Here is a 57,671-nt window from a genome sequence, read left to right on the forward strand (position 1 = left end):
CACAGAACTAGATGTGAGTGTCAGTGAGCAAACACCATCCAGTGATTTATTTGGCAATCTCCTGGAAGAAAGCAGCGATGAAAGTCTGTCACTGGAACTAGAGGAGGCAGATGCTATTGTTAATTCAACTGAAGAGTTAGAGGCGGAAACGACAGCAGATGTTACGCCCGAAAATGAGACTGTTGAGCTAGATGAATTTGCTGATTTAGAAGCACTGCTAGAAGAGGAACTAGTCCCCATCGCCAATCCTACTGCTATACCAGAATCAGATTTTGCCGCTTTAGAAGCATTGTTGGGTATGGATAACGATGAGGCAGCAGTGATACCTAACGCGCAGCCATCTTATACAAGTCAACCGATTTTGGAAAAACCGCATAATGCTGTTTCTTCACCAGTGGAAGATGAATTTCGGGAATTGGAGGATCTGCTTAAAGAAACGGATAAGAGGATATCACAGACACCAACTGTAAAATCAAATACAAACAAACCGACTCGTTCCACTACCCGTCGTGCTGCCAGATTTGAAGAAACGATGAAGGTTCCAGTCAAGCAACTGGATGATATGAGCAATTTGGTTGGGGAGTTGGTGGTAAATCGGAATACATTGGAGCAGGATCATGAGCGTCTGCGACAGTCACTAGATAACTTGCTGATTCAGGTGCAACAGCTCTCAGATGTGGGAGCGAGAATGCAGGAGTTATATGAGCGATCGCTTCTTGAAGCCTCTCTACTCGCCAGCCGCAGACCTAAAGACATCGGCATCCCAGTTGCAGACGCCAATACAGATAAAATGGGGTTGACCGCCCTAGAACTGGATCGCTTTACGCCTTTCCACACACTGTCCCAAGAGATGATTGAGTTCATCGTGCGGGTGCGTGAGTCAGCTAGTGATATTGACTTTGTGACGGAGGAAACAGAACGTGTGGCGCGGCAGTTCCGCCAAGTAACTACCCAGCTACAAGAGGGGCTAACAAGAGCGCGGATGGTGCCTTTTACCCAAGCTGTTGACAGTAAGCGGCGAGGTGTGCGCGACAATGCGATCAAGTGTGGCAAACAAGTGGAATTGGTGATTGAAGGTGCAGACACCTTAATTGACAAGATGATTTTGGATCATCTGACTGACCCGCTAACCCATATGCTGAATAATGCGATCGCCCACGGGATTGAAACCCCAGAAGTACGCATGGCCGCAGGTAAACCACCAGCAGGAGTGATCACCATCCGCGCCTTCCACCAAGGTAACCAAACCGTGATATCTGTAGGCGACGACGGTGCTGGCATTGATCCAGCAAAGGTCAAGTCTAAAGCGCTGAAGATAGGCATGATTACACCAGATCAAGCAAAAACCATCTCTCGCCTAGAAATCTATGACCTACTGTTCCAGCCCGGTTTTTCGATGAAAGACCAAGCAGATGAATTTTCTGGTCGTGGTGTTGGTATGGACGTAGTGCGCTCGGAAATTAGCGAAATTCGCGGCATAGTTAACACCGATTCGGCAATTGGCAAGGGAACTACCTTCACTATTCGTCTACCACTAACCCTGAGTATTTGTAAAGCTCTCTGCTGCGTCTCTGATAAAGCCAGAATTGCCTTCCCAATGGATGGGGTAGAAGACACCCTAGATATCCCAATGAAAAACATCCAGCAAAATGCTGATGGACAAACATTTATTTACTGGCGGGATATAGCCCTACCATTCCGACCCCTGAAGGAACTGTTAACCTTCAATCGCCAAATCAGTCGCGGTAGTGTCTATGGCGGTACACGAGATGATGATATGGTGTCTGTGGTCGTAGTGCGATCGGGAAATACGATGATCGCCTTACAAATTGACCAGGTATTGAGCGAACAAGAAATTGTAATTAAACAATTTGAAGGCCCAGCACCTAAACCCATCGGTGTGGCTGGTGCTACAGTCCTCGGTGATGGTCGGATTATGCCCATTGCTGACGTGCTGGAAATCATTGACATCTTCCAGGGACGGATGTCTAAACAAAGTGGTGGTAGTGTTTGGCAGCAAAAAGCTGCCCCACCTGTAGTAACTGCTGCTGAGAAGATTGACCCGACAGTGCTAATTGTCGATGACTCAATTACAGTCCGAGAGTTGCTCTCTCTCACCTTTAACAAAGCAGGTTATCGCGTCGAACAAGCCCGTGACGGACAGGAAGCTTGGGATAAACTCCGCTCTGGTTTGCCTTGCGATATCGTATTCTGCGACATCGAAATGCCCCGCTGCGACGGTCTGGAGTTGCTCTCACGCATCCAAAAAGACTCAAACCTCAACCACCTACCCATCGCCATGCTCACCTCGCGGGGCGCAGACAGACACAGACAAATGGCGGTGCAACTAGGTGCTAGTGGTTATTTCACCAAGCCCTATCTAGAAGAAGCGCTACTGGAAGCCGCTTCTCGAATGCTGAAAGGGGAAAAACTCATGATCACCGTTTAAAATGGGATTAGCTATTGGGGATTGGGGATTAGCTATTGGGGATTGGGATAATTTTGATGGGATTCAAACCCCAGCTAAATTGGAAAAAAACTTTTTCCCAGTCGCCAGTCGCTAGTAAAGAGTCCCCAGTAAAAAGTCCCCAGGAACTATGTCTAACTCTGAAAAAATCCCAAGCTACCCACCTAGCCGTAAGAGTGATCAAGTTGATAACTACCACGGTACTCTAGTTGCAGATCCTTACCGTTGGTTAGAAGATCCCGACTCAGAAGAAACAAAAGCTTGGGTTGAAGCTCAAAATCAAGTTACTTTTGCCTACTTGGGCGAAATTTCTGCCAGAGAAAAAATCAAACAGCGTCTCATTAAACTCTGGGATTATGAAAAATATGGTATCCCGTTTAAAGAGGGGGAAAGTTACTTTTATTTCAAAAATGATGGACTGCAAAACCAAAGCGTTCTCTATACTCTCAAAACCCTAGAAGACCAGCCAAAAGTTTTACTCGACCCCAACAAACTCTCAGAAGATGGTACCGTTGCACTTTCGGGATTTTCTATCAGCGAAGATGGTAAACTTTTAGCTTATGGTCTATCTACTTCTGGTTCTGATTGGCAAGAGTGGAAAGTCCGCGATGTAGAAACTGGTGAAGACTTGCAAGATCATCTAAAGTGGATTAAGTTTTCTGGTGCATCTTGGACTCATGATCATCAAGGTTTTTTCTATAGTCGTTATGATGAACCAAACGAAAAAACTAAATTAGAAGATGTCAACTATTATCAAAAACTTTATTACCATAAACTCGCTACTTCTCAAGCAGAAGATATATTAATCTATCATCGTCCTGATGAGAAAGAATGGGGTTTTAGTGGCGGTGTTACTGAAGATGGAAAATATCTAATTATTTCCGTTTGGCTGGGAACTGACCCCAAAAATCTAGTTTTCTACAAAGATTTGACAAATCCTCATGCTGAAGTTGTGGAACTGATTCAGGAGTTTGAGGCAGATTTTAGCTTTGTTGATAATGATGATAGTGTCTTCTATTTTCGTACAGATTTAAATGCTCCACGGGGACGAGTTATTGCAATTGATGCCCAAAAACCAGGAACAGAAAATTGGCAAGAAATTATCCCCCAATCAGCAGAAACTTTGGAAGATGCGGGAATTCTTAATCATCAATTTGTCGTTGATTATCTCCACGATGCTCACACCCAAATTAAAATTTTTGACTTAGCTGGAAAGTTTGTGCGTGAGGTGGAATTACCCGGACTTGGTTCAGCAGGTGGATTTAATGGTAAGCGTCATGATACTGAAACTTTTTATAGTTTCACTAGCTTTACTACACCGGGAACTATCTACCGCTACGATATGGTAACGGGAAAAAGTGAAGTTTTTCGGCAGCCAAATGTAGATTTTAATCCGGCTGATTACGAGACGAAACAGGTTTTTTACCCAAGTAAAGACGGTACTCGTGTACCAATGTTTATTACTCACAAAAAAGGCATTAATTTAGATGGCAATAACCCAACTTATCTTTATGCTTATGGTGGGTTTAATGCCTCGATGACGCCTGGTTTTTCTGTGAGTATGTTGGTATGGATGGAGATGGGTGGTGTCTATGCAATGGCAAATATTCGCGGTGGTGGGGAGTATGGGGAAGAATGGCATCAAGCAGGGATGAATGAGAAAAAACAGAATGTTTTTGATGACTTTATGGCAGCGGCGGAATGGCTGATTAGTAATAATTATACAAAACCTGCAAAATTAGCGATCGCAGGTGGTAGCAATGGCGGTTTGCTGGTGGGTGCTTGTATGACGCAGCGTCCTGATTTATTTGGTGCAGCAGTACCAGCAGTCGGCGTGATGGATATGCTCCGCTTCCACAAGTTTACCATCGGCTGGGCTTGGGTCTCTGAATATGGTTCGGCGGATAATTCTGAGGAATTTCAGGTTTTGTCTGCTTATTCGCCACTGCATAATCTGAAACCGGGGACGGCTTACCCTGCTACTTTAATTACTACGGCAGATCATGACGATCGCGTGGTTCCTGCCCATAGTTTCAAATTCGCGGCGGCTTTGCAAGCATCTCAGGGCGGAGATGCGCCGGTGTTAATTAGAATTGAGACGAAAGCGGGACATGGTGCGGGTAAACCAACGGCGAAAATTATTGAGGAAGCAGCGGATAAATGGGCGTTTTTGGTAAGGGTTTTGGGGGTTTAGCTGTTTTCGTGCTGTGATTGCCATTCTTCGCGCAAGATGGCAAACCATACCTCGTCTACCCAATGGCCTTTCGACCACAAACTTTTGACAAAATGCCCTTCTTGCCTCATCCCCACGCGATTTAGCAGTTTAGCAGACGCTATATTTGCATGATCGCAGTTTGCCCGCACCCGATGCAGGTTGTAATCTATGAATAGATGTTGTAGCAAGCGGTTGACAGCTTCAGTGCCATAACCTTGTTTTTGATGGGATAGCCCTAAGGTAAAGCCGATTTCCGCTTGTTGTCCATCTTCAGCTAATATGCAAAAGGCACAATCACCAATCATTTCACCTGTGGTTTTGAGTGCGATCGCTAGTTGATACCATTCTCCCAAAATTCCTGGTGAAGTCTTTTGTAGTAATTTTATAAATTCTCTGGCTGCTGTTTCTGGATAAGGTATATCCCAACTTTGATATTTCGCTATTTCTGGATCGTTGCGATAGGTGATGAATGTTGCTGTATCCTCATCTTTAAAGTTACGCAGCACTAATCTTGGTGTTTCCAATTTGATGGGAATTGGCATTGATCGAGTTGGTGCGGGTTTTAGGGTTTGGAGAAACGTAGACGCGGAGCGGTGAGCCAGCGCGGAAGGGGTTTCCCTGCTGAAAGCTTAATCTAAAACTTTGCCTCTTTGCGTCTTTGCGCGAAATTTCCACTATTACAATAAATGAGAAAGCCTGTTTAGTGACTTGGAACTTTAATTTGGAACTACCTTCAGGGTTGCGTTTGAGAATTTTGCCTTTGAAATCGCTATGAAAATACGTTCATATATGCTTATCGGGTTGTGCCTCAGTCTCCTCCTCAGTATTTTGCCATTTTCTGGCGAAATCACCCATGCAGTCACACCCGCTTCTGGTATTTCTTTCACTCAAGGGGTGCAAACAACGGTATTAGACAATGGGTTAACGGTACTAACTAAAGAAGTGCATACCGCTCCTGTGGTGAGTGTGCAGGTTTGGTATAAGGTTGGTTCCCGCAATGAAGGGCCGGGAATTAATGGCATTTCTCACCAATTGGAACATTTGATGTTTAAGGGTACTACTGACCGTCCGGTGCAATTTGGGCGGTTGTTTAGTGCTTTGGGTAGTCAGTTTAATGCTTTTACTAGCTATGATGAAACGGCTTATTATGGCACGGTGCAGCGAGATAAATTAGATGCACTGCTGATGCTGGAAAGCGATCGCATGAAAAATGCTTTAATTAACCCAGAGCAACTGACGAGCGAAAAGCGGGTGGTAATCTCTGAGTTGCAAGGGTATGAAAATTCACCAAATTACCGTTTAGATCGGGCAGTGATGCGAGCGGCTTTCCCTAACCGAGCCTACGGTTTACCAGTGGGAGGGACAAAAGCAGATGTGGAGAAATTTACATTGGAGCAGGTGCGGAATTATTACCAAACCTACTACAGCCCAGAAAATGCCACTTTGGTAGTTACGGGGGACTTTGACACCAAAGCCTTACTAAAAGTTGTGCAAGACACTTTTGGGAAGTTGCCACAAGGAGCTAAAATACCGACTGTTACGGCTTCTGCCACTGCTGCTGTTACCCAAAAAAAGCCAATTTTGCTGAAACAGCCGGGAAGTGCAGCACTATTGCAAGCCGTGTATCCTCTACCTGATATTAAACATCCTGATGTCCCTGCAATCGATGTCATGGATGCCATTCTCACAGGTGGACGCAGTTCTCGACTTTATCAAGCTGTGGTGGAATCGGGACTTGCCAGTTCAGTTAATGGCGGTGCGGCTGAACTCATCGAACCGGGTTGGTATGAAATTAACGCAACTGCGGCTCCTGGTCAAGAGTTAAGCAAGATTGACCAGGTAATTCAGGAAACTTTGGCAAAACTGCAACAGCAACCAGTCACTGCGGAAGAATTAGAGCGCGCAAAGACACAAATGCAAGCTTCCTTTGTCCTGGGGAACCAGGATATTACCAGTCAAGCTAGTCAATTGGGGTATAACCAAACTACTGCCGGAGATTATCATTTTATTGAAAAGTATTTAGCGGCGATCGCCAAAGTCACTCCCGCAGATATCCAGCGAGTAGCTAAAACTTACCTCAATCCTGCCAAAAAAACCATCGGCTTCTTTGAACCAACTCAAGCAGATGGTAAACCAGGTACTTCCAGCGCTGGTTCTGGTCGTACCGTAGAAAATTTTAGCCCTGGTAAGCCTGTAGACCCAGCGGAACTTGCTAAATATCTACCAAAAGCTACATCAGTTACAGATAGCAGCACACAAACCCTACCACAGCAATTCACTTTAAATAATGGCTTGCAGGTGCTGTTATTACCTGACCCCAGTCTCCCCGTGATTAACCTCAGCGGTCAAATTGACGCCGGCAATGAATTTGATAGTAATCAAAAAGCTGGATTAGCAAATCTGACAGCTAACAACTTAATCAATGGGACGCAGACTAAAGATGCTTTGACTTTAGCGAAAACTCTAGAAGACCGGGGAGCTAGTTTAGATTTTGCAGCTAATCGGGAAGGAGTTAATATTAGCGCTCAGGGACTCTCGACTAACTTACCGATATTAGTCCAAACCCTGGCAGATGTATTACAAAACGCCACTTTCCCCCCTGACCAGTTAGAATTGAGTCGTCAGCGGGCCTTGACCAGTGTCAAATATCAGCTAGATGACCCCAGAGGACTGGGAAGACGAGTATTTCAACAAGCCATTTACCCAGAAAATCATCCCTTCCACAGCTTTCCTACCATCGAGAGTTTAAAGAATATCACTCGCGATGATTTACTGCGCTTCTACAAAGAACACTACCGACCGGATACGACAACCATCACCCTAGTGGGAGATTTTAACCCTGTTGAGGTGAAAGCCTTACTCAATCAGGCATTCGGCAAATGGTCAGCTACAGGTAAACCCCCTGTTATCAACCTGCCTTCGGTGCCATTTAGGCAAACTTTGACACGGCTAAATCCCGTTATTCCCGGTAAGGCAGAAGCTGTTACCTATCTCGGCTACAATGGCATTTCCCGTAAAGATCCGCGTTACTATGCGGCTTTGGTGCTGAATCAGATTTTGGGTGGTGATACTTTATCGAGTCGCTTGGGTACAGAAATTCGCGATCGCCTTGGTTTGACTTATGGTATTTACAGTGGGTTTGCTGCGGGAATCAATCCTGGCCCGTTCTTGATTCAGATGCAGACTGCCCCAAGAGATGCCCAAAAAGCGATCGCCAGCACCATCGCTTTACTCCAACAGTTACGAGAACAAGGAGTAACGGAGGCAGAATTTAACACAGCAAAACGCTCAATTACCAACAGCTATCCCGTGGATTTAGCTAATCCCAGTGAAGTAGCCACCATCATTTTGAACAATGCCGTCTTGGGACTTTCTCCAGCCGAAATTCGCGAATTTCCCAACCGCATTCAGGCAGTTAGTATGCCTCAGATACAACAGGCAATCAAGGAGTTAATTAAGCCAGATAATCTGGTGATTGTTACCGCTGGTCCTGGAGATACCTTACCCAGCGGCGGCTGATTATCTCAGATTAGCACCGCTACAGACACAAAGGCGCAAAGCAAATGTTAGCGTCTTTGTGTTTGTGTATCAAATTTGAGTAAGTAGGCGAAAAGAAATCAAACTATGTTAAGCAAAGTAAAAACTATTGAAATTTGCTCTTAGTCAGGGCTTCAGCCCTCACTACCAACCTTGAATTATTTACGCCAACCTACTTAATCTAAATGAAGTTACTAGTAAAAAAATAATAAAAGTAAAATAAAACTGTTTTTTTACAGTTTAATCAAGAGTTGTAATTCGTTTATATTATTGACATTTAACACACAGAAAACTAGTAAGCAATTTGGTAGTTTAACTAGACTTGCCCAAAGCTGGACTTGTTGATGCAGCATGTCACAGTTTCAAACCGCAGGAGCTTCAAAAACTAATGTGGCTGAACTCTGGTAGCTAGTTCCATCAAGGCTTTCCAGGTTTCACGGCCAATTACCCCGTCTACCACAAGTTTTTTATCCTGTTGGAAAACTTTCACAGCAACTTCAGTTTTTGGGCCAAACTTGCTATCGACTGCCCCAAAATAGTAACCTTTCGAGCTTAACTCTTGTTGACCAACTTGACTTAATTTGAGAAGTTTCTGAACCCTGGCAACCTCACTACCGTAACTACCACGACTTAATTCGGGTAAATCTTGGCGTTGACCAGTATAGAGAGCTTGCCAAGTATTTTGCTCAACAATGCCATCATTCTTGAGGAAAACCTGGTACTGAAAAAGTTGAACAGCCAGTTTAGTTATTTCGCCAAATATCCCATCAACCCTCAGACCTTCAATATCACCGACTCTTTGTAGCAAAAGTTTTTGTAACTCTTTGACGGCTAGTCCAGCAAAACCAATTTGTAAGATAGGTTGTTGGGTTTGAACTGAGCTTTGCATTATAAATTACTCCTATTAAAATCGGTTGTAAGGTAGTTCTTAGGCATTTCGTAAAATTAAATATATACTTATATGCATAAAGTTGCAGTAAATTTTGGCACCTGAATAAATTTATTTGTTAAAAAAGAATCAAGTCTGTTCACAGGCATTCCGTAAAATTCAATATATATTTACCTAAGTGCATTGGGGCACAAGTTAAGAAATGGTATACAAGAATTTATCAGGGTTTTTTTGAGAAAATATGCCAATTTTCAAATAAATTTATCGCTGTTGCTCAATGGGTAAGTATTTTGTGTGGGTTGAGTTTAGGTACTACCTGAGGTCACTACATAGTAGTTAATTTTCTGGGCTACCATATTGATTTAAGTACCAAAATTGTATGAGCTTTAACACCCAAAACCCTGACGCAAGTTATCACTTAATGGTGATCTCAGTCACTTGACTTTTTGACTAGGATTAATCAAATATTGTGATCTGCGTCATTGCGAAACTGATCTACTATTTAACAACCACAAGGTTTTTATTGGATGTTGGATGTGAGAACTGCACCATAACACTACAATAGTGGTTCAAATGCCAAGTTTCTATCTAGCGTCAGAAAGAGATTTTTATATGACAACAAATATCTATAGGAATCCAGTTTGATTCCTGTATCCCTCACGGGAGGTGTAGCCATAATTATTTCTGTAGGCAAGCAAGAGGATTCTAGAAGATTAAAGTGTACCGAGCTTTTTTTAAGCGCAAAGCCCAGGCTACGCCAACAAAAATCAAACAGGACTACTATAGTGCAAAATAGCAAAAATGAAAATATCTATCCAGATTAAAAAGATTCAGTCCTCTGATAAAAACTTGCAATATCCCTGCTGCATCCTGCTTTCTGCCCCATTTTACTAGATACTAACCCCAATTCTGTTTTGCACTTGCAGATTTTCGATGGATTTTAAATATTGAATACTTGAGCTATTTCTGAGCAATATTCACCCTAAGTATTGAGGAATACAACCATGAACACACTAATGATGTATTTCTCTATCTAATGGAGGAATAAAGACATAAGTAATAAATATTAAATAATTAAATATTCCGATCACCTGACGAAATTTAACTGCAAATCCCCTCGTTGATATTTGACAACGGGGGATTTTTTTTAAATATACCAAAGGATAATTTTGAACAGTAATTTATCTGTCTAAAGGAGGACTTGATACAACCCCTATAAATATTAAATATTAAGTAGCCCGATTACCCTACCGGACTTTAGCTCCAAACCCCCCATGTCATTACCCGACAAGGGGGGTTTTATTAAAAATCAGGTGAAGGCTCACTCCTTCCCTTATGTGGAATCAAATGTCCCTACTGCCTGTCGCGGAAACATTCTGTCTAACTTTGCCCTTGGGGAACTTGATTTAACTGTTCTAACTGCTTTTCCTGATTGCGTCTGCGGATTTTGGCGTAAAGCTGAATGCTGACAGCCATGAAAACAACTAAACCAAAAATTAACCATGCGGTGAGGTCTGTAGGCAAATTATTCTTGAATGTAGCCAACATCACAATCACTACTAACAACAGTGTCGGTGCTTCATTTAAAGCCCGTAAATGTTGACCACTCCAGCGGCATTCATCTGCTGCTAATTGCTTCATCAGACGAGCGCAGTAATGATGATAGCCAATTAAGATGGCAACAAACAATAGTTTGAAATGTAGCCAGGGTTCTTTTAAAATATCCGGTTCTGTGGAGATGATGCCCAGGGCCATTGCAATAGTGACATACATTCCTGGGTTGGTGATGATGCTGTAAAGCCGCTTTTCCATAATCTGATACTGATTTTTCAGTATCGTTCTTGCCGGTTCGGGTTCTTGGTTAGCCTCAACATGGTAGATGAACAGACGTACTAGGTAGAATAACCCGGCAAACCAAACCACAAAGCCAATGATGTGAAACGCTTTAAACCAGGAATAAGCCATAAATCATAACCTGCCTTTGTCAATTTGTTGTAGAGTGCTGCTACTACTCTCATTATTAGGTTACGGCAAAACTTGATCTGGCAATTGACCACAACACCTCAGATAGATTAAGAAGTGTGAATTGCCGACATCATCTTGGCTGACAACTTACAGCAGGTTTCATTTATTTGAACCACATCTGTCCTAGGAAACATTGCTCAGGAATGTCAACTTCAGCTGAAATCGGTGGTTAGAAACAGCAACTACACAGGTAAGACGCGTAGCGCCTTACCGACCGGATGCCCACCTGTGTGGGTTTCAATACGAACTAATTAGACTCAGCGCGACGGACAAAGGGCAAAAGGTCTTGCAGAATCGTCTCGTGGTAGTGTTCTTGGCCGTAATGCCCAACGTTATTCAGTTTGATTAATTCTGCATTTGGTGCGGACTTGGCAAAATTTTCTGCTATGTCTACAGATAACCAAGGGTCTATCATTCCCCATTGAATCAGCATTGGTTGTTGCCATTGTTTAAAGCCAGTTTCAATTTCTGTCATGGCTGGGAAAAGTTGCAAATTGCGAACGGTTGCTAACAAACCACGTCCAGATGCTGAACTTTTTAAATATGGTTTGCGATAAATATCTAAATCTTTATCTTCTATGCGGTAACGGGTACCACCTTCTAATGTCCTATCTACTAAAAGAGGATCTTGTGTCAATACTTCACCCACTAAAGGTAAACCCAATTGTTGAATTTTCCAGGGTAATTTGGCAGCAGTGGAAATTGGTGTATTTAAAATCGCTATGTTAGCTATTTGTTCGGGGTGACGCAAGGCATATTGCAACCCCACAGAACCTAAAAATCCTTGGACAACTAAGGAAAAACGGTCTATCTCTAGGGCTTTGATAAATCTTTCTAAAGCTGTAATAAATGCATCGGGTGTGTAAGCAAAATCTCGTTTTTCTGGTTGTGCAGATAAGCCATAACCAATCCAGTCTGGGGCGATCGCTCTTGTGCCCTGGTTTGCTAAGGCTGGTATAATTTGACGCCAACTGTAACTTTGTGAAACTAAGCCGTGCAGCAGCAACACAGGTAGCAAGTCAGTTTTACCAATTGGTGGAGATTCGCGATAAAACCATTCTAGGGAATCTACGGTTATTTTTTGTTCTTTTATTGACACTCTATTTTCCTATTTGGGAATGCAACAGCCTCGCACAAATGGCGTAATCCTGAATTCTATTTCATCATCCTACAAATAGGTGGCAGGGGAGCAGAAGGGCCAGAAGATTAAGGGCGCGATCGCACATCGTTTTTTGAATATCTGAAATTTGGGATTATAAGGGTTGAGGGTATTGACTTTTGGTTCTAGATTTGTTATGCTGAAATCGATAAGGAAGAACTAGCTTAGAATAAGTTATTCAGGAAGCTGCTGATGGAATGGCAGGCGGTGTTTTATATCATGTCCGGCTGATGAGTCATGATTCCTACATCTGTGCAAAAATCTGAAAACTCTTTCTCTGTCGCCCCCTGCAAGAAAGCAAGAAAGCCCCCTTGCGGTCTTAATGATGAGTCTTTAACCGGACACGATATTAGTGGCGATCGCTCCCATAAAAACACCCTGGGAGGGTAGCCGCCATCAGAGTATTTTTGATTAAGAATCCTGAGGAATGATCATCTCCAGAATGGCATAAGCTGTTGCAGGTGCGAGTAAAACGCCGTTGCGATAGTGTCCGGTAGCTAGGAGGACATTACTAAACCCTGGCAGCTTACCAATGACTGGGGCTGGGCGTCCTTCCGGGCGGGGACGCAATCCTGACCAAGTGCGGATAATGGTTGCTGTGGCTAACTCTGGACAAAAGGCGATCGCTTGTTTTCTCAAAGACTCTAATAGTTCTTGATCTGGAGGTATCTCATCCCCATTGATGGGAAACTCTACCGTTGCCCCCACCCAGTAATCTGTAGCAGGCAAGATGCCTGCACTACAAGGCACAATATGGACATCGTTACCAGTAATCGCCGGTTGGAAATCAGGATTTCCTAAGGGATGCCCTAAGCTGAGGTGTAAAGCTTGTCCCAACACAGGACGAATATCAATTTTATGATTTAATTTGGCCGTCAGTGGCGTTGAACCTAGCCCAGCAGCAACTATAAACCAGTCTGCGGTAATTTTTCCCTCTGTAGTCTCAATAGTTTGAAGTTGAGGAGAAATTTCGGGGGTTTGGGCATCCAATACAGTCACGCCAAATTTGAAAGTTACGCCATTGTGCTGGGCAGCCTCCACTAACGCTAATGTTAGGGCTGTAGGATCAAGTTGACGGTCTTGAGGAGAATAGACAGCACCAGTAATTTTGGCGTTATTGACTTGAGGACAAATATTTTTGAGTTTGGCAGCATCCCAAATTTCCAATTGCCAACCTTGTGATTGACGAATTTCCCCCAGCTTTTCCCATGGTGCTAAATCTTCATCTTCTAAGGAAAGACTGAGGATTCCTTGGCGATTAAAAGGGATTTGGCGACCGGTTAGAGCTTCTAGTTCGGGAATCAAGGTTTCGTAGCGTTGGATGCTAGTCTGGCGCATCTGCCAAGCTTTGCCCTTGATTTTGTGGCTAATCACGCCCATCAAAACGCCGAGTGCAGCCCCTGTGGAGGCTTTCGCTGGTGGTTGTTGGTCGAAAACTGTGATGTTCAAGCCTTTAACTAGGCTGAGTTGATATGCGATCGCTGCCCCAACTACACCACAACCAATGATCACTACATTCATGTTTTCTATTTAGGAGTGAAGAATGAAGAGTGAAGAACTCACCATTACACCCTATCACTCCCTCATTTTTCACTCAAAACTCAGCACTCAGGACTCCTCTTGACTGCTGGTTTCAGGAATCAGTTGCAGAAACTTGTCAATGTCTGCAAAAGCATCTTTGTAGCTACTCAAGGCCAGTTGAGTGTTGCCGGCAGTAGCGGCTTGATCAATTTTCACCAGGTGGTTCAAGAAATCCCGCGTTATCTGACGTGCTGTGGTTTGATCTTTGGGTAATAAGTTAGGGATGACATAGGTCATGGTCAACCTAGCTTCGGTTATGGGTCCATGTATAAAATTACCCACCTTGATCCATTCATTCTTTTGGATCAAATTTTCCAGCTCCTTTGAGCGATCGCGCACAGTCTGAATCTCAGGAACGTATTCCTGAATTTGCTCTAATTGAGCCGCTGTGTAAGTTGGAGGTGCAACTGCGGCACTAGGACTACCACAACTGATCAGGAATGTTGTCAATAATACTAGAAGCAGTGAAAAAATCGAGCGTTGACCCACCATAAACTGAAATTATTTGTTTTGTATTTATCAATTCACAGTGTTATTTTAGATCGCTAGAGCAACTTATCTTTCTTATCAGCAAAGGTTTTTACAGAAAATTCCAGAACTTCAAGGGCAATTTTCTACAACAACCAGAATTTCATCTGCTTTTGGGATTTTTTAAGTATAATTACTCAATAACTATTAACTCATCCAAAAATCTGAAATTAGGAGTTTTTCGCAGATTTAATTGGCAATCATTGTGAGGAAAGCGTAATTTATAGTTGCTTAATGTGACATACTCCCACACCTACAGCTTGCTGTAGGTGTGGGCATCTGGGCGACTCCCGGTATCCCGTCGGACATTAACTGAGCTTTGTTTATACTGCACGAGATGCCCCTCCGCACAGTTGAACAAGTACAAAAATTGTTCTATCCTTCGTACTGTCAGAGTTTTACCTACCCACAGAAGGCGACACAGAAGTGTCTGTTACTGGGTAGAACCCCATACTCTGAGTTGTCAAGGTACAGCTTAGAGATGAGCAGCATTTATGCCTACGGCACGCTCCGCGAACGGCTTTGCCATTTATTATTATTGTAATGGAGATATCATTACAATGCAAATGGTAAAAGTAAATTTAAATGTCCGCGTAGAGCAATTGGAGATGGAAATATTAGAGCAATACGCAAAACAAACAGGAAGAACCAAAACAGATATTATTCGTGAATATATTAGGAATTTAAATGTTCATTCCTCAATGCCTACGGCACGCTAACGCGAACGCCCAACAACACTGATTAAGCTGCGCTTAATGAAAGCTCGTTGGGCAATTCGTCACTCACGCGTATTCATCTCATCACCTCCCTATCGGGTAGGTGAGAGGCTTCTACTGTTTAATCTAAAAGGTCTTGATAAGCTGAAACACTAATAATATAAGGCTTATGGCGGTTTCTCTGCCGTCACATTCCCCATAAGATAACGCAATATTAGGAGTATTTTTTTGTGAACGCATCTGAACAGGCAATAAACCTTGAACTCGCCAGCAAAATTGCTACGGCAGTTAATTTGTTCAAATTTGAGTTTCCTGATGCCAGATCGGATCTCAAACCTTGGAAAAATGACCCAGAAACTAGGGAGTTAGTCGATCCAGATTCGATAGACATCGGCTTTCATTTTCCGGGAATCAGCAAATCTTGGCGCAGTCGCAGCATCTTGATTCAAATCCGGTTTTATCATGATTCCCTCAATAACTCCCGACGGGCCATCGGACTGGAAGCGGCTGGATTTGACCATCGCGGCGAGGTGTGGCGACTTTCGACGATAGAAACCTGGAGTTTTGTCGGACAGTCTCTACCTTCTCCTGAAATCGGGGACAAGCTGAAACAGGTTTGTCGGCAAATTTTAGAGGTATTTAATAAACCTAGTGATTGAACAAGTCAGTTATCTCGCACCAATCCCCTTCTTGATTGTCAAATAATCAGCTTTCCTGCTCATCTAACACCCAATCAAATTTTTGTTTGAGATCATTGCAGTGACTAGGTGGTAAATCATAATCGTGCTGAAGCCTACCAACTACAATCCCTGTGGCAATGCCGATTTCAGCAGCAAACTGCATGATATTTACTTTACTCATTTGTTGACCTGATGCCAGGAATCGCTTCAACTCGCCAGGGGGAATGAGTATATCCGCAGAATATTTGTTTGCTTGTTCTTCTTTTTCTTGAGCCTCGACAGATACAACACCTGTCCCTTCAAGGAAGAAATCGCGCTTACCATGTAACAAAATATGACCAGCTTCGTGGAAGAAGGTAAACCACAAATGGTCATCAGTCTTATAGCGCAGGCTGAGTTGAATCAGCGCTTTGTCAGAATTTAACCAATGAGTTGCTCCACTAGTTCGCGTTTTGGGAAGTTGTGGCACAAAAACTACAGCAACACCAGCTTCTGCACATAACTTTACTAGTTTTGGCTGGAAAATTTCTGGTGGTTCCACAGTTAAAGCTCGGATTTTTTGCAGTGCTTCTCTAAAATTGTCGGCATTATAGGGAGCACAAGCTATCTTAGAGGTTGTTTGAAAAGTATTAGGCGAATATAATAGAGCCTCCGGCACGCTTCGCGAACGCTACTACACTAGCATTGTCCACCGACCTGGTCTAACGCAAAATCAAGGGTTTTCTAACCCACGGAGGTGGGTTTTGTCTGTGTAGCCAAGCCACTGCGTTGGGCGGCTCCGCCGACTTGAAGCATGTGGCGCGCGACTTATAGTCGCCAGGGCTAGTAATAAATTAGACTTTTCAAACATCCTCTTAGCTCCACTTTATCCTGATGGCGGCGAATCCAGCCAGACTTAATCATGGCTGTAACCGGAATTCCTTTCAGCCAACTTACTTGTTTTTTTAAACGCTTTTTTTCTTCCTGTTGCGCTAAAAATTCCCGGTAGTGTCGTTCGTGATTGTTCCAAAAACTAGCTGGGATATTGAAGACTAGTTCCAGCTGTAATGCTGTTTCGGGGGTAATTGCTGCTTTCCCCTTAATAATTTCATTAATTGTTTTTTTTGGTCTTCCTGTCCGTTCCGCTAGTTCTGCTTGGGTCATCCCCCGTTCTTCCAGAACTTCTAGCAGGGTATCCCCAGGAGCAGAAACGTAATCTGGATTGTACTGATTTTGGATCTTACTTTCCATGATAATTATCCACTTTGCAGCTACCATCGACACAATAAGCCGACTGATAGGTTTGGGAACGCTTGCCAAAAAGGGTGTAGCGATGATCCCGAATTTGTTCGTAAAAGCGATCGCCTGCCCACCTCATGCCCGGTAGGGTGCGATAAGCATCTACAAATACAGTTCCCAGTGGCAATAATCGCCCAATCTCTTCAACAGCAGCACTTCCTTGCCATCGCCTTTCAAGTGCATTACCATCTATTAAAATCATCCCCTGTTCACAATCTTGGGGGGTAATTGCCCACTGAGATAGTATCTGCTCATCTTGCATGGAAGTGTAACGAAACAGTTTTCCCTGGTCTAGGGTTTCTAGCAATTGCACTAGGGTGACGCAGAGATTGCAATTTCCGTCGTAGATTACGTAGTATTTCATGGAAATAACCGCTATTTGGGGATAATAGTTTAGGATATTTGCAAAGCTAAGTATAGCCTTACACCTGAAAATGAATTATTTCTGGGGCGAGAAGGATGCCAGAAGAAAAAATTGTCACTGTTGATTTTGATCAAGAAGATGCTTATTCAGCCATTCTGCCGCGATCGCCTCTAGTTTCTAGTTACCATGCTAAATGGAATGGTATTCGCTTGGATCATCATCGACAGCCTAGCCACGAAACACCCGAACACTACTTTCACCAGCATACTATTGGCATCAGCCTCGACCCTGGTATTAAAAAGGCAGAGCGGGTGTTAAATGGACTTACTCAGCGTGAATCCATAGCCCATGGCGATGTGACAGTGATTCCAGCAAACACTCACCATATATCGCGTTGCGAGTCGGGGGGAGAATTTATCCTCCTCAGTTTAGAACCAGCTTTTTTCAATCGCATCGCTTTAGAAACCGTAGATTTACAAAATATTCATATTACACCCCATTTTTTTACACCCGACCCTCTAATTCAGCAAATTGGACTAGCACTGAAATCAGAACTAGAATCTGATGGCATGGGTACTCGCATTTACATTGAATCTCTGGCAAATACGCTCTGCATTCACCTGCTGAAACACTATGGCGCCTATCAAGAAAATATTCCCCAACACACAGAGAGCAAGGGTTTGTCGCGGCTAAAGTTGCAACAAGCCATGGAATATATTCAAGACAACCTCGACAAAGATTTGTCTTTGGCAGAAATTTCTGCGGTGGTGAGCATGAGTATGTATCATTTTTCGCGCCTGTTCAAACAGTCAACGGGTTTTGCACCCCATCAGTATGTGATGAATTGCCGAATTGAAAAAGCCAAAATTTTATTGACTCGCTCTGAAAAGACAATAGACCAAATCTATCAACTAGTGGGTTTTCAGAATCAAAGCCACTTTACAAATGTCTTTCGCAAATTGATGGGCACAACGCCTAAAGTCTACAGAGAACAGGTAAGATAGTAGGCAATTCCAAATTCTCTCATTCAAAATTCCCAATTAGAAAATCCAGTATTGGCAAGCATCCTGGCTATTGATTATCTGCCAATTAAATGCGGAATGGTTTAATTATGAGATACAAACTCTTGGGCAAAAGTGGGTTGAGAGTTTCTGAACTCTCTTTGGGAACTATGACCTTTGGTGAAGACTGGGGTTGGGGAGCATCTAAAGACGAAAGCCAGAAAATATTTGATGCCTATGTGGAAGCAGGGGGAAACTTCCTTGATACCGCCAATGGTTACACCGATGGTAGCAGTGAAAAAATTGTTGGTGAGTTGATTGCTAAAGACCGGGAACGGTTTGTAGTTGCGACTAAATATAGTTTTCCCCTACGGATGAACGATCGCCAGGGTGATCCCAACGCCAGCGGGAACCATCGCAAGAATTTGATCCAGTCGTTGGAAGGTAGTTTGAAACGGCTGAATACTGACTACATTGATTTATTTTGGCTGCACGCTTGGGACTTCACAACACCGATTGAGGAAGTCATGCGATCGCTTGATGATGTGGTTCGCCAAGGTAAGGTACTTTATATCGGTATCTCTGACACACCCGCTTGGATTGTTTCCCAAGCCAATACTATCGCCCAATATCAAGGGTGGACGCAGTTTGTCGCCCTGCAAATTGAGTATAGTTTGATTGAGCGGACACCAGAACGGGACTTGCTACCAATGGCTAAAGCCTTGGACTTAGCCGTAACGCCTTGGTCTCCCCTTGGTGGTGGAGTACTCACAGGTAAGTATAATCAACCGATTCCCGTAGATGAACATCAGGGAAGATTGGCAAATCCGGCACTAGGAACTATTTCTGAACAGCATTTAGCGATCGCTCAAGTAGTTAATCAAGTTGCTGTCGAAATTGGACACACCCCTTCACAGGTAGCACTGGCTTGGTTACGCGCTCAAAGCGGTGTAATTGTCCCCATTGTCGGCGCTAGAAAGCTATCTCAGTTTCAAGATAACTTAGGTTATCTCAATGTCACCCTATCACCAGAACATCTGCAACGGCTGAATGAAGTGAGTCAAATAGATTTAGGTTTTCCCCATGACTTCTTGCAAAATCAGGTAGTTCGCGATCGCCTTTTTGGTGGCACATTCAGCACCATAGACAACCATCGCCTCTAACTAAGTCCCAAAGCCACCAACATCAGCAAAACCACACATTCATGCATTAATTCCCTAGTTCGTCAACATCACTGCCGCTATCAATTATATCTACCCCTAGAGAGTTACATCTAGCCAGCAATTATCTGTACCGTTAGCTTGTACATGGACTGAGGTTAAATCATGAGCGGCAAACCTTCATCACGGTTGTACCCCACCCGGATTGATATTTCCACCGATGTGCGAGTCCAAATCGTGTCAATTCTTAACCAAACATTGGCAGCCACATTGGATCTCAAAACCCAGACAAAGCAGGCCCACTGGAATGTTAAAGGCACAGATTTCTATCAATTGCACGAATTATTTGACGTACTTGCTGGTGAATTGGAAGATTACATCGATTTGGTAGCTGAACGCATTACCGCCTTGGGTGGCTACGCTTTAGGCACAGCCCGCATCGCCGCTAGTAACTCCATTCTACCAGAATTTCCCTTTGAGGCTGTGGATGGCAAAGAGCACGTGAGCGCCTTAGCAGATCGTTTTGCACCCTATGGCAAACATATCAGAGAAGCGATCGACAAAGCTAACGACTTAGGCGACGCTGACACCGCTGATATTTACACCGAAATTTCTCGCACCATAGACAAACGACTCTGGTTTTTAGAAGCTCATCTGCAAACATCCCCAGCAAAAGAAGACAATGGCGCAGCAGCTACTACAAAAACTCAAAAAACAGCCGCAGTCAAATAAGTGCTTTTAAAGTAAATAAACTTTTTCAAATCTAGTGGTATCTTTTTGGTAAGTACGTCACTTTAAAGTGCGTACTTTTCACTTTATTTGCCATACCTTACTATATAAATAGTTCAAAACCAGATTTAAGATTTAATCCCCTATGTCTCAAACTACAAAAACTCACTTAATTCATGATAGAAATAATCGTGGTCATGCTCAGATAGACTGGCTCGATAGTTACCACACATTTTCCTTCAGTAGCTTTTATGATCCGAACCGCATGGGATTTCGCTCTCTGCGGGTGATTAACGATGATCGCATTGCTCCTGGTGCTGGATTTCCTACCCACGGACATCGAGACATGGAAATTCTCACTTATGTCTTGTCAGGTGCAGTAGAGCATAAAGACAGCTTGGGTACAGGTTCAGTAATTCGTCCCGGTGATGCACAAATCATGAGTGCGGGTACTGGTATTCAGCATAGCGAATTTAATCCCTCACCAACAGAACCACTGCATTTGCTACAAATCTGGATTCTTCCTGACAAGCAAGGAATCACACCAAGGTATGAACAAAAGGCTTTTACCCCAGAAGAAAAACGGGGCAAACTCCGCTTAATTGCTGCTAAAGACGGACGTGATGGTGCTGTAACTATTCACCAAGATGTTGATTTATATGCATCTCTTTTAGAACAAGGTGATGTTGTTAATTATCACGTCCAGCCTCATCGCTATGCCTGGTTACAAATAGCTCAAGGTATAGCAAACTTAAATGGTGAAGAACTCAGAGCCGGCGATGGAGTGCAAATCAGCAAAGAAGAAAAACTAGAAATTAGCACCAACACTAGCGCGGAAATCTTGCTTTTTGATTTAGGCTAATTAGACCCCTGTAGAGACTAAGCATGACTTGTCTCTACAGGGGTTTGAGTTTCTGTTGATTGGATATTTTATTTTTTGGAAGCCTCTTAATGTCTATCATTGTCTATAGATTGAGTGAATTTTTGTCATAGCTGGATGCAAAATACTGCCGATATAATTCACAGCTTGGTATCACTTTATGTTTTAACTGTTTGATCAGCCCCATACTGCTTAATTTATAAGTCATGATTGAATCTAATGATATTGGTTGTTGAGCATTTATGACACTATCTAACGCTTTCGCTAATTCAGGTTGTTCTTGCAATATTGCTTGATGACGCTGCAAGTGAGAGGAATAAATTCCCTTTGATGTAGCTGCTGTATCAAGAAATTGAGTAAAGGTAATTTCTCCCCGGCTGAGATGATAAATAGCCATATGTGTCAAGGCTGGATGTCCTTCCACCATAGCCATAAGTTCTCTAGCTTCCTGGTAGTCATTCCAATTAAGTCCATAGCATTGAGCTAACTGTTGTACCTGCTCTAAACTGAAGCTACTTAACTCTATTGGAAGTCCTACATTAAATGGAGATTGCTTTAACTGGAGAGGAACATAAATTTCAGTCGAATGCACTATAATCAGCCGTAACTTTTGCCAAATAGGTTGTCTTTTAGCTTCTTCATACCAAGAACGAAACAAAGGTAAAACATCTTTGGCTACATGAGGATGTTCAAAAATATAGTTGACTTCATCCACTGCTAAAACTAGAGGAGTATCAATTTGCTTTAATAGATGATTGCGGAAATAAAGAGAACAACTAATTTTGCTACCAATATCTTCATCCCAATAGTCTTCTAACTTCGGTTCCATCTGAAGTTGACGGGTAACATTGGCACACAGCCAGCGCAAAAATCGATTCAAATCGTTCAAAATTACGTCGTCAACTTGCTCTAAATTTAAGCTAACAGCGTGGTAGCCTTGGTGAGTGGCATAATCCAAAGTCCTTAGTAGCAAAGAAGTTTTACCCATCTCTCTAGGTGCTTTAATTCTTACTAAAGCGCCAGGTTTTCTAATTTCTTCATAAACTTGCGTTTCTACTGCGGCTCGTTGTATATAAAAAGGAGAATCGAGGGGAACCGCACCACTTGGGTAACAGGGAGAATCGAGGGAATTGTCCATATTTTCTATAGACATAGGACGATAGGGGCTAATATGGGATACAAAGACGGTTTCTTCCATGTCTTTGTGCCTGTTCAACCCCGAATTAGCGGTAACTATCTGGGAATTAGAGATTTCTCTTGTCAGGTTTTCATTTACCCAATCCAAATTAAAGACTCTCGCGTAGATTGGGTTTTTGACTGTTAAACTTCCTTGGTGTTGGGTGACAAGTCCCGATAGACGTAGTTCTAGATACTCAGGGGAGTTGTGAGCCGGGATTTTTCCCTCTTGTATAATCTGCTGATATAGCTGTAATAATTGTTGGCTTCTTGGAGTATTGCGGAGCAGGCGATCGCGAATTGTCCTTAAATGCTCTGGTTCGTCCTGACTTTCCCAATTTTTGATAATTTGATTCTGGACAATTTGCTCAATCCACTGCGATTCTTCATCATCTTGAGGTACAGAAAAATCTGTGCTGTTATTGCAGTGATTAACAATTAACCAACATAGTTTTTGAGTCAAAAAAGGCTGTCCACTAGTCCAATATAAAACTTCTTTTAAGACTGCTTCCGGGTTGCTAACTTTCCCTACCAATCCCTTTACTAAAGGCTCGCTATCTTTGATTTGAAATCCTTCAAGTTCAATAGCTCTACCGATATTAAAAGGCGTAGAATAATGTTTATCTTGAATCAACTCTGAAGGCGTAGCTACCCCCAACAAAGCAAAAGACAATCGCCTATAAGCTGGCTTGATAGCTCGACTTTCATAGCAGTGGCGAATCAGGGCAAAAAATTCGTCAGTGGAGAACTTCAAACCCAGCACGTTATCAATTTCATCGATAAAAATGACAATTTTTTCCTGAATCTGCGTCAGTAATACGGTTTCGATAAATTGATTTAAGCACTGAATAGGAGAAAGATCATCATGTTCTCTTAACCAACTACGCCGATTTATTTGTAGCTTAAAACCGCTGACTAATTCCTGAATAATCCCCCCATACCATTGGGGAGCCGTAATTTGCTGGCTACCAATGCCGCTTAATTCAATTTCTGCACACTTAATACCCCTAGCTCGTAATTTGTCCATTGTCCGCACTCGCAAGCTTGACTTCCCCATTTGCCTAGCGTTGAGTACATAGCAGTATTCACCAGCTAATAACCCTTCGTAAAGTTCAGTATCAGCCTGTCGCACTACATAAGTAGGTGCATCAGGGGGGAGACTACCACCTGGTTGATAGGTGGGGTTGAGTTTGGCAAACATTGGTATTTCTTAGATGGTAAAACCTTCTTCAGTGTTAATTGTGACATAATTATATGTTGCTGAATACCTAATTTTAACTGAATTGGCTGAATTTAACTGAATTTTAAGAGTCCTGAATTTAACTCAACTACTGCTGTAAAAAACCAAAGATACTATCAGCAAGCTCTATGAAACCGTTTGACACAAATCGGACACCTATAGAGTAGAAGACTAATCACCACTCCCTGAAGGGGTAGGTGCGCTTTTTTCTCATTGATGCAACAAAGCCGAACTGAAATGTTAGGCAATCCACTCTCAAACTACAATTTAAGGTGAAATGAAACCATGAACATCTTTAAATACATCAAACAGGCTATCGTTTTTGGGCTGGCTCTATTTTGTTTGACTTTGGCATTTCAAAGCCCCAGTTACGCGGCAGACCTCGAAGGAAATTGGCAGCTTGAATCCTTAGGCGGTGTTCCTGTTTTGGAAAAAACTCAAATTACAGCCAAATTTGATAATGATTCTCATGGTAGCATCAGCGGCAGTGGAGGCTGCAACGGATACTTTGGCAGTGGTTTCACTGCTAATTCAGGTAGAATAACAATTTCAGGTGGAGGCGCAACACGAAAGTTCTGCTTCCCCGAATCTATCATGCAGCAGGAGTCTAAATATTTTAAAGCATTAGACTCAGCCACCTCCTATAAGGTAAGCGAGCAAAATCTGAAACTTACTTACGGTTCGGATAACCAGTCTTTGAAATACGTCAAAGCTGAATAAACTTGTGATGCTCTCGTAGGAATAGCGATCGCGCTTAGGTTGGGTAAGGCTCGTGTCTCACCCAACCTATAATTTTTGGGAACTAGATTTTCGGGTTAGAGGTGCGATGCCTTTTGATAAAGAGATTAATAGCGATCGCATCAGAATAAGCACCACATATTGATAGAAGTCAAACAACAAATAGTACTTGTTGTTTTTATACTGTCGCTACTGTCTATTTAATAACTGAATTAAACTGAATTAAACTGAATTAAACTGAATTTTAAAAGCTCTTTATGCATTGTCCGCACTCGCAAGCTAGACTTCCCCATTTGCCTAGCGTTGAGGACATAGCGATAATCAAGACCTAATAGCCCTTCGTAAAGTTCAGTATCAGCCTGTCGCACTACATAAGTTGGAGCTTCAGGCGGAAGACTACCACCAGGCTGATAGGTGGGGTTGAGTTTGGCAAACATTGGAATTTTAAGAGACTTACAACTTTATTTAGTTATATATTTTCGCATCTATGTTCCTGAATACCTGAATTTAACTAAATTTAACTAAATTTAGTTAAATTTAACTAAATTTAACTAAATTTAACTGAATTGGCTGTTTTTTTAATGTCCTAAATTTAACTGAATTATTGAATTGCAAAGCCAAGCACAATAGTAATTGTGACGAAGAACACAAAAACCAACAACAAAGCAATGGGTTATGATGTATCACAGATAACAGCACAAACAGCTGGCTTCAGTGACATTACAGCATTGCCCGGACTCAAATCTCTCTGGGCTGAATCTCTCGGCGACTCTCGCATATGCGTCGCGGTTCTTGACGGACTAGTTGACCAGTCACACCCATGCTTTAACGGTGCCCAGCTTACTCGGTTATCGACTCTAGTTTCTGGTGTTGGTGACCAAGGAACAGCATCCCAGCATGGAACCCACGTTACCAGCGTCATATTTGGTCAACATGGCAGCCCCATTCGTGGCATTGCCCCTAGCTGTCGTGGTCTGATTGTACCAGTGTTTACAAATGGGAGTCAAGGTGGCATTTCCCCCTGTTCCCAGATTGACTTGGCACGAGCTATCACCCAAGCGGTTGAGCAGGGAGCCAATGTCATTAACATTAGCGGTGGTCAGTTAGCGGCCTCAGCTGAATCAGATAAGTTGCTAGCTAATGCAGTCCGCCTTTGTGCCGAAAACAACGTTCTCATTGTGGCTGCTGCGGGCAATGATGGCTGTGATTGTCTCCATGTTCCTGCTGCTCTGGAGTCGGTATTGGCAGTAGGTGCAATGGATTTAGCTGGAAACCCCATCGGTTTTAGCAACTGGGGTGAGGTTTACAGATCCCAAGGTATCCTTGCTCCTGGAGAAAATATCTTAGGTGCTATCCCTGGTGGTGGAACTGCTGCCAGAAGCGGCACAAGTTTTGCAACTCCTATTGTATCAGGACTTGTGGCCTTATTGCTCAGTATTCAACTGCAACGAGGACAGAAGCCTGACCCCCACGCTATTCGTGATGCCATTCTCAAGACTGCTTTGCCTTGCAACCTACAAAAAAGTTTAGATAGCCGACGCTGTTTAGTCGGAAGTCTAAATATATCTGGGGTACAAGCCCTAATTACAAAAGAAGGAATAAAACAAATGTCTAATCAAGAGGAAGTCATGATTCAACCAAGTGAAGTTAACAACATTGAGCAAGTACTTGCTAATCAAGCAACAGATTCAGTAATCCAAGTCCCAAATTTGGAAGAATCTAGCTACTCACTACAAACAATGAGCCTACAGTCTGCGTCAGCTAACGTAGTTCCTTCCTCTGTCGAGCCTTCTGAATGTACTACCTGTGCGGGTGGTGGTAAAGGACCGCAGATAGTTTATGCACTAGGAGAACTGGGGTATGATTTCGGTACTGAAGCCCGTCGAGATTCTTTTACCCAAGCGATACCTCCTGAAACGAGTTTGTTTGATTATCTCAATGCGAACCCTTGGGAAGCGCAATCACTAATTTGGACGCTCAATCTAGATACTACACCAATTTATGCGATCGCCCCTATGGGTCCTTACGCATCTGTAGTTTACGACCGAATTCGCTCATACATAGCAGATCCCAATGTAGAGCGGGTATCGGTTCCAGGATATATCGGCGGCAGCATCAGGCTGATATCAGGGCAAACTGTTCCCCTAATTGTCCCAGAAGTCCGGGGTATGTACAGTTGGTCAGTTGCAGCCTTAGTTCAATCTGTGACAAGAATGACAACTTTGGCAGCCGGAGTAACTCAGCAAGATGTGAGTAATCGGATTGAAGAATATCTGAGTCGTATTTATTATGACTACCGCAACCTGGGAGTTACTCCTCAAGAACGGGCGCTTAATTTCTCTGCAACCAACGCGTTCCAGACCTCTACGGCGATCGCATCTGCAACAGGTGAGCGACGAGTGCTTCAGGATATTTCTGTGGAGAAGAGTCCTATCTGTCGTCCTGATTCAGATTGCTACGACGTGAAGTTGAGCTTCTCTGACCCAGAAAATAACCAACGTTCTAACAAAGTCTATCGATTCACTATTGATGTCAGCGACCTAATTCCTGTCACTATCGGTCAAGTCCGTTCTTGGACTGTCTAATGACTCAATGAATTCTGCTTTTGGTCTGGATATTAAAAACATCTGCCCAGAATAAATATGACCATGCTACCAATACAAGCCCCACCAATAATTAGAACCGTCAGTACAGCAAAAAACTTAGGCCAGATGGCAGGTATTAGTCCATCAAATCCGAATTTACAATGCAAACTCTGTTGCTTATCAGGTTCGGGAGTATGTAATACCATCTTCCCTGGCTGTTCTTGCTCTCGATAAAATACTAAGGGAGGGGTGAAGGAGGATTTACCCAATTGCACCTCATATCTCTGACTCGTTGAACAAAGAAAATTCAACAACTACAAGGCGTAATGAGTCGAATGTTGTTCGATGCAATTAGTCAACTAAGTTTCCTGCGAATTTTGATTAAACTAATAATTTCAAAGAGGAGAAATTCAAAATGAAAGTTGCAATTCAAGCCGGACATGTACCACGAACTAGTGATATGTGTTAGGCAAATACTAAACGCTTGAAAAATAAATCAACAAAACACGAGGAATAATCATGAATCTTCCAATTCAAAGTCAACCCGTCCTGAGAACAATTAGCACAGCTAACATTAGTGATGTAGCTGGAGTTAATCCCTCAATTGATTGGCTATGTCTCGTAACATGTGCTGGCGCTCTTATTTCTTGCGCGGGTTCCTCCAATCCAGTGCAGTGCCTAATCCAGGCTGGTATGGGCAAATGTGTTTCGTGTCTCTAATGTTATACTCAAGGCTTTAGGGTAGTAAATCACTAATCGGTGTTTTATCTTTGGCGTTGCTGAATGATGAGATGATTTTGAATGACTTTTTGGGCTTTCAAGCATCATTTTATTCCCAATTTCAGCAAAGCTACCCTAATTAATATTACATAGAGTGGTGACGGGGCGATCGCCTCGCCATCCCTCTTAGATGTCTCGAACATGATTTTTGTATAAAGGAGGAAATCTCATGTCAGATGATAATTATCGCATTCTCACTTGTGATGGTGGTGGTATTCGTGGCTTAATCACTGCGATGTTGCTGCAAAAACTGGATGAAGAACTCCAACAAGAAGGAATAAGTCTTTTCAGTGATATCGATCTATTTGCTGGAACTTCAACGGGTGGACTGATTGCTCTGGGATTAGCAAGTGGTGTTCCCATAAGCAAATTAGTTACTATTTACAATAGTGGAGGGAATTGTTCTCAGATATTTACTCCCTACAATCCTAACTCTCAATCCAAATCCGCAGATGGAGAATTATCAGAAGAGGAAGCAGAGAAACTGTTGGCACCTCTGAAACAATCTACAGATGAACTTGATAATCTCGAAAACAAGTCAGGATCTTCTATACTGAAACACTTAGAAAAGGTCTTGTATGTCAAATACAATAATACTGGTCTGAAAACCGTAATAGAACAAAATATACCAAGTTCATCAAAGTCATTAGCTGAACTGCCATATAAAGTTCTGGTAACTACATTTCAGCTATACAATCAATCTGATTCAACTAACTCTTCATGGCGTCCCATCACACTCGATAATCTACCAAATAACCACATTAGGAGCGAAAACACGAAACTGTTGGATGCTGCTCTTTGCACCAGTGCGGCACCAGTGTATTTTCCTCCCTATCACCATCCCGATTATGGTTATTGTATTGATGGTGGTGTATTTGCCAATAACCCTAGTACATTAGCTTTGGCAAGAGTAATTAATTCAGGCATTCTTGAAGATCGGGATATCAGAAATATCAGAATGCTATCTATTGGTACAGGCCAAACTCACAACAATCTTCCTCCTAGTTATCAGCCGGATGGGCCGCTAAGATTTGGTGTAACAACCTGGCTTTGGCCATTCTCCGAAGATCAAACACCTCAAACACCTAAATTGCCCCTGCTCTCAATCCTCATGGATAGCTCATCCATTGTAGACGGGTTTCAGGCAAAAATGATATTAGGAGAAGATAAATATCAACGTATAAATCTACAGCTTACAGAGAGTATTGCGATGGATGGTTGCCCTCAAATTAGTCTCATGGAAACTTTGGTAAATGAATACATCCAATCTCCCGAATGGAACGAAGAAAAGACTTGGGTTAAAAATTATTTTATTGACTAGTTAGTTTTTAGCCACATAAAATATATCTTAAAAATTTCAATCTTTGTAGAGATATTTGAGTAAATATCTCTACAGAACTATCGAAATATATGCTTTTAAACGACTAAAATCGCGACAATAGCTAAAAAGGAAAAGGTCATGAAAATTTCCAATAAATTACTTCATCTGATGTCAGGAAAAGCCTGTAAAATAGCTAAATATCACAATATAGCTATCTGCATTCTGACAGCTATCTTGTTGCCATGTACTACAACAGCTAGTTTAGGTTATACCAACAAAGCTAATATTAGAACATTTGATTCTGTTACAGAGCCATCTTCTGCTGGGAATATCACACCTATACAAATATTGTCAAAAGCGCCTACTATTTTAGTTGCAGATGCTAGTAATAGTTCTGAAAGCGATATTTTAATTACTTCTTTTCGTGAAGGTTTTGATATGGCATGGCAGAAAAAGAAAGAGGATAGGGAAAAAAGCTTATTCACTATATGTAATATTGACAATGATAAGTATATGGCCTTACTCTGTCTTGATGTATTAGAATTATACTTAAACAATAAAATATCTTCATGGGATAATGAGTGCTACAAACAAAAAACAAATCTCGTCTTGTGTTTAGGATTTCTTGGATACCAAGGGACAACACGAAAAGACCTCGAACTATGGATTGAGAAATCAGATATCCTAAGACAAAAAATCATCGATGAGCCTACTTGAGTGAGTAAATTGCTTTTTTGCAATTTTTCTTGAACAGAGAGTAATTTGGTAGAAATAGTGCATAAAAATTAATAAAATTATTAGAAACGGTGAGAATTTGCCATGACAAAGTTCATTATTTTCGGTCGCATTATCAACCGTAACACTAGGGTGGGAATTCCTAGTTTGCGAGTCGAAGTCTGGGACAAAGACCTGTTATGTAACGATTTAGTTGGCAGCACCGTTACTGATCAAAAAGGTGCTTACCGGATAGGTTTTGATGAATCCTATTTCCAAGACCTCTTTCTAGATAGGTTGCCAGATTTGTTCTTTAAAGTATTTGATGGAAATAGGTTGATTAGGACTACAGAAGATTCGGTTGTGTGGAATGTGCAAGCAGGTGCAACTGCAATTTCAATAGAAATAGATTTATCGAATAATCCCCCACTTCCAGCACCATCCTCTAATAATCCCCCACTGCCAGTACCAGTTCCAGCACCAGTTCCAGCACCAGTTCCAGCACCAGTTCCAGCACCAGTTCCAGCACCACTGCCAGCACCATCATCTGGCATGAAACTTCCTCCTCAAGCCAAACCAGTGAAGAGGATTCCTAGTTCATTTGGTTATCGTGGCTTGGGGGATAGTTGGCAATGTAGCCCCTGTCTGAATGGGATTAGAATATGTGTCTATAGCAACGGTTCTATAGCAATACCACCAAGAGTTGAGCTTTGCACACCCTAGGGATAAAACATAATACCATAGGAAGCAAGAATGCGATCTGGTGAAAGCAGCACCGCTGAGTGCAAAGCACCCCGTCAGGGATACGCTATCGCCTGTTTTATTCGAATTGAGACAAATTTGAAATCACTGACATCGCGCATCCTATATTTTAACTATGATTTACATTCACCTAACTCCCAATCACATCACCAAAATAACTCCGATATAACTGACAACGCGGCTCGACTTCATTACCCGCAAGCTTCACCAAACCCATACTCTGCAACTGATAAGCTGATATTGTTTCCAATCGCACTGGTTTAGTAGAAGTAATCACTGTTTGAAATGCGGCCATCAGCTTTGCTTCCTGTTGCAAACTCAACCAAAATTGTCTTAAATGATGGCGATAAATACCCGCATCAGTTATGGCCTCTGCTAACAACTTTTCCAGGGTGATATCAGGATAACTTTTGAGGTGAGAGAATGCCTGCTGCAACAAATAAGGATGACCCCCTACCAATTGCATTAAGGGTTCTACTAAAGATGAATCTGCTGCTAATCCATATTGTCGGGCAAATTCCTGCACTTGCTCTTTAGTTAATTCCGGTAATTCTATGGGTAATCCCACATTAAAAGGTGACTGGTTAATATTCAGGCGGATATAAACGTCGGTAGAATGTGCGATCGCTAACCGCAGCTTTTTCCAGTTGGCGCGGCTTCTGGCTTTTTCATACCAAGAACGCAACAACCCAAAAAAGTCTTCATAAACTTCAGGATAATGAAAAAGTGCATCCACATCATCTAAGTATAGAACTAGAGGACTGTCTGCTGCTGCCAAGAGGTATTCTTCTAAATAAGTTGTGCAACTTACCTTCGCACCCATACCTTCTTCATCCCAATATTTATCTAACTGATTGGGTAACTTGAGTTCTCGGCTGAGATTGAGACAGAACCAGCGTAAAAATTTATTCAGGTTAGTGACATGAGTTGGCCGATCTGCCATCTCTAAACTTAAACTGACTGTACGATAGCCCTCCTTTGCCACTTTAGCTAATACCCGTTCCATGAGGGAGGTTTTACCCATTAATTTGGGTGCTTTGACCCGAATCAGGGAACCAGGCTGCAACAGAGTTTCATAACAGAGCAATTCAATAGCAAAACGCTCCACATACAATTCGGCAGCCGGAACATCTTGTTTAGCTTGAGTTAAATAGGTCGGAGATACAGCTTCTTTAAACTTAGTATTTACCTGTTTACCTATAGCGTTATAACTCATTGATTGTGGGCTTACTAAATAATCTTCAGATGTAAATTGCCTGTCCCAACATTGCTTTTCCCAACGTCGTTTTAAGGCTTCTTTAAAATTGCTTTTTTTGACTTTTTCTCCTAGAGCTTCTGTCAGTAATTTCCAAAGTTTGGGCGCAATATCTTGACTTATATAACTTGTTGCATACTGGTTTTTAGCCGCTATTTGGTCATATTCTTCTCGTTCCCAAGCTCCTTTAATTACAACTATTTCAACATCAGTTAAGCTTCTATAGCACTTTACCAAAACTGCTTGGTTAGCAATTTTAATTGCCTCATCTAAGTTAAAAGCCATAACGCTCCAGAGTAAAAGTTTCTGTAAATTTATATTTATTTGATTTGTTTGCACCCCCATGTTATCTTGGCAGGGCTTTAACCTAGCAGCAGTAAATCTCAATCACGAAGCCAAAAAGCTCGCTGTTCCTGACAGCAAGGCTGTAGGTAAATTATAAGTATTGCTCAATCCAACTATTGTTAAAAATTAATTCATAAATCCGGTTGTGGATTTTTAAATAACTCTGGTCTTTAACTAATAACCCGGATAATATTAATTCTCGTTCGTCTAGACTATCAACTGCCCTTACCTGTCCTTGCTCTAAAATTCGTCGATACAGTTCCAGCATTGAAGTAACTTGTCGTTCTCCTTTGAGGATGCGATCGCGAATCGTCCTTAAATGCTCTGGTTCGTCCTGACCTTCCCAATTATCTATTATATTAGTGCGAATCAAATTCTCAATCCAGGCTTTTTCAGCTTTTTCGGGAATAGAAGATGATAAACTACGGATCATCTGGCAAATCTTTTGAGTTAAAAAAGGCTGACCATTAGTCCAGCACAAAACTTCTTTAAGCACTGCTTGCGGGTTGCTAACCTTGTCTGAAAACCCTTGAAGCAGAGGTTGAGCCTCGTGTAATTGGAAGCCATGCAGTTGAATTGCCTGACCAATATTAAAAGGCGTTCGGCGATAATCTGTGATTAAATCACTAGGAGAAGCAACTCCCAATAAAACAAAGCACAACCGCTTATACTCTGGATTAATACCGCGCTGATTATAGCAGGAGCGAACCAGGGCAAAGAAATCATTAACTGAAAAATTTAAACCTAAAACACTATCAATTTCATCTAAAAAGATGACTATTTTAGGTGCAAGAGTATTATCGGGCAATTTAACTTCTTCTAATAAAACTTCTTCAAAAAATCTACTCAATCGCTGCACAGGAGAAATATCCAGATGTTCTTTCCACCAAGCTTTTAAATTAATCTTGTCTACCAGGTCAAAACCTTGCCACAACTCCACAGCTAATCCCTTATACCATTGCTCCGGGGTAATGTTTTCACTGCCAATTCGGGTCATGTCAATGGCAGCACAACAAAAATCCTCTTGCTGCAAGTGGTGCATCATCCGCACCATCAAACTTGATTTACCCATCTGTCGGGTATTGAGAATGTAACAAAACTCTCCAGTTTTTAATGCTTTGTAGAGATAACGGTCGGCAGAGCGCACTACATAAGTAGGAGCATCAATTGGCAAACTACCGCCAACTTGATAATCATAAATTGAGGCTTCTTCGGCACTTTTGAGCAGCGCATTTTCAAATTCTAATTTAGCTTGAGTCGCTTTAAGAATTTCTAGAGTTTGTGATAGTTCTTGAGTACGCTCTTCTACTTTTTGCTTCAGGGTTGCGTAGAGGCGAGAATTTTCAATAGAGATAGCAGCTTGACTAGAAAGGATATTTAAGACTTCCACACGCTCTGGTGTAAATGCCCCCGTTGCGAGATTGTTTTCTAAATATAAAATACCGCTCAATTTCCCTTGATTCAGTAGGGGAGTGCAGAGAATTGATTTAGGTTGAGTGATAACAATGTAGGGGTCGCGGGTAAATTGTCCCTCCTGGGTGGCATCATTGAGAACTACATTTTCCTGGGTGCGGGCGACATAGTTGATGATAGCGGCTGAGAGCAACGGCGTCTGGGTGGAGGCATCTGGTGAGTCTACTGGAATAGATTGTAGTATGGTAACGTCATCAGAATCTATTGCTCCCACCGCTTCAATGACCCAGTTATCATCAGAATGTAGAAGCAAAAAGCCTTTTTGAGCGCCAGCATTCTCAATCATTATTTTCATCAACTTTGCCAGCAACTTGCTCAGAAAAATTTCTCCAGCTAGGGCTTGAGATGCTTTAATAACCGTTGTTAAGTCAAGGAATTCTCCATTACTACCGCTAGTAGAGATAGTTGTGCTGAGGCTTTTAGCTGTCCCTTGGTTTGTATTTCCTATAAAATATTCTGGATATTCATCTTCTAATTGCTTGACTTTGGCTTTAGCTCCCCAGCGAGTGTAGCAATGATGAGCATTTCTCAGATATAACTGACCAATTTCTTCCCTACCCAGGTGCAAATAAAATTCTGCTGCTCGTTCATAAGCCAGAGCTTCTTCATGAATAAATTCATATTTCCTGGCACCTTGAATAGCTTTTTGATATAATTCTTCTGCTTGCCAATATTGGCCTAATGCTCGTGCTTTTTCAGCAGCAACTAAATCATACTTATGTTGAAAATTTTCGAGACAATGATTGGCCCATATTTTCATATTTACTTGATTTTTTTCTACTTGCTCCATTAAGTCTTTTTGCTGCTTCACATCACAAGCATTATAACAAGCAAGAAAAGAAAGCGACGAATAAAAATTATGCTGAGGATTTACTAAAAAACCCCTACAACCTTTGAGATATTTTTCCGCTTTAATTCCGTTATCATAAGCCAATTTATACTCTTTAAACAAGTATAGGATACAGTTTTTACCAAAATAGTAAATAAATAACAGCCAGTTATTTATTTCATTGATGTAATTTTCTATGTATATGTCTTCTTCATTTTGAAAATCACCAATTAACAAAAAATCTTTACTTTGGTAGACCTGTGTTAAATTCAAAACAATACTTTTGCATATTTTTATATAATTTATAGAATATTCTTGGTTAAGCTTTTTGATTAATTCGCTATATTTTATATAATCCTGTTCAACCTGTTGTAAATTACATCCTCCAAAAAACCTTATCAGGCAATAGTCCATAGAAATATAACAAACATACTCATTATTTCCTCTATCGATCCCTTGTTTAATAGTATTTAGTAATTGTTCTTGTGCCACTTTGTTATTAATTAACTCTTTCCAGTGCCATACAAATGCATAATACGAATGCATAACTAAACATTCTGAGCGGCGACTAATGGATTTATCCAGCAATTTTAAAGCAATTTTTCCAAACTGATATCCAGCATCAATATCATTGATTAATCCACAAAGAAGCATTCCATAACAACTATAAATACCAGGAGCTTGAGGAGGATTATTATATTTAATGCAAAAATGAAGCTGAATTAAGTTTATCTCAACAAATAAGGAAAAATTCGTTGTCCACGTCGCACTCATGACTGTCTGTAATATTAATATTGTCCCCAGTTTATGAGGGTCTGTCATAGTAGGTAAATCAGCTAAATCCTCAATATTTTTTTCTTTAAGTAATACTTTAAAGGTTTCATTCTCTTGCTTAATTTTATTTTCTAGATTACTATTATTAATGGCTAGTTCAGAAATTTTTATGTCTAGCTCTGCCAAGGCTACAAAAGCCATATCAATAGCTTTGTGAAGCTTAAATTGAGCAAAATAAGACAAAATCTTTAACTCATATACCTTGATTTTATCAAGAATATTATTGACTTGTTCTAGAACAATTTCCGACAGATGTTCAACTTTTTCAAAGTTACCATTTAAGTAGAGACTATCCAAAGTTTCAACGTAAAGATCTAGAGTAAATTCGTAATTCAGCATCCAACTATTTGATGTCAATAGTTCCAACCCAGTATTTAAATATCTTAAAGCTGTATCATAAGCTGTCGATACTTTTGCTCTTTTACCTGCTTGAAGATTTAGTCTAGCCAACTCATATCTTTCTGATGATTCAGTAATTAATTCAGAGCCTTCGTTAATTTGATTGACAATATCAAATATTTTTTCCTCTAATTCATCTGCTTGAGAGTTTTTAATCAACAACCGACCTACTTGTAGATGAACTGCTTTTTTCTCCTGTTCTGGAATCAAAGCATAGGCTGCTTGTTGAACTCGGTCATGCAAGAATTGGTAAGGGATAGATTCGGGAAATTTAGGAATGAAAGAGTCAGATAATTCGGAAATATTAGCAAACATTTCCTCCTGACTCCAAAGTAAAGGGATTTTATATTCGTCACTTAGTGGGACAATCAATCCTTCTTGTATAGCTGGCTGTAGTTCCCCAGCTGTAGCTGTTTGAGATTTTCTATTGACGATAGAGATAACATCTAGATCAAATCGGCTACCGATACAAGCTGCTAATTTTAGAACATTCTGGGTATAGTCATTCAGTTTCTCAATTTTGCTAACCATTAATTCAACAACATTATCAGTAATGCCAACTTTTGCGATTTGCTCAATATTCCACTGCCAACAACCTTTGTTCTTATCAAAGAATAGTAATTTATCTTTATAGAGAGATTGAATTAATTGATTTAAGAAAAAGGGATTACCATGGGTTTTATTGGTGACTAATTCTGCCAGAGAATTTGAATCTTCTATTGAGCATCCTAGTGTATCAGAAATTAATTCTTTGATGTGCTTGAGTTCCAAAGATTGAAGGCTGATTTGACTAATTGTTACTTTTGCTTTGTTAATTTGCTCTAAGGTGAGCATTAAGGTATGGGTGGAACTGACTTCATTATCTCGATATGCTCCTATCATCAATAGATATTGGCTGTCAGCATCGGTCATTAATAGCTCAATTAGCTTCAGCGAAGATAAATCTGCCCACTGTAAGTCATCTAAAAAGATAACTAAAGGGTGTTCTTTTGTGCTAAAAACCCGAATAAACTTTTGAAAAAATAATTTGAATCGATTTTGAGATTCAGTTGCACCCAGTTGCTCAATTGAGGGCTGTTTACCAATAATCTGTTCAAGTTGAGGAATCACATCAATGATAATCTGAGCATTAGGTTCTAAGCTTTCTAAAATTTGCTCTTTCCAAGTTTGTAGTTTGGCTTCAGATTCACTTAAAAGTTGAAGTATTAAGTCTTGAAAAGCTTGTGTGATTCCTGCATAGGGAATATCCCGCTTTAACTGGTCAAATTTACCAGTAATAAAGTAACCTCTTTGGCGTGTCACAGGTTTGTAAATTTCATTAACTAAAGCAGATTTGCCAATACCAGAATAACCAGAAACTAGTATCATCTCGGTCGTGCCTTGGCAAACTCGGTCAAAGGTGGTTAATAATTGAGTGATTTCTCGTTCTCGACCGTAGAGTTTTTGGGGAATATGAAACTTATCAGAAATATCTTGATTACCTAAAACAAACTGAGAAATTTGTCCTAAATTTTTTAATTGCTGAAGACAGGTTTCTAAATCTGCTTTAATTCCCAAAGCACTTTGATATCGTTCTTCTGGAGTTTTAGCTAACAATTTTATAATGATTTCTGATACTGTAAAGGAAATAGAAGAGATTAGTTCATCAGGTCTTTTCGGATATTGTGCGATATGACAATGAACTAATTCCATCGGGTCATTAGTTGCAAAAGGAAGTTGATTAGTCAGCAGTTCATAGAAGGTAACACCCAAAGAATAAAAATCACTGCGATAATCTATCCCTCGGTTGATTCTACCAGTTTGCTCAGGGGCGATGTAAGCTAAGGTTCCTTCTAATTGATTGATGTTACGCACCGTCTGATTTTCTTGGGGTAAGCGGGTAGAAATCCCAAAGTCAATTATTTTCAGTTGTCTAGTTTCTTGGTTATAGACAATGTTGGCAGAGTTAATGTCTTTGTGAATAATCTTAGCGTTGTGAATAGCTGCTAAACTCTCCGTGGTCTTGATAGCAATGGTCAGAAATACTTCTAGGCTAAATTGCTCTTTGGATATTAAAAGTTTTAAAGATTCACCGCCAAAGTCTTCCAACAGCATTACTAAACTATTTTTATATCGCTGTAATTTGTAGGCTTTAATAATGTTATCTGCGTTTAAGGAACTTGTAATTTCATATTCCTGTTTATATCGAGTGAGTTCTGACGGGCTGGGATAATCTTCCTTAAGAATCTTCAGAATAATGGGTTGATTATTAAGCTTGAGAATGGCTCGATAGATCAATGAACTAGCACTTTCATATATTTTTTCAATAATCTGGTAGTCTTTTTGAAGAATATCTTGATTGTGAATCATATTAGAATTGGGAGTCTGGTTTAGTAAATATGCTTTTTATTTATTAAATAACATACGTAAGCAGATTGGTGAAATTCAACCAACCTGCTTATGGGTACTGTATTTGTAGTTTAGCTACTCAGAAAATGAGTCAACAAGGCAATCAATTAAGTAAGTTTACTTAAGTAGTACTGAGGGGAATATAGGGGAAAGGAGGAGAGACATATTGTAAGTTTTTGCTATTCCATCCTGAAGAAGTTCTTTCCGGATAAAAAGGGAATTTTCTTCTATTTGGACTTTCCTCTTCTGAGTTTTCAGGTAATTCCTCAACTTCTTCAACCCATATTTGGATATTTTCTTGTGTCAGACTGAATTCAGTCGGTTTCGGAGGATAACCAAAAGTTACTTTTGAGTTTTCCGGTACTTCCTCAGCTGCTTCAGCCCATATTTGGATATTTTCTTGTGTCAGGTTAAATTCAGACGGTTTCGGAGGATAACCAAAAGTTACTTTAGTATAAGGAGGTGTTGGTGGATAACCAGCTTGAGCAATATCAACTCTACTAGAATAGAATGTGTCCCATGATATGTCTAAGGCATACTCCCAAACCATTTCATAAGTACTGAGAATAGATGGCCAAAGTTGTTTCCATTTATCTGGCTCATGTTCATCTTGATAATATACTTGTCCGCTTAATAATAGAGATAGAGATATTGTGTTGTAACTGAGATATTGGGGCTTAATGATGTAAGTTAGAAATTTGGGATGTTTTTTTTCATATTCAAACAGCTTTTCTCTCAATTCATTGTATCTCAGGGTTTCATGTTCTATGTCATTTGATAATGGATGCCTTTCTAGCCAACAAAGAGGAAAATTCTTAGCGACAGCAGGGATAATGTTATAAGAATTAAATATTTCCCTAACTAACTCTATCTGTGTTCTTGTTACTTTTTTCGGCGTGTCTGTTCCTGCTTTTAGTTCATATTCCTGAAGTTTCTCATCATCAAGCCATGTATAAGACATCATTTGAGATATCTGGCGACATTGTAATAGAAACCTGACGGCAGAAAATTGCGGCTCATCTTTTTCTACAAAATCTAGCTTAACTTCTGCTCCTTCTGTAGGTAACTGATCTTTAGCAATTTTATAGTACTTATGTAAATCTTTTCTTGTTCCATATACTAATTTTTTTTCTGTCTTACCCGACTTTCTTTCAATTGTAAGTATTTGAAATAAATCGTCATCGTCAACTCTAAATTGAGATTGATTTTCTTGCATCAACCGAGGCTTACGGGAAATCGGAGAGTCAGGAGATAAGTTTTGCCAAAGTTGAATATGAGCGGGTGTAATTATTTGCATTTTCTGCTTCCTTTGCAATTAGTGGATGAAGTTATCAGACCAGGTTATAAAAATGGTAGGGGTTAGCCCAAGCAATATTGTGCACCGTTTCTTGAGATAACTGCGCTTCCATCTCTAGAACTGTTTTCACAACCTTCGGTTGATGATCCATGTGAGGGTAGTCAGAGCCGAAGACTAAGTTATCAGCACCGATGTACTCGATAATTGGGGCTTAATAAGGTTCATTCGGGTCTATCCCTAACTAATTTGGGAGTACATTATACTAGTGACTTCCTGTTTACTCCCAGTTGTTCTAACTACTAGATAGCGGTATGTAGGGGTATGGAGGTGAAACATAATCTATACCTACATATCTGTTGTCCTCTGTTATGCGATAGAAGGGAAATGGTGCTTCTTTATCAGAAGCTTCAGCCCATTTTTCAATTTCTTCAAGAGATAGATTTTTTTCATCAGGTATTGGAGGATAAGGAATAACAACTTGATAATTAGTAGAAACATCTACTGGACTAAATTGTACTTCGCTGATCTTACCTATATAGTCAGACCATACCACTTCTAGCCCATACCTACTAACTATTTCACCTGTACTAAAAATAGGCTCGGAAATTCGTTGATAAGTATAATCAGTAGGTGAGTTACCTTCTCCAATTTGGCAATATGCCTGTCCTGCTATCAAAAGGCTCAAAGCAATTCTCTCCCAAGCTTTACTATTGGGCAAAATCAAGAATCTTGGTTTTCTAGTTTCTACACCACCATTTTGAGTAATTGCGGTTCTACCCTTTAGTGGATAATAAATCTCAATATTGTCGGGTTCAAGATCAGATGGATAAACGGTTTGAGCAACAAAAAAAATCTCTCTAGCTATGAGTCCATTTAATATTTTAGAATCAATTGTATCCCAATTACCGTTTATAAAACGCTTCCATGCTTCTGATTTTTTTGCTGTTACATAGCAGTACCATGTGTTAGCAATTAGCTGAGATAGTTTGCGACTCTGCAATAGACCCCGACTTGATGCATAAAAATTATTAGCATCTAGTTGATTTGGTTTCACTACTATGGATTTCCCATCATCTGACTGAGATGAGAAAATTGTCGTCAGAAAATCATCTTCTAGAGTTACCCCAGGTGAGGGTAAATGCGAACCTACCGTTTCCTTAAAACCATCAAGATTATTCTTATCAGTCAGATAGGTGTCAAATGCTTCTTTGGTTTTAGCTACTATTTTTGTTTGTATATTTTGTCCTTCTTTTTTAGTATTCGGATCAGGGGGAGTAACTACAAGGATTTGATAATATGTCTTAGGATCAAGCCACCATTTTAGCGGCTCCTGAAATGTTTGTGTTACTTTTTCACTCATGATAGTAGTGCGTCCTTATGTAAGTTTCAAGCCAAATTGTAAAAACGGCAGGTATTATCCCAAACAATCTTTTGCACCGTTTCTTGAGATAACTGCGTCTCAAGCTCTAAAACCATATTGACAACATCCGGCTGATGATCCATGTGAGGGTAATCAGAGCCGAAGATTAAGTTATCAGTACCGATGTACTCGATAATTTGGGCTAAATAAGGTTCAGAAGGGTCAATTGCTACAAAGCACTGACGACGAAAGTAGTGTGATGGCTTCATTTTAACATGATTTTGCACCTCTATATGTAAATTATCATACTCTTGATCCATTCTCCAGAGCCAGTAAGGGAGCCAGCCACAACCAGACTCTAGAAACCCTACCCTCAAGCGGGGGTGACGTTCTAGCACACCGCCTTCAATCAAGGCTAACAATGCCATCATCTGTTCCATTGGATGGGAACAAGCGTGCAGAGCAAACCGAGTATTAAATCTATCTGCACCTGTAGTTGGTAAACGGCTATGGGTTCCTTCATGAATTCCGACTGCGATGTTTAACTCTTCGCAGGCTGTCCAAAATGGCTCATAAGTAATATCACTTAAGAGTCGCCCTTTAACGGGGTTAGGGCGTAAAAATACCGATTTCCAGCCAAACTCGGCGATGCGGTGTAATTCTGACACCATTTGCTCTGGTGCATGAAGATTAATCGCTCCTACTCCTTTCAACTTGTCTGGAGCATAGCTACAAAATTCTTCATATAACCAAGTATTGTAGGCATGGGTGAAGGCTCCTACCACTTCTGCGGGCATGGTATCGATAGCAAAGAGCCACAATCCGTAAGTTGGATAAATAAAGGCTATATCTACCCCCATCTGCACCATTGCTTGGAGGTGAGATTCTGCATCGTAGCGATGAAAGTAAGCATTTGGGTGAGCCTGCATCATCTGCTGATTGCCTTGTTGTCGCACTTGCTGGGATATTTTTTCCGTAATGTCTTCCCCTTTGATTTTCATGTCTGCTGAGGGTGCAAAGTGCTTAAATTCAGGGGGAAGGTACTTGGCCCATATCTGCGGAGGCTCTATCACATGGGAATCAGCATCAATAATTTTATATCCATGGAGCATAGTTAAATCTGTAGAATTTCTGAGATTAACTCAGTTTTCAGTGTAATTTACATCCACATGGGATAGGGGTTCAATTCCTCTTCTGTCAGAGGCTCTGACAACCAACCCATTTTTACAGGAACCTCATAAAGCCGTCCTGAACCTAAGCGTTTCCACATATGGCGCATTCCCGGCACTATTACTTTGGCTACTCTCAGTCCAATATCAGGACGAGTCTGATCTAACACTAGCATTTCTAGTCCATTTTTCTCGACGATTTTTTGACAAAGTCTAACATCTTCAAGAAGATCGTCACTTGCTAGTTGTGAATAATCAGCACTAGCTTTGGGTACACTCTGAGCATCAGGAAGCAGATAAGGTTGGTTTGCCAAAGTTGCAGACTTCCACCAATCTAGAGCTAGAGAATCGGCAGATGGGGGATATTGAGTTTTACCATCCTCTGTAGCTCTGAGAACATTAGGTAGGATTTGGTTAACCTCGGTTAAAGCTCGACTCAGGGCAATTTTTGGGTCAAAATGGGCACCATATCCTAAGATAATATCTTCTACTTCTCGATCGCCTCGGCGACTAATAGCAGCGAAAGCGGGAATACCCAGGTCACTAGTAATATCTAGTACCCACAAGTCTCTGTTAATAGCTTGGTAATAATCTTTCAGGTTTTGAAAATAAGGCTCATTGAAACTGTCTAAATCTACCTGAGTTTTTGGCAGTCTATTATACCACCACAATGCTACACAGTCCCGTTCAACTAATTCCATAAATCCTTGGAGAATAGCTTCTTCGAGGGTATTACCTGCGGCACAGCCATTGGAGTCTGCCCAACAGTCTGGTGGGTGGGATGGGGAGTAGCCATAATAGCAATAAGCTGTTGGCAAATATTTAAATTCTTGGTGGGTTAAAGACCAAACTGGTGTCCACTCGATTTCTGTTTCTGTATCAAAGGGTTCTGGGACTTTTTGAAACCAACCTTTAGACTCGGTATTCCATTGTTGTCGATTCTGGTATTGCTGTGGGCTGAAGTTCATACATGCATTGGGGTGAATTGCTTTGTCCCCCATCTGTTGGTAACTGCCTTTGTGTCTGATTTCATCTCCCTGAAATACGCCAGAATACCTTTCAATAGCTTCACAGAAACCGCTAGCCCTGGCTTGGCTATCAGTCCTACCTTTGCCTCCGCTTCTACCCCCGATGTTTTGGCGTAAGCTGTCTAAATCGTCAAAGATGCTGAGGAAATGATGCTTGGCTACATAAGTATGAGTTAACCCATTTCCTGGGATTTTTTGCAGTTCTCGGACAATGCCCGTAATAGGGCTAATATGGTGTTGATATTTTCTTAAAGTTTCTTGGGGTGAACAATAACGATGTCCTCCGTCTGCGGTAAAAGTTTTCTTGCGGTGTCCTAAAACAACGGGTAGGGGCGTGTTTTCCCATCCATTAATCAGCTCTCTACAGCTAGGACATTGGGGACGTTTAACGAGGATATGGTTTTGGGTTTGGAGGGTGAGGGTATCATATGTTAATAAAGTCCCTTCTAATTGCCGGTTTCCGCCTTGGACAATCCACTTAAAAACTTCTGTAGCTGCCATTCCGAGGGCTGTTTGCACTGTAGAAGCGAGAAACCCTAAGGGAGGGGATAAGGAAATTTGTTTATGTTTTTGGATAAATCTTTCAACGGGTCTATTATCCCTTAATCGGTGTGCCAAACATTGCCAACACCCTGTTTTCTGGGGATGAAATATAGGCCCTATCCAGGTTATTGTTCCCAATGGGTTGACTAGCATCCAGGGAGATTGAGACTTTAGTGCTTGTTGATTAAATTCTTCTAGCTGAGGGTGGAGGTAGTTGTCTGTTAAAACTACTGTGATATCTCCTGCATCAGCTATTTGAATATGCAGGGATTTGAGGATGGTTATGAAGTTGTCGCTAGGAAGAGAACCTAGGACTTTGACTGCGACTGTAGCTGATTTTAATCGTTGAGCCGCGACTGTGGAACTAATGTTGAGATGATGACAGAAGATGGCTAGGTGGGAGGGTAGTGAGTCATCTTGTTCTACCAGATAGCCCTGTTGTTCCATTTGAAATAGGGCATACTGGGTTTTAATACTGACATCGAGAAGACTCTGAAAAAAGTCGGCTGTTTCCTGAGAAAATTCTTTTTCTTGCAGTCGTTCTAGTTGAATTATGTCAATAATTTCGTCAAGGCTAAGATGACCATCACGTAGTAAAGAAGCTACACGACAAGAAAGGCGATCTTGCAGACAAATTGCCTCTCTCTCGGATACAAGAAATAGGTTGTCTGGTTCTATAGTTTCAACGGAGTAAGCAGGTTGGAACTGGGGTTTATTGATCATCTTTTACTCTGCCAATTACAGTAACTTTTAATTTTTTGTGGTGAATGTGAATAGCTCAATTTAGAGTAAAAGAGTCATGTCTACATTTTTTATTAAATTTAGGAAATTATTTGGTTTTCTTGAAAACAGATTTAATATTCTTTGGAAATAACTAGGGGGGTGGTGAAGACAAAATAAACTACCCCAGAGCCAAGTATCATAATAGCCAGACTGAAGAAGAGTACCCAGCGGTCTGTCGGTTCATAAGTATCTTCTTCGATATCACGGCGAACACCGAAATAATGGGCTGTAGAGAACCAAACCGTGACTAAACCCACTAGAGAGAAGACTAAACCTAATTTCCAGCCGGTGCCAGGATGGGGTATTTGAGGTAATTGGAAGGCGCGTAAACGGACAATGACGACACCAAAACCCAAAAGTGCGATCGCAGTTCGCATCCAAGCTAAGTAAGTACGCTCATTGGCCAAGTGATCCCGAACTCGCGATGGATTTTGCCGTCCTGGCTTCCTTTTATCCCCTTCTTCTATGGGTTTGGACTTTAACTGCATTGATAACACTCCGATTCCCAAAGACCCTACTTTAACTAAAATTCTGAGAAAATCCCTAATTAGCTTCCAGAGGATTTGTATCCAGTGCGATGGCAGCATTGCCTAAATATACCTGATAAGCTGATCCATTGGTTGAAAATTATTCTAATGCAGATATCTAAATAAAACAAGGCTGAAATTGCTCAAAAATACACAAATAAGCCGAAAAAGGCAGTATTTTTACTTATGGTTATGATATTTTGTCTCTAATTTTGGCTGATGCCCTATTTCCATTGAACAAAAGCTCCGAAGACAAGCATCTCCCTTGTATCAAATCTTTGGGAAGGTCGTATTATCTACTATAGATATATAAATAGTTTTCTCAAGTCGCAAGATTAGAACATTTTCCGCAAAAAATGAACATGAATTTGCCTCAATTGATCAGTCTACTTGGTTTTATAGCCGGACTAAATCATTGTTAAATCGCGCAATTTTGACTGTAGGCGCTGAAAAGGAACAGTTAGATATGCTTGATATGGCGGTTCTATTTAAGTTGTGAAATAATCATATAAGCCTTACGGAGTAAATATTCCCAGTGTCAGAGGTTCACTAGTCTCCAGAGGGAATTAATCGGATCTGGTTTGTTGCCTATCGACCTCTTTAAGGGTCAGGGAAAAGTTTTTTTGCAGCAGGCTAAATATAATTCACCTTTTGGTAGATTTTAAAAAACCATAAAAACAGTAAATTTATATGAGATAGCACAAAAATTGCTTAAATGCCTCATACTTAATTAGTAATTTAAATATCAAAAGATAAAATCCCGATAGAGTTTAAGTAAAATTCTTCCTTAGGTTATTTGTAAGCTATGACATCCCCTGAATCGCAAACTGATTTTGGCAACGATCTTCCAAAGCCCTTATTTGAGCCACCTCCCCAGCCACGGCGGTGGCTTTGGTTATTGTTAGCAACAATACTATTGATGGGGGGGGGAGCAGGTATAGCTTGGCGGTTGCTCTCTCCTAGTAATTCAGCACCTGTAAATGCTCAACCTCCAGGAGTCAGAGTAAAACTATCGACTGTGGAAACAGGCACAATTGAGGATAGTTCAGAGTTTATTGCCAAGCTAGAGTCCCGGCGTTCAGTAGAACTCAAGCCAAGAATTGAGGGTCAAGTTAGCCAAATATTTGTCAAGTCAGGAGATGTAGTCCCAGCAGGAGCGGCAATTCTCCAAATAGACTCAAGACGGCAACAAGCAGCAGTCAGCAGTATCAATGCTGCTGGTCAGGCGGCTGTAGCTCAACTGGAGAATGCCCGTGCTACACTCAAATCGCTAGAAGCTGATCGGCTATCCAACATTGCTGATGTGCAATTGAACCAGCAGGAGTACAAAAGATATTCTGAGCTGGCTGACCAAGGGGCTGTATCTCGACAAACCAAGGATCAGTATGCTAACAGACTCGCTACAGCTAGGGCTAATCTTGGTGCAATTGATGCCAGGATTCAAGCACAGAAAGCTACCATATCCCAGGCAGAAAGATCCTTACAGCAAGCCGATGCCAATAGTAGGGAACAACAAGTCCAACTCCAGTACTACAAAATTACTGCTCCCATTAGTGGCACAGTCGGCAATATCCCCGCCAAAGTAGGTGATTTCGTTAATACTTCCATACCATTAATTACTATCACTCAAAATCGACCTTTAGAAGTCAATATCTCTGTACCACTAGAGCGGGGGCCTCAATTGCGTAAGGGATTACCCGTTGAAGTGATGAACGCTCAAGGTCAGAGCCTGGGTATTAGTGAAGTATCTTTCATTTCTCCTAATGTCGCCGATGGTACACAATCAATACAGCTTAAAGCACTCTATAACAATTCTCAAGGTGAGTTGCGGGCAGATCAATTGGTGAAGGCTAGAGTTATTTGGAGTCAGCGTTCTGGAGTTTTGATTCCCACAACAGCAGTGTCTCGCGTGGCTGGGGAAACTTTTGTCTATCTAACGCAAACAGAAAAATCTCCTCAAGGCGTTTCCCAACTCGTGGCTCGGCAAAAGCGGGTGAAATTAGGCGGGATCACAGGTAATAATTACCAAGTTCTCGAAGGATTACAGCCAGAGGAGAAAATCATTGTCTCAGGGCTGCTAAACCTCAGGGATGGTGTTCCTGTAGTTCCTGAGTAATGGGTAATAGGTTAATAGGTGATAGGTAATAGGTAATAGGTGATAGGTAATAGGTGATAGGTAATAGTTAATAGGGAAAAAGCAAAAAAACATTACCAATTACCAATTACCAATTACCAATTACCAATTACCAATTACCAATTACCAATTACCAATTACCAATTACCAATTACCAATTACCAATTACCAATTACCAATTACCAATTACCATGTTTGTTGACTTCTTTATTAGGCGACCTGTATTTACCAGTGTCTGCGCTATCGTCATTTTGCTGGTAGGAGCAATCAGTATCCCCACCCTGGCTACAGAACAGTATCCAGAGATCAGCCCGACACAAATTATTGTTAATGCTAATTACCCCGGTGCTAGTGCTGAAGTTGTAGAAAATACGATTACAACTGTCTTAGAGCGCCAGATTAACGGCGTCGAAGGCATAAAATACATGACTTCGAGCAGCAGTAATGATGGCAGCAGTACGATTACAGTCACATTTGACGCATCCAAGAACAAAGATATTGCAGCGGTCGATGTTCAAAACCGCGTGTCCATAGCCGAACCGCAGTTGCCAGATACAGTGAAGCAAACTGGTGTCACTGTTAGTAAGCAGTCTAACAACATTCTCTTGGCAATCGGTCTGTACAGTGATAACAAAGAATTCGACAACGTCTTTTTAAGCAACTACGCCGATCTCTACATTACAGATAACCTGAAAAGAATCAAAGGTGTGAGCGAGGCGCGGATTTTTGGTGAACGTCGCTATGCTATGCGCCTATGGCTTGACCCCAATAAACTTGCTAGCCGCAACCTGACTGCTGATGATGTGATCAATGCAGTCAATGAACAAAACTTACAAGTTGGTGTTGGGCAAATCGGACAGCAGCCATCAGCTGATGGTCAGATGTACCAACTTGACTTGAAGGCAATTAGTAGGCTGACAGAACCTGCGGAGTTTGATGACTTAGTGATCAAAACAGGTGCTGATGGCAGTTTGATTAAGCTGAGAGATGTGGGTCGGGCGGAATTGGGTGCTCAAAATTATAGCTCGTTCCTGCGATTTAAGGGCAATGAGGGTGTGGGGGTAGGGATCTATGGTACACCCGGAAGTAATGCCTTGGATGTTGCTAAAGCTGTGAAAGCGGACATAGCGGTACTGTCAAAAAGCTTTCCGCCAGGGATGAAATATCAGGTGGCGTTTGATACAACTCTGGTTGTGGAAGAGTCTCTGGCGGAAGTGTTAAAAACCCTGATGGAGTCAATTGGGCTGGTGGTCTTGGTAATTTTTATTTTCTTGCAAGACTGGCGCACCACCCTGATTCCTGTGATCACTATTCCGTTGTCGTTGATTGGTACCTTTGCCTTTGTGAAAGCTTTTGGGTTTTCGATCAACACCTTGACCTTATTTGGTTTGACCTTAGCTACTGGGATGGTGGTTGATGATGCGATTATCGTGGTGGAAGATATCTCGCGTTTAGTTCAAGATGAAGGGATGAGGCCGCGTCAGGCTGCTTCGGCGGCAATGCATGAGCTATTTGGGGCGGTAATTGCCACTTCTTTAGTGCTGATGGCTGTGTTTGTGCCGGTGGCATTTTTTCCCGGTTCTACAGGACAAATTTATAAACAATTTGCGCTAACGATCGCATTTTCGATCACCATTTCTACCTTCCTCGCCCTCACCTTAACCCCTGCCCTCTCAGCTTTATTGCTGCGTCAAAGACCCAAACCGAAGGGTGTATTTGGCTGGGTGTTTGGTCAGATTAACAGGTTTCTCGATGCTATGCAGAGAGGATATGAGCGATCGCTAAATTTCCTCACTAAAATTAAAGCGATCATCATCACCCTATTTATCCTCTCCTTGGGTCTGACTGGCTGGCTTTATATCAATGTCCCTACAGGGTTTCTCCCAGACGAAGACCAAGGCTATTTCATCACCATTGTTCAAGGACCAGAAGGGGTTTCCCTCAACTATACGAGCAAAGTCATGGCTGAGGTGGAAAAGGAAATCCTGAAATTGCCAGAAGTCTTAGGTACTTTCGCCATTGGTGGCTTTAGTTTTAGTGGCAATACTGCCAATAGCGGCATAATTTTTACCACCCTCAAAGCCTGGGACGACCGTCAAAACCCAGGTCAGTCAGCCCAGGCAATTATTGGTAAATTGAGAGGATCGCTATCGGCAATTACAGAAGCAAGAGTTTTCCCTGTAAATCCGCCAGCAATTCGCGGCTTAGGCAGTTTTAGCGGTTTCCAATTTCAGTTACAAGACAGATCCGGCACCAGCGGCTTAAACGCCATGCTGGAAGTGATGGGGCAGATTATGCAGCGCGGAAATCAAACACCAGGATTGCAAGCTGTATTTAGCACTTTTACCGCCAATACACCCCAGATGTTGATTGAAGTAGACCGCAATCAAGCCAAAGCACTACAAGTCCCAATAGACAATATCTTTAAAACCCTACAAAATAATTTGGGTTCGCGATATGTCAATGACTTTAATTTCCTCTCTCGGACTTATCGAGTATATGTCCAAGCAGATGCTAAGTTTCGCTCTAACCCTGAAGATATCGGTCAGTTGTATGTCCGTTCTCAGACTAATCAGATGATTCCTCTAAGCAGTCTAGTCAAAATTACTCCCACGACTGGAGCACAAACCATCAATCATTACAACTTATTCCGCTCGATTGAAGTTAACGGTTCCCCTGCTCCTGGCTTTAGTTCTGGACAAGCAACCGCCGCAATGGAGAAACTCGCTCATGAGCTTGTACCAGTGAGTATGGGCTATGAATGGTCGGGTTTGACTGCTGAAGAGCAACAGTCTGGTGGTCAAGCGCCGGTGATTTTTGGCTTGGGGCTTATTTTCGTTTTTCTGGTGCTGGCTGCACAGTATGAGAATTATGTTGACCCCTTGATTATTATGCTGTCAGTTCCCCTAGCGATCATGGGGGCGCTGTTATCCCAGTCATTGCGGGGACTGACTAATGATGTATTTTGTCAGGTTGGTCTGGTGATGCTGATTGGTCTAGCGAGCAAAAATGCAATTCTGATTGTAGAATTTGCCAACCAATTGCGAGAACAGCAAGGTTTACCCATTACTAAAGCGGTAGTGCAAGCATCGCAAGAACGTTTACGACCAATTTTGATGACTGCCTTTTCTACTTTGTTGGGTATTTTTCCTTTAGTAATTGCCACAGGTGCAGGGGCTGCAAGTCGCCAATCACTTGGTACGGCTGTGTTTGGCGGGATGTTTATTGCTACTTTTTTGAGTTTGTTTGTGGTGCCGATTTTATATATCGTCATTGGGACAATTCGCGATCGCTTGAGTCCACCCAAAAACCCTCACTATTTAGAAGCAACTCATGATGGCAAGGTTCCTTACAGCAGCAAACTGTAAATTTAACCTTCGTGAAGTATAGTTCACCAAATTAAGCTTTTTGGCGATTTTTGCCGAAGTCCAATGCTTAACTAATTGGCATCTACTAATGGAGATAAAATAAGTGAATTCTGATACCAATCTTTTCACACCAGTTCAACTTGGGCCTTACACCCTCCCCAACCGCATTGTCATGGCACCAATGACTCGGTTACGGGCAATTGACAATATCCCTAACTCGTTGATGGCGACTTACTACGCCCAAAGAGCCAGCGCCGGACTAATTGTGACTGAATGTACAATGATTTCCCCCCTGAGCTTGGGATACATGAATTGTCCAGGAATTTACACAGAAGAACAAGTGGCTGGCTGGCGCTTGGTAACTGACGCTGTTCATCAACAAGGGGGCAAAATTTTTCTGCAACTATGGCATTCTGGGCGAGTTTCTCACTCAGCTTTGCTTGGTGGAGAGTTACCAGTTGCTCCTAGTGCGATCGCCGGAATTGGTTCTTTGCACACACCAGCGGGTAAGGCATCACTGGAAACCCCCCGCGCTTTGGAAACTGAAGAAATTCCCCAAATCGTCGAGCAATTCCGCCAAGGTGCAGAAAATGCTTTAGCTGCTGGCTTTGATGGCGTCGAACTCCACGGTGCTTTTGGCTATTTGATTGATCAATTTCTGCAAGACGGTTCTAACCAACGCACTGATGAGTATGGCGGCTCAATTGAGAATCGCTGCCGATTTTTGTTGTCAGTAGTAGCCGCTGTTGCTAGTGTTTGGGGCGGAAACCGTGTCGGGATAAAGCTTTCGCCCAGTAACACCTTCTACGGAATGCAAGACTCTCAGGCAAAAGATACCTTTAGTTATGCGATCGCTGCTCTCAACCCCTTTGAACTTGCCTATCTCCACCTAATGGAACCGAATGAAATTGATTTAGCAACCCGCGAAGTCATCAACCCCACTACACCTTTATTCCGCAAAATATTCACAGGCACTTTAATTACTAATGGTGGATATGATCGCCCAAAAGCAAATAATATCCTCACCAGTGGTGATGCAGATTTAGTATCTTTTGGCAAGCTGTTTATTGCCAATCCTGATTTACCAAAACGTCTGCAACTTGACAAGCAATTCAATACCCCGGATTCCAAGACATTCTACGCTCCAGATGCCACAGGATACACCGATTACCCATTTTTAGAACTTCAGACGAATTGAAATAAATCCGGAATAAAAATTAGTAATCTTTAAAAGGTTTTCGGTTTTATAATTGTCCCAGACGAGCTAACAAACCGGGTGAATAAATTTGAGATTAGACACGTTTAATACAGCGTGTCTAACTTATTGAGAAATAAGCTCATTAACCTGGTTGTAAAACCTGTTTCGATCCACCAAATAACAGTTCAAAAACACGAATTATGGATTTGTCAAACTTTACTACACTCCAAAACTTAGAATCAGCCTTCGGTGGTGAATCGATGGCCAATCGGAAATATCTATTTTTTGCAGAAGTAGCGCGTAAACTGGGTTTTAAAGACTTGGCGAAACTTTTTAAAGAAACAGCCGATCAAGAAACCGAACACGCCTTTGCACATTTTGAATTGTTACATCCAGAATTAGCTGTTGAAAATCCAGAAGCTTTAACAGAAGAGCAAAAAAAGGAAATCGTTTCTCGCTGCTTATCTTTAGCAATTGAAGGCGAAACCTATGAATACACTACCATGTATCCAGAGTTTGCCGCTGCTGCTCAAAGCGATCGCGACAATCCCGCAGCCGAAGAATTTCTCAAGCAAGTTCAAGAATCTACCGAACATGCCAACACATTTCGAGAAGCAGCACACCGTTTTGGCTTGCTCAAATTCATCGAAAATTACCACGCTGATCGCTACAGCGAAGCTTTAGTAGAATTAAACGGTGGAGAAGCAACAACAAGAGTCGCTGGTGTTGATCCCGCAACTCGTAAATGGGTTTGCAGACAATGCAGCATGATTTATGATCCTGTTGTTGGCGATCCTGATTCCGGAATCGCACCCGGTACAGCTTTTGAAGATATTCCCGAAGATTGGTGTTGTCCAATTTGTGGTGCTAGCAAAAACACTTTTAAACTCCTTGAAGAAAAAGTTGCTGCTTAAAACAGTCATCAATTGATTTTTGTCCATAATCCTGGTTAATCATTAGACATTTCTGGAAACAATGTAGAGACGTTTCAGGGAACGTCTCTACAAAACTTCTGGATAATGCATATTTAAATTCCGTCGTTGATGTCCATTTAAAGCCACAGATGAACACGCTTTGTGTGGTTTAAGGGAATTTTCTGATCAGTAATTTATCTACCTAAAAAATATCATGCATTTACCAGAAGATAAAAATAAATTTGAGCGCCATAAACCAATTTACCAAGAACTTAACTTTCAAATTATTTGTGCAGTTACACTAATTGCTGTTATGGGAGTCTCTAGCGTAACTCCGGCTTTTCCTAACTTAGCTAAAGCCTTAAATATCAACCCAAAAAATTTGGGGTTATTGATTACAGCCTTTACATTACCATCACTGGTATTAGGGCCTGTTATTGGTCTCCTTGCCGATAGATGGGGAAGAAAAAGAATTATCGTTCCTTCTCTATTTTTATTTAGCATTGCGGGGACAGCTTGCGCCTTTGCTGGTGATTTTAACTTATTATTATTTTTGCGATTGCTGCAAGGAATTGGCGTAGCTTCATTAATGTCGCTGAGTATTACCTTAATTGGCGATTTATATACAGGAGATAGACGCACTACCGCAATGGGTTACAGTTCCAGCGTTGGTAGTGTCGGTACAGCAAGTTATCCGTTAATTGGTGGCGCATTAGCTACACTCGGCTGGAATTACCCCTTTATGCTGCCTCTAGTAGCCATTCCAGTAGGGTTTCTGGTGTTGTTTGCCCTCAAAAATGAGGAACCAAAAGGCGATCGCAATCTTCAACTATATTTAACCAACGCAGGAAAGGTTCTCAAAAATCGGCAGTTATTTGGGCTATTTATTGCCAGTACCGCTAACTTCTTCTTGCTGTATGGTGCTCACGTCACATATTTACCACAACTAATTGACGATATCTTCAAAGCACCACCAGCCACAATTGGCATCATACTTTCTAGTGTTTCTGTAGCAATTACAATTACATCTTCCCAGTTAGGCAGATTAGCCAGAAGATATAAACCCACAGCTTTAATTAGTACATCTTATATTTTATATGCTCTAGCCTTGTTAATTGTTCCCTTGATGCCAAGTCTCTGGTTTCTATTAATCCCCACAACAATTTTTGGTATAGGTTTAGGAATCGGCTTTCCGAGTATTCAAACACTATTAGCAGATATCGCACCCAGAGAATATTTAGCAACGGTGATATCAGTCAATGGCACATTTTTTGGATTAGGGCAAACTTTAGGGCCGTTATTGATGGGTATAGCATTTGCTTTTGGCGGCATTAGCGGCGTATTTTTTGCAGCAGCCGGTTTTTCAATTTTGACATTTTTCGTCTTTAGATATTGCACTTGCGGCTGATAGGTTAGTAAGGAGTTATTTATTCAAAATCATGTTCTATCTATATCTATACCATAAAGAGACTTAGCTCTCATTTTATTGAGCTTACTTTGTTTAGCTAAACTGACAATGGCTGCTCTTAATATTTTAGATGCGGCTATATTCCTCTCAAGTGGACTAAGGAAAACATTTCTCAAATTATTTAGTTTTTTATGTAAATAGGACTTAAGGGACAGAAAATAGCAAATATGGGGTATGGTTTGTGTCATTAAAAATTATGATTCGTGCGTTAGGGAACGCACCCTACAGGTAGTTTCCTAAGGCATTAAAAAAGCCTAAAAGATGGTAAATTCCTACGGTGCGTAAGTCCTAGTAAAGTTGGAAGGAAGAAAAACTTTCTTGACTATAAGAGGAGGAAATTGATTTCTAGGCTGAATAACAACGAAGCGCGAAAATTTGAATATATTAGGCCACAAAAGACGTTGCATTCAAAGTTTCTACAGGGGGTTGTGGTTTCCGCTATAAAAAAATAGAGTGGGAGTAGGCATTATCAATCGCCATTTATCTCCCACTCTATCATTTGCTACTGGAGCGCTCAGGAATATTTATAGACACTGGCTGTTACTTAGGGGGGCTACATCACCAACAAAGCCTATACAGATTTATTATTCCTATTGCAGCAAATGTTATAGCCTAATTATTAATACTTGTTTACCTAGTCAATAGTGTAGAACTCATAAAAAAGTGTGCTTTCCTGTCCCTGATGATCACTTGCTAGACAATCTGTACAAGAGTCGCTTGCTAATTTGGTAAACCGCTTAACAACTCCCTTGAATTTGCTTGTCTAATTTAAGATAACTGAATTAATTTGATTGTAGTTGCCAATTTGGCATTTTTTTAAAATTTACTATTGTTTATTTTTATTTTTTGACTGCCTTAATCCTATATACAGCAGATTGCAACTTGGTGAGGTATAGATTATCGTAGACAACATTGTTGTGCCCCTACCCGTGTACTTCATTTACCTGAAAAATGCTGTAAATGATATGTTTGCTTCCAGCGGGTGCTTGGCGTCATTGCATATTTCCCTAAAATAAAAATAGACAAAAAAATAGAGTGGGAGTAGGCATTACCAATCGCCATTACTCTCCCACTCTATCATTTGCTGCTGAAGCGCTCAGGAATATGTATAGACACTGCCCGTTAGTTAGGGGGGCTACGTCACCAACAAAGCCTATACAGATTTATTATTCCTATTGCAGCAAATGTTATAGCCTAATTATTAATACTTGTTTACCGAGTCAATAGTGTGGAAATCATGAAAAAGTGTGCTTTCCTGTCTTTGATGATCACTTGCTAGACAATCTGTACAAGAGTCGCTTGCTAATTTGGTAAACCGTTTAACAAGTCCCTTGAATTTGCTTGTCTAATTTAAGATAACTGAATTAATTTGATTGTGGTTGCCAATTTGGCATTTTTATAGTCTTATTTAGTCTGATTTCCTGAAGTAGTTGGAAGTAAGGGCATATCTAATAGGGCGAAACCAGACTCTAGGGAACATCCATGTTGAAGAAGCTTATTTTTTTAAACTTAGGTAGGATTGCTATATATTAGAACTTACGCATTGACAAACAATGGTGAATATGTTCATCAATTTTGTTCATTGAAACTCCTATAAATTGTGCGTTAGGGAACGCACACTATATGTAGGATGCGTAAAGAGACGCATCGAAAAAGCTTGAAAAAAGGGTAAATTGGTACAGTGCGTAAGTCCTATATATGATGAAATTACACAATTTTGTCAACCACTCTCAATACTGTTTAGTTAGCTTAAGATATCCCTAGTGTTCTGTGAAAAATTGGGATTTTATCTGAACTGTATTGAAACTACTCCAAAAAAAGAGAGTGGGAGTAGGCATTACCAATCGCCATTTCTCTCCCACTCTCTATTTGCTGCTGAAGCGCTCAGGAATATGTACAGACGCTGCCTGTTATTTAGGGGGGGGTTATGTGTAGATTAACGACATTGCCCGTACACCGTTAGTATTCCTATCGCAGCAAATACCAAGTTTTATTATGAATACTTGTTTGCTGAACTAATAATTTGCAATTTATTAGTAGCTTTGGTTTTTCTCCCGGATAATGATTTGTTAGACATTCGTTACAAGAGTCAGTTGGTAATTCAGAAATCCTGGTTAACAACCTGAATTTGCTTGACTCATACAATTTAGCTTGCTTAATTAGATGGTGGTTGCCAATTTGGCATTTTTTTTAAATATTTAAATGTTCGTCACTAACTTCTTAAACCCACTGCGTCTGCTATTAGATGATGTGAAAAGCTCCCTTATTTGATTTGTCAACGACTACGACTGAAAAAAACAGCAGCCAGAACAATCAACCCTAGAAGCGCTAAGGGTACCCACAGGTTAGGTAAATCAGCAAAACTCATCAGCGTTTCCCCATACTAGAGTGCATTTTTGAAATATAAAAACCTATCCCATCGGCCGCGAACTCGAACTCTGTCTTCTGTGAAAATTCATGAGTGGCGCAATGCTTGACAACTTCAGCTTCTGATGCGATCGCCGCGTCTAGGCTGATAAATGCCCCGTTATTAATGTACAACAATTACACACAGTTCTTTTGGTGCGACTTTCAGGGATAATGCCTGTTATCAACCAGGTTGCACGGAGAACTCATAATGACATCTCCAGAAACGGTTATATGGCTACAAGAACGCACGACTTTAGGAATTCTCTCACCTGAAGTGTTGAATGCGATCGCCCAAATCATAGAATCACAAGTTGTAAGCGCAGAAACAACCCTAGTTAATGAAGGTACTTCCCCAGAAGCCCTGTATCTGCTTGTAAAAGGTCAACTAGAAAGCGAAACTACCAATAAAAACAACCCAGCTTTAGCTTGTGGGTTCCTTCCCGGTGCAGTGATTCACCTCCAAGAATTACTGTTAGATGAGTTAACCCCATGCTCAATTACTACAGTAACAGAATGTAATTTATGGGTTGTCCCTGCTGCTAAATTTCGCGCCTTAGTCAGCCAATACCCAGAAATTGCTCAGGCTTTTTCCCGCCGTTTGGCTCAAGAATTAGCGCAAGTCACATCTGCCTTAACTTACGAACAAGAACGTTCTGTAGCCTTGCGACCCTATTTAGTCACCAAAGCCCAACGGGGAATTGTCGGTACAAGTCGCTATGCTGTGCGTCTGCGGGAGCAAATACGCGAAGCCGCCAGTGACCGGGAATCTGTGGAGATTTTCGGGGAACCAGGTTTAGAAAAAGACAATATAGCTGCCTTAATTCACTATGGTTCTCCCCGGCGACGAGAACCGATTATTAAGGTCAATTGTGGCATTCTCCAAACTAGCGGTGCAGACTTATTTGGTCGCGCTGGCGGTAAACCAGGACTGTTGGAATGGCTAGGGGAAGGTACCCTCGTGCTGAACAATATCCAAGAATTGCCCTCAGAGTTATTACCACTATTGGCGCAGTTGTTGCGAAATAACACCTATACCCCCGCCACTCGTCCGGGAGAACCAGCAGCCCAAGCCCGCATCAGTAAAGCCCGCATTCTCATGGTTGCAGAGAAAGCGCTGCCGAGTATCGAACGCTGTGTTGGTCATAGTATTAAAGTGCCACCGCTACGGGTGCGGAAAGCTGATATTCAAGCCCAGGTGCAATATTACATCAGTCTTTACGTCCGGGCTAGAGGCATTGCTAAACCGCAAGTTACCCCAGAATCCTTGCGCCGCTTACAGTCTTATGATTTCCCCGGTAATTTGAAAGAGTTAAAAAATCTGGTAGAAAGGGCAATTGTCCAAGCGGGAAAAGCCCGTGAACTGACTGAAGAAATTTTCTGGCCAGCCCAATCTAAGAAAAAGCAATTTCGCGTCAATCTATTGAA

At 41.4% G+C, this 57,671-nt stretch carries 40 protein-coding genes and 1 pseudogene (1 of these 41 running past the window's edge); 21 read left to right on the forward strand and 20 right to left on the reverse strand.

What is annotated here, in order from left to right; translation table 11 throughout:
- Positions 1-2,449: hybrid sensor histidine kinase/response regulator (locus H6G32_RS13470; RefSeq protein WP_242046588.1), on the forward strand; the 2,449-nt coding region annotated here is incomplete at its 5' end.
- Positions 2,450-2,597: 148 nt separating this feature from the next.
- Positions 2,598-4,661 (forward strand): prolyl oligopeptidase family serine peptidase, encoded by a 2,064-nt coding sequence (locus H6G32_RS13475; protein WP_190459011.1) that lies wholly within the window; start codon positions 2,598-2,600, stop codon positions 4,659-4,661.
- Here H6G32_RS13475 and H6G32_RS13480 read toward each other — a convergent pair.
- Positions 4,658-5,224, reverse strand: a complete 567-nt coding sequence (locus tag H6G32_RS13480; protein WP_190459013.1) for a GNAT family N-acetyltransferase — start codon at positions 5,222-5,224, stop codon at positions 4,658-4,660. The genes H6G32_RS13475 and H6G32_RS13480 overlap by 4 nt on opposite strands.
- A gap of 229 nt (positions 5,225-5,453) precedes the next feature.
- Between H6G32_RS13480 and H6G32_RS13485 the strand changes: the two genes are divergently transcribed.
- Positions 5,454-8,201 carry a M16 family metallopeptidase gene (locus H6G32_RS13485; protein ID WP_190459015.1) on the forward strand — a complete coding sequence of 916 codons (2,748 nt, stop codon included), beginning with the start codon at positions 5,454-5,456 and terminating at the stop codon, positions 8,199-8,201.
- A 403-nt stretch (positions 8,202-8,604) separates the two neighbouring features.
- On the opposite strand, the gene H6G32_RS13490 is transcribed toward H6G32_RS13485, so the two are convergent.
- The 3 genes from H6G32_RS13490 to H6G32_RS13500 all read right to left on the reverse strand — a co-directional run bounded on the left by H6G32_RS13490 (position 8,605) and on the right by H6G32_RS13500 (position 12,232).
- Complete coding sequence (locus H6G32_RS13490) at positions 8,605-9,108, reverse strand: peptidoglycan-binding domain-containing protein (RefSeq protein ID WP_190459017.1); 504 nt, start codon at positions 9,106-9,108, stop codon at positions 8,605-8,607.
- 1,380 nt (positions 9,109-10,488) lie between these two features.
- Positions 10,489-11,073, reverse strand: coding sequence for a protoporphyrinogen oxidase HemJ (gene hemJ / locus H6G32_RS13495; RefSeq protein ID WP_190459020.1), 585 nt, complete (start codon positions 11,071-11,073; stop codon positions 10,489-10,491).
- A gap of 307 nt (positions 11,074-11,380) precedes the next feature.
- Positions 11,381-12,232: an alpha/beta fold hydrolase gene (locus tag H6G32_RS13500; protein ID WP_190459022.1), complete on the reverse strand. Its 852-nt coding sequence runs from the start codon at positions 12,230-12,232 to the stop codon at positions 11,381-11,383.
- Between the two features lie 297 nt (positions 12,233-12,529).
- Between H6G32_RS13500 and H6G32_RS13505 the strand changes: the two genes are divergently transcribed.
- Complete coding sequence (locus H6G32_RS13505) at positions 12,530-12,682, forward strand: hypothetical protein (RefSeq protein WP_190459024.1); 153 nt, start codon at positions 12,530-12,532, stop codon at positions 12,680-12,682.
- A gap of 21 nt (positions 12,683-12,703) precedes the next feature.
- Here the strand turns inward: H6G32_RS13505 and H6G32_RS13510 are convergent, their stop codons facing one another.
- Both H6G32_RS13510 and psbQ read right to left on the reverse strand, forming a co-directional pair.
- Positions 12,704-13,813, reverse strand: a complete 1,110-nt coding sequence (locus H6G32_RS13510; RefSeq protein ID WP_190459026.1) for an NAD(P)/FAD-dependent oxidoreductase — start codon at positions 13,811-13,813, stop codon at positions 12,704-12,706.
- Positions 13,814-13,900: 87 nt separating this feature from the next.
- Positions 13,901-14,365, reverse strand: a complete 465-nt coding sequence (gene psbQ, locus H6G32_RS13515) for a photosystem II protein PsbQ (protein WP_190459028.1) — start codon at positions 14,363-14,365, stop codon at positions 13,901-13,903.
- Positions 14,366-14,895: 530 nt separating this feature from the next.
- Between psbQ and H6G32_RS13520 the strand changes: the two genes are divergently transcribed.
- Positions 14,896-15,120, forward strand: a complete 225-nt coding sequence (locus H6G32_RS13520) for a ribbon-helix-helix domain-containing protein (protein ID WP_309232593.1) — start codon at positions 14,896-14,898, stop codon at positions 15,118-15,120.
- Between the two features lie 227 nt (positions 15,121-15,347).
- Positions 15,348-15,776, forward strand: coding sequence for a hypothetical protein (locus H6G32_RS13525; RefSeq protein WP_190459030.1), 429 nt, complete (start codon positions 15,348-15,350; stop codon positions 15,774-15,776).
- A 46-nt stretch (positions 15,777-15,822) separates the two neighbouring features.
- Here H6G32_RS13525 and H6G32_RS13530 read toward each other — a convergent pair whose 3' ends face one another.
- The 3 genes from H6G32_RS13530 to H6G32_RS13540 all read right to left on the reverse strand — a co-directional run bounded on the left by H6G32_RS13530 (position 15,823) and on the right by H6G32_RS13540 (position 17,439).
- A complete protein-coding gene (locus H6G32_RS13530) occupies positions 15,823-16,455 on the reverse strand; it encodes an ImmA/IrrE family metallo-endopeptidase (protein WP_309232595.1) in 633 nt (210 codons plus the stop codon).
- Between the two features lie 164 nt (positions 16,456-16,619).
- Positions 16,620-17,027, reverse strand: a complete 408-nt coding sequence (locus tag H6G32_RS13535; protein ID WP_242046589.1) for a HigA family addiction module antitoxin — start codon at positions 17,025-17,027, stop codon at positions 16,620-16,622.
- Positions 17,017-17,439 (reverse strand): thiol-disulfide oxidoreductase DCC family protein, encoded by a 423-nt coding sequence (locus H6G32_RS13540; RefSeq protein WP_190459032.1) that lies wholly within the window; start codon positions 17,437-17,439, stop codon positions 17,017-17,019. Before H6G32_RS13540 ends, H6G32_RS13535 begins: the two co-directional genes overlap by 11 nt.
- Before the next feature lie 95 nt (positions 17,440-17,534).
- Here H6G32_RS13540 and H6G32_RS13545 point away from each other — a divergent pair, with 95 nt between their 5' ends.
- From H6G32_RS13545 to H6G32_RS13560, 4 genes are all read left to right on the forward strand, one after another.
- Entirely contained in the window at positions 17,535-18,443 is a 909-nt protein-coding gene (locus tag H6G32_RS13545; protein WP_190459034.1) for an AraC family transcriptional regulator, read from the forward strand.
- A gap of 107 nt (positions 18,444-18,550) precedes the next feature.
- On the forward strand, positions 18,551-19,603 hold the full coding sequence (locus H6G32_RS13550; RefSeq protein ID WP_190459036.1) for an aldo/keto reductase: 1,053 nt from the start codon (positions 18,551-18,553) through the stop codon (positions 19,601-19,603).
- 162 nt (positions 19,604-19,765) lie between these two features.
- Positions 19,766-20,332, forward strand: coding sequence for a DNA starvation/stationary phase protection protein Dps (gene dps / locus H6G32_RS13555; protein ID WP_190459039.1), 567 nt, complete (start codon positions 19,766-19,768; stop codon positions 20,330-20,332).
- A 142-nt stretch (positions 20,333-20,474) separates the two neighbouring features.
- Entirely contained in the window at positions 20,475-21,191 is a 717-nt protein-coding gene (locus H6G32_RS13560) for a pirin family protein (RefSeq protein ID WP_190459041.1), read from the forward strand.
- A gap of 103 nt (positions 21,192-21,294) precedes the next feature.
- On the opposite strand, the gene H6G32_RS13565 is transcribed toward H6G32_RS13560, so the two are convergent.
- Complete coding sequence (locus H6G32_RS13565; RefSeq protein ID WP_190459043.1) at positions 21,295-23,586, reverse strand: AAA-like domain-containing protein; 2,292 nt, start codon at positions 23,584-23,586, stop codon at positions 21,295-21,297.
- A gap of 324 nt (positions 23,587-23,910) precedes the next feature.
- Between H6G32_RS13565 and H6G32_RS13570 the strand changes: the two genes are divergently transcribed.
- Positions 23,911-24,345 (forward strand): META domain-containing protein, encoded by a 435-nt coding sequence (locus tag H6G32_RS13570; protein WP_190459044.1) that lies wholly within the window; start codon positions 23,911-23,913, stop codon positions 24,343-24,345.
- Positions 24,346-24,617: 272 nt separating this feature from the next.
- Here H6G32_RS13570 and H6G32_RS13575 read toward each other — a convergent pair.
- Positions 24,618-24,800 (reverse strand): annotated as a pseudogene (locus H6G32_RS13575) (AAA-like domain-containing protein); the annotation flags it as partial.
- Between the two features lie 231 nt (positions 24,801-25,031).
- Between H6G32_RS13575 and H6G32_RS13580 the strand changes: the two are divergent.
- The 4 genes from H6G32_RS13580 (at position 25,032) to H6G32_RS13595 (ending at position 30,486) form a co-directional block, all read left to right on the forward strand.
- Positions 25,032-26,948, forward strand: coding sequence for a PatA/PatG family cyanobactin maturation protease (locus H6G32_RS13580; RefSeq protein ID WP_190459137.1), 1,917 nt, complete (start codon positions 25,032-25,034; stop codon positions 26,946-26,948).
- A gap of 949 nt (positions 26,949-27,897) precedes the next feature.
- On the forward strand, positions 27,898-29,049 hold the full coding sequence (locus H6G32_RS13585) for a patatin-like phospholipase family protein (RefSeq protein WP_190459047.1): 1,152 nt from the start codon (positions 27,898-27,900) through the stop codon (positions 29,047-29,049).
- Between the two features lie 138 nt (positions 29,050-29,187).
- Positions 29,188-29,766, forward strand: a complete 579-nt coding sequence (locus tag H6G32_RS13590) for a hypothetical protein (protein WP_190459049.1) — start codon at positions 29,188-29,190, stop codon at positions 29,764-29,766.
- Positions 29,767-29,868: 102 nt separating this feature from the next.
- Complete coding sequence (locus H6G32_RS13595) at positions 29,869-30,486, forward strand: hypothetical protein (protein WP_190459051.1); 618 nt, start codon at positions 29,869-29,871, stop codon at positions 30,484-30,486.
- 169 nt (positions 30,487-30,655) lie between these two features.
- Here H6G32_RS13595 and H6G32_RS13600 read toward each other — a convergent pair whose 3' ends face one another.
- The 8 genes from H6G32_RS13600 to H6G32_RS13635 all read right to left on the reverse strand — a co-directional run bounded on the left by H6G32_RS13600 (position 30,656) and on the right by H6G32_RS13635 (position 44,716).
- A complete protein-coding gene (locus H6G32_RS13600; RefSeq protein WP_190459052.1) occupies positions 30,656-32,065 on the reverse strand; it encodes an AAA-like domain-containing protein in 1,410 nt (469 codons plus the stop codon).
- A gap of 151 nt (positions 32,066-32,216) precedes the next feature.
- Positions 32,217-38,009, reverse strand: coding sequence for an AAA family ATPase (locus H6G32_RS13605; protein ID WP_190459054.1), 5,793 nt, complete (start codon positions 38,007-38,009; stop codon positions 32,217-32,219).
- 160 nt (positions 38,010-38,169) lie between these two features.
- On the reverse strand, positions 38,170-39,345 hold the full coding sequence (locus tag H6G32_RS13610) for a hypothetical protein (protein ID WP_190459056.1): 1,176 nt from the start codon (positions 39,343-39,345) through the stop codon (positions 38,170-38,172).
- A 34-nt stretch (positions 39,346-39,379) separates the two neighbouring features.
- Positions 39,380-39,550, reverse strand: coding sequence for an amidohydrolase family protein (locus tag H6G32_RS26780; RefSeq protein ID WP_309232598.1), 171 nt, complete (start codon positions 39,548-39,550; stop codon positions 39,380-39,382).
- Between the two features lie 87 nt (positions 39,551-39,637).
- Entirely contained in the window at positions 39,638-40,705 is a 1,068-nt protein-coding gene (locus tag H6G32_RS13620) for a hypothetical protein (RefSeq protein WP_190459058.1), read from the reverse strand.
- A 26-nt stretch (positions 40,706-40,731) separates the two neighbouring features.
- Positions 40,732-41,817, reverse strand: coding sequence for an amidohydrolase family protein (locus H6G32_RS13625; RefSeq protein WP_190459060.1), 1,086 nt, complete (start codon positions 41,815-41,817; stop codon positions 40,732-40,734).
- Positions 41,818-41,864: 47 nt separating this feature from the next.
- Positions 41,865-44,168, reverse strand: a complete 2,304-nt coding sequence (locus H6G32_RS13630) for a TOMM precursor leader peptide-binding protein (RefSeq protein WP_190459063.1) — start codon at positions 44,166-44,168, stop codon at positions 41,865-41,867.
- Positions 44,169-44,299: 131 nt separating this feature from the next.
- Positions 44,300-44,716 carry a YidH family protein gene (locus H6G32_RS13635; RefSeq protein WP_190459139.1) on the reverse strand — a complete coding sequence of 139 codons (417 nt, stop codon included), beginning with the start codon at positions 44,714-44,716 and terminating at the stop codon, positions 44,300-44,302.
- 844 nt (positions 44,717-45,560) lie between these two features.
- Between H6G32_RS13635 and H6G32_RS13640 the strand changes: the two genes are divergently transcribed.
- The 5 genes from H6G32_RS13640 (at position 45,561) to H6G32_RS13660 (ending at position 53,777) form a co-directional block, all read left to right on the forward strand.
- A complete protein-coding gene (locus H6G32_RS13640; RefSeq protein ID WP_190459065.1) occupies positions 45,561-46,871 on the forward strand; it encodes an efflux RND transporter periplasmic adaptor subunit in 1,311 nt (436 codons plus the stop codon).
- A 209-nt stretch (positions 46,872-47,080) separates the two neighbouring features.
- Entirely contained in the window at positions 47,081-50,257 is a 3,177-nt protein-coding gene (locus tag H6G32_RS13645; RefSeq protein WP_190459067.1) for an efflux RND transporter permease subunit, read from the forward strand.
- Between the two features lie 103 nt (positions 50,258-50,360).
- Positions 50,361-51,455, forward strand: coding sequence for an alkene reductase (locus H6G32_RS13650; RefSeq protein WP_190459070.1), 1,095 nt, complete (start codon positions 50,361-50,363; stop codon positions 51,453-51,455).
- A gap of 200 nt (positions 51,456-51,655) precedes the next feature.
- A complete protein-coding gene (locus H6G32_RS27200) occupies positions 51,656-52,369 on the forward strand; it encodes a rubrerythrin family protein (protein ID WP_190459072.1) in 714 nt (237 codons plus the stop codon).
- A 214-nt stretch (positions 52,370-52,583) separates the two neighbouring features.
- A complete protein-coding gene (locus H6G32_RS13660; protein WP_190459074.1) occupies positions 52,584-53,777 on the forward strand; it encodes an MFS transporter in 1,194 nt (397 codons plus the stop codon).
- A gap of 2,427 nt (positions 53,778-56,204) precedes the next feature.
- On the opposite strand, the gene H6G32_RS13665 is transcribed toward H6G32_RS13660, so the two are convergent.
- Complete coding sequence (locus tag H6G32_RS13665) at positions 56,205-56,381, reverse strand: hypothetical protein (protein WP_190459076.1); 177 nt, start codon at positions 56,379-56,381, stop codon at positions 56,205-56,207.
- Between the two features lie 73 nt (positions 56,382-56,454).
- Here H6G32_RS13665 and H6G32_RS13670 point away from each other — a divergent pair, with 73 nt between their 5' ends.
- Positions 56,455-57,671, forward strand: partial view of a sigma 54-interacting transcriptional regulator gene (locus tag H6G32_RS13670; protein ID WP_190459077.1) — the 5' end (the start) only. Its footprint extends 1,381 nt past the window's final position; 1,217 of the gene's 2,598 nt are visible here — the first part of the coding sequence; its start codon is at positions 56,455-56,457; its stop codon lies beyond the right edge, outside the window.

This window comes from Cylindrospermum sp. FACHB-282 (genome assembly GCF_014697195.1).
In the GTDB taxonomy this organism is placed as follows: Bacteria; Cyanobacteriota; Cyanobacteriia; order Cyanobacteriales; family Nostocaceae; genus Cylindrospermum.

Coding starts and splice junctions, on each gene's coding strand:
- H6G32_RS13475 (WP_190459011.1), top strand. CDS start 2,598: ATGTCTAACTCTGAAAAAATCCCAAGCTACCCACCTAGCCGTAAGAGT.
- H6G32_RS13480 (WP_190459013.1), bottom strand. CDS start 5,224: ATGCCAATTCCCATCAAATTGGAAACACCAAGATTAGTGCTGCGTAAC.
- H6G32_RS13485 (WP_190459015.1), top strand. CDS start 5,454: ATGAAAATACGTTCATATATGCTTATCGGGTTGTGCCTCAGTCTCCTC.
- H6G32_RS13490 (WP_190459017.1), bottom strand. CDS start 9,108: ATGCAAAGCTCAGTTCAAACCCAACAACCTATCTTACAAATTGGTTTT.
- hemJ (WP_190459020.1), bottom strand. CDS start 11,073: ATGGCTTATTCCTGGTTTAAAGCGTTTCACATCATTGGCTTTGTGGTT.
- H6G32_RS13505 (WP_190459024.1), top strand. CDS start 12,530: ATGATTCCTACATCTGTGCAAAAATCTGAAAACTCTTTCTCTGTCGCC.
- H6G32_RS13510 (WP_190459026.1), bottom strand. CDS start 13,813: ATGAATGTAGTGATCATTGGTTGTGGTGTAGTTGGGGCAGCGATCGCA.
- psbQ (WP_190459028.1), bottom strand. CDS start 14,365: ATGGTGGGTCAACGCTCGATTTTTTCACTGCTTCTAGTATTATTGACA.
- H6G32_RS13520 (WP_309232593.1), top strand. CDS start 14,896: ATGCCTACGGCACGCTCCGCGAACGGCTTTGCCATTTATTATTATTGT.
- H6G32_RS13535 (WP_242046589.1), bottom strand. CDS start 17,027: ATGGAAAGTAAGATCCAAAATCAGTACAATCCAGATTACGTTTCTGCT.
- H6G32_RS13540 (WP_190459032.1), bottom strand. CDS start 17,439: ATGAAATACTACGTAATCTACGACGGAAATTGCAATCTCTGCGTCACC.
- H6G32_RS13545 (WP_190459034.1), top strand. CDS start 17,535: ATGCCAGAAGAAAAAATTGTCACTGTTGATTTTGATCAAGAAGATGCT.
- H6G32_RS13550 (WP_190459036.1), top strand. CDS start 18,551: ATGAGATACAAACTCTTGGGCAAAAGTGGGTTGAGAGTTTCTGAACTC.
- dps (WP_190459039.1), top strand. CDS start 19,766: ATGAGCGGCAAACCTTCATCACGGTTGTACCCCACCCGGATTGATATT.
- H6G32_RS13560 (WP_190459041.1), top strand. CDS start 20,475: ATGTCTCAAACTACAAAAACTCACTTAATTCATGATAGAAATAATCGT.
- H6G32_RS13565 (WP_190459043.1), bottom strand. CDS start 23,586: ATGTTTGCCAAACTCAACCCCACCTATCAACCAGGTGGTAGTCTCCCC.
- H6G32_RS13570 (WP_190459044.1), top strand. CDS start 23,911: ATGAACATCTTTAAATACATCAAACAGGCTATCGTTTTTGGGCTGGCT.
- H6G32_RS13580 (WP_190459137.1), top strand. CDS start 25,032: ATGGGTTATGATGTATCACAGATAACAGCACAAACAGCTGGCTTCAGT.
- H6G32_RS13585 (WP_190459047.1), top strand. CDS start 27,898: ATGTCAGATGATAATTATCGCATTCTCACTTGTGATGGTGGTGGTATT.
- H6G32_RS13590 (WP_190459049.1), top strand. CDS start 29,188: ATGAAAATTTCCAATAAATTACTTCATCTGATGTCAGGAAAAGCCTGT.
- H6G32_RS13595 (WP_190459051.1), top strand. CDS start 29,869: ATGACAAAGTTCATTATTTTCGGTCGCATTATCAACCGTAACACTAGG.
- H6G32_RS13600 (WP_190459052.1), bottom strand. CDS start 32,065: ATGGCTTTTAACTTAGATGAGGCAATTAAAATTGCTAACCAAGCAGTT.
- H6G32_RS13605 (WP_190459054.1), bottom strand. CDS start 38,009: ATGATTCACAATCAAGATATTCTTCAAAAAGACTACCAGATTATTGAA.
- H6G32_RS13610 (WP_190459056.1), bottom strand. CDS start 39,345: ATGCAAATAATTACACCCGCTCATATTCAACTTTGGCAAAACTTATCT.
- H6G32_RS13620 (WP_190459058.1), bottom strand. CDS start 40,705: ATGAGTGAAAAAGTAACACAAACATTTCAGGAGCCGCTAAAATGGTGG.
- H6G32_RS13625 (WP_190459060.1), bottom strand. CDS start 41,817: ATGCTCCATGGATATAAAATTATTGATGCTGATTCCCATGTGATAGAG.
- H6G32_RS13630 (WP_190459063.1), bottom strand. CDS start 44,168: ATGATCAATAAACCCCAGTTCCAACCTGCTTACTCCGTTGAAACTATA.
- H6G32_RS13635 (WP_190459139.1), bottom strand. CDS start 44,716: ATGCAGTTAAAGTCCAAACCCATAGAAGAAGGGGATAAAAGGAAGCCA.
- H6G32_RS13640 (WP_190459065.1), top strand. CDS start 45,561: ATGACATCCCCTGAATCGCAAACTGATTTTGGCAACGATCTTCCAAAG.
- H6G32_RS13645 (WP_190459067.1), top strand. CDS start 47,081: ATGTTTGTTGACTTCTTTATTAGGCGACCTGTATTTACCAGTGTCTGC.
- H6G32_RS27200 (WP_190459072.1), top strand. CDS start 51,656: ATGGATTTGTCAAACTTTACTACACTCCAAAACTTAGAATCAGCCTTC.
- H6G32_RS13660 (WP_190459074.1), top strand. CDS start 52,584: ATGCATTTACCAGAAGATAAAAATAAATTTGAGCGCCATAAACCAATT.